The following is a 56,402-nucleotide window of genomic DNA, read 5'->3' on the forward strand; positions in this document are numbered from 1 at the left end:
CCGCTGATCATCGAGACGCCGGGCGGCCGGGAGGGCCACGCGGCGGACGTGCGGCGGCTGAAGAAGCTGCGGGACGGCTGACGGCCGACGCGTCCCCGACCGACTCCCCAGGCGGTCAGAGTTCTGGGCCGTCCCCGGGCTCCTCCTGGTAGGAGTAGCGCTGCTCTCTCCAGGGGTCGCCGATGTTGTGGTAGCCGCGCTCCTCCCAGAAGCCGCGGCGGTCGGCGGTCATGTACTCGACGCCGCGGACCCACTTGGGGCCCTTCCAGGCGTACAGGTGCGGGACGACCAGACGCAACGGGAAGCCGTGCTCGGCCGTGAGCAGTTCGCCGTCCTTGTGGGTGGCGAAGATCGTGCGCTCGGCGGCGAAGTCGGACAGCCGCAGGTTGGAGCTGAAGCCGTACTCGGCCCACACCATCACATGGGTGACGCTCGCGGCGGGCGGCGCGATCTCCAGGATCGTGCGGGCCGGGATGCCGCCCCACTCGGCGCCGAGCATGCTGAACTTCGTCACACAGTGCAGATCGGCCAGCACGGAGGCGTACGGGAGGGCGGTGATCTCGTCGTGGTTCCAGCAGCGCTTCTCACCGTCGGCGGTGGCGCCGAAGACCCGGAACTCCCAGCGCTCCGGACGGAACTTGGGCACCGGACCGTAGTGGGTGACGGGCCAGCCGCGCTGCAGTCGCTGTCCCGGCGGAAGCTCGGACACCGCCTCTTCTCCAGATTCGCGCTCCACCGGATGACCCATGACTCCATCCTGACAGACCCCGGACGATGCACATGACCGGCCATGACCGGGCATATCCCGAATCGGGCAACTGATACTAAGCATGCACTAACTTACTAAGTACGCACTTACTGGACGATCTTCGGTGCCGGTGAAATCATGCGGCGGAACCTCCCGAATTCTCCGACGTGGAAGGAGCCTCTGCGATGCAGGGCGACCCCGAGGTCATCGAGTTCCTCAACGAGCAGCTCACCGGCGAGCTCACCGCGATCAACCAGTACTTCCTCCACGCGAAGATGCAGGAGAACTTCGGCTGGACGAAACTCGCGAAATACACGCGGCACGAGTCCTTCGACGAGATGAAGCACGCCGAGGTGCTCACCGACCGGATTCTCTTCCTGGACGGGCTGCCGAATTACCAGCGACTGTTCCATGTGCGCGTCGGACAGACGGTCAAGGAGATGTTCGAGGCCGACCGGCTGATCGAGGTCGAGGCGATCGACCGCCTGAAGCGCGGCATCAAGGTGATGCGCGAAAAGGGCGACGTCACGTCCGCGAACATCTTCGAGTCGATCCTCGAGGACGAGGAACACCACATCGACTACCTGGACACTCAGCTGGAGCTGGTGGAGAAGCTCGGCGAGGCGCTCTACATCGCCCAGCTGATCGAGCAGCCGGAGAGCTGAGCCGGGCAGCCCGGCCGGCGGCCTAGGCCGCTTCGTCGAGTGCGGCTTCGTCGAGTGCGGCGAGGGCCGGCGCCTTGTGGTCGGCGAGGTCGGTCACGGCCGGGCGCGGGGAGGCGCCCCGGCCGAGGATGGCCTGGATCCGGCGTACGCAGGAGCCGCAGTCCGTGCCCGCCTTGCAGGCGGAGGCGATCTGGCGCGGGGTGCAGGCACCGTCGGTCGCGTGCTGTTTGACCTGGGCCTCGGTCACCCCGAAGCAGCTGCAGACGTACACGCGGTTCACCTCCTCGCCGGTCTCTGAGTCGCGCCACCGGATCTCAGATTCCCTGGTCGGTGAGGCTAACCTAACCTTACCCGGCGTCGCGTGGCGGGAAAAGTGGAGTGGGGCGCGGATCGCATGTGATCCGCGCCCCACTGCCATGACGATCACGCCTACTGGTCGCGGTACATCTCCGCCACGAGGAACGCCAGGTCGAGGGACTGGCTACGGTTCAGCCGCGGGTCGCAGGCCGTCTCGTAGCGCTGGTGGAGGTCGTCGACGAAGATCTCGTCGCCGCCGCCCACGCACTCGGTGACGTCGTCGCCGGTGAGCTCGACGTGGATGCCGCCCGGGTGGGTGCCGAGCGCCTTGTGGACCTCGAAGAAGCCCTTGACCTCGTCCAGCACGTCGTCGAAGCGGCGCGTCTTGTGGCCCGAGGCCGCCTCGTAGGTGTTGCCGTGCATCGGGTCGGTGATCCAGGCCACCGTCGCGCCCGAGGCGGTGACCTTCTCCACCAGCTCGGGCAGCTTGTCGCGGACCTTGTCGGCGCCCATGCGGACGATGAAGGTCAGCCGGCCCGGCTCGCGGTCGGGGTCGAGACGCTCGATGTACTGCAGCGCCTCCTCGGCGGTGGTCGTCGGGCCGAGCTTGATGCCGACCGGGTTGCGGATCTTCGAGGCGAACTCGATGTGCGCGTGGTCCAGCTGCCGGGTGCGCTCGCCGATCCACACCATGTGCGCCGAGACGTCGTACAGGTGCCCGGTGCGCGAGTCGACCCGGGTCAGGGCGGACTCGTAGTCGAGCAGCAGCGCCTCGTGCGAGGAGTAGAACTCGACCGTCTTGAACTCCTCCGGGTCGGCCCCGCAGGCGTGCATGAAGTTCAGCGCGTTGTCGATCTCGCGGGCGAGCTGCTCGTAACGCTGGCCGGACGGGGACGACTTCACGAAGTCCTGGTTCCAGGCGTGCACCTGGCGCAGGTCGGCGTAACCGCCGGTGGTGAAGGCGCGCACCAGGTTGAGCGTCGACGCGGACGCGTTGTACATCCGCTTCAGCCGCTCGGGGTCCGGGATGCGGGCGGCCTCGTTGAACTCGAAGCCGTTGACCGAGTCGCCGCGGTACGTCGGCAGCGTCACGCCGTCGCGGGTCTCGGTGCCCTTGGAGCGGGGCTTGGAGTACTGCCCGGCGATCCGGCCGACCTTCACGACCGGCACGGAGGCCGCGTACGTGAGGACCGCGCCCATCTGGAGCAGCGTCTTCAACTTGTTGCGGATGTGGTCGGCCGACACGGCGTCGAAGGCCTCGGCGCAGTCGCCGCCCTGGAGGAGGAACGCCTCTCCCTTGGCGACGGACGCCATCCGGGCGCGCAGCTGGTCGCACTCGCCCGCGAAGACGAGCGGCGGATACGACTCGAGCTCCGCAACGACTGCGCGCAGAGCCTCGGTGTCGGGGTACTCGGGCTGCTGCGCCGCGGGCAGGTCTCGCCAGGTGTTGCCAGCGCTCGCGCTGGTCTTAGCGTTCACGGTCACGCCCTCAACACTACGGGGTCGTGTCATGTCGTTTTCGCACCGGCTCGACAGGTGAGACGCCGTACCGCTCACCTGAGGCTCCCCGTGCCGCGGGGACCCATGGGGTAGGGTGCGGCGCATGTTCGCGCTTTCGACCCAGAACTGGTGGTGGACCGCTCATCCGGCGGCCCACTGACTCGCGCGTACACACGACTTCGCGAAGGCCGCCCGAGGGGCGGCCTTCGGTGTTTTCGGGCCCGGCCGTCCCTCTGGCGACAAGCTCCTCCCAGCGAGAAGGACACGCCCCATGCATCTGCTCGACCTGCCGGCCGATCCCCGCCCGTTCGCCCTGCTGCGCCGCCGCACGCCGGGCCATGACGAGAACGTCGTCGAACTGCTCCTCGGCCCGGTCCGCACCTACGGCCGTCTGGCCGACCTCCCCGACGAGGGCCTCGCCCTGGTCCCCTTCCGCCAGATCCGCGAGCGCGGTTTCGACGTGCGCGACGACGGCACGCCGCTCTCGGTGCTGCACCCCGAGGAGACCCACTCCTTCCCGCTCGAGGACGTCCTCTCCCAGCTGCCCGCGCATGACGTCCGGGTCCGCGACGGCGCCTTCGACGTCGGCGACGAGGAGTACGCGCGGATCGTCGGGCGGGTGCTGCGGGACGAGATCGGACGCGGCGAGGGTGCGAACTTCGTGATCCGGCGGACCTACGAGGGAGAGATCCCCGGGTTCTCCCGGGCCGACGCCCTCGCCCTGTTCCGGCGGCTGCTGGCGGGCGAGCGGGGCGCGTACTGGACGTTCGTCGTGCACACCGGGGACCGGACGCTGGTCGGGGCCAGCCCCGAGGTGCACGTGCGGATGTCCGGCGGCACGGTCGTCATGAACCCGATCAGCGGGACGTACCGGTATCCCGCCGAGGGGCCGACTCCGGAGCGCCTGCTGGACTTCCTCGCCGACGGCAAGGAGATCGAGGAGCTGTCGATGGTCGTCGACGAGGAGCTCAAGATGATGTGCACGGTCGGCGACATGGGCGGGGTGGTGGTCGGACCGCGGCTGAAGGAGATGGCGCACCTCGCGCACACCGAGTACGAGCTGCGCGGGAAGTCCTCGCTGGACGCGCGGGAGGTGCTGAAGGAGACGATGTTCGCGGCGACCGTCACCGGCTCGCCCGTGCAGAACGCCTGCCGGGTCATCGAGCGGCACGAGGTCGGCGGGCGGGGCTACTACGCCGGCGCGCTGGCGCTGCTGGGCCGGGACCCGGGCGGGGCGCAGACCCTCGACTCCCCCATCCTCATCCGCACCGCCGACATCGACGCGGCCGGACGGCTGCGGGTGCCGGTCGGGGCCACGCTGGTGCGCGGGTCGGACCCGGCGGGCGAGGTGGCGGAGACCCACGCCAAGGCGGCCGGGGTGCTGACGGCGCTCGGGGTGCGCCCGGGCCGGCCGGATACGCAGGCCGTGCCGCCGACGCTCGCCGACGACCCCCGGGTGCGGGCCGCGCTCGACGGCCGGCGCGCCTCGCTGGCGCCGTTCTGGCTACGCATGCAGGAGCGGACCCGGGAGCTGACCGGGCACGCGCTCGTCGTCGACGCCGAGGACACCTTCACGGCGATGCTGGCGCACGTGCTGCGCTCCAGCGGTCTCGAGGTGGACGTCCGGCGGTACGACGAGGACGGGCTGCGCGAGGCGGTGCTCGCCCACGAGGGCCCGCTGGTGCTGGGGCCCGGTCCCGGCGACCCGTCCGACCTCGACGATCCGAGGATGCGGCGCCTGCGCGAGCTGACCGCCCGGGTGCTGCGGGAGCACCGGCACGGGGTGCTCGGCGTGTGCCTCGGCCACGAGCTGATCGCGGCCGAGCTGGGGCTGGACATCGTCCGCAAGGAGGTGCCGTACCAGGGGGCGCAGACGGAGATCGACCTGTTCGGGCGGACGGAGACGGTCGGCTTCTACAACAGCTTCGTGGCGCGGTGCGGCGACGAGGCCGCGCAGGAGCTGGCCGCGCACGGGGTGGAGGTGAGCCGGGCCCCGAACGGCGAGGTGCACGCCCTGCGGGGGCCCGGCTTCGGCGGGGTGCAGTTCCATCCGGAGTCGGTGCTGACGCTGAACGGGACGTCCCTGGTGCGGGAGGCCGTCGCCCGGCTCCGCACGACGGGCCTGCCCTCGTAGCCGGTGACGGGCTCAGCCGAAGAACACTCCCACCTCCGTGTACAGCGCCGGGTCGACGGTCTTCAGGCGGGCCGTCGCCTCGGCGATCGGTACCCGGACGATGTCCGTGCCGCGCAGGGCGACCATCTTGCCGAAGTCGCCCTCGTGCACGGCGTCGACGGCGTGCAGGCCGATGGGGGTCCCCCCACGGCGTTCAGGCAGTGGGGGAGGGTGGCGAGCCAGCGGTCGAAGGCGCTCGGGGTGCCGCCGCGCTGGACGTGGCCGAGGACCGTCGTGCGGGCCTCCTTCCCGGTGCGCCGCTCGATCTCCTTGGCCAGCCACTCGCCGACGCCGGAGAGCCGCACGTGCCCGAAGGAGTCCAGAGACCCGTCCTTGAGCACGACGTCGCCGTCCCGGGGCATCGCGCCCTCGGCGACGACCACGATCGGCGCGTACGACGCCCGGAAGCGGGAGGTCACCCAGGCGCACACCTGGTCGATGTCGAAGCGCTGCTCGGGGATGAGGATGACGTTGGCGCCGCCCGCCAGCCCGGAGTGCAGGGCGATCCAGCCCGCGTGTCGGCCCATCACCTCGACGACGAGGACCCGCATGTGGGACTCGGCGGTGGTGTGCAGCCGGTCGATGGCCTCGGTCGCGATGCCCACGGCGGTGTCGAAGCCGAAGGTGTAGTCGGTGGCGGACAGGTCGTTGTCGATGGTCTTGGGGACGCCGACGCAGGGCACCGCGAACTCGTCGCAGAGGCGGGCGGCGACGCCGAGGGTGTCTTCCCCGCCGATGGTGATGAGCGCGTCGACCGCCGCCTCGGCGAGGGTGTCCTGGATGCGGCGGACGCCGTCCTCCTCCTTGAGGGGGTTGGTCCTCGAGGAGCCGAGGATCGTGCCGCCGCGGGGCAGGATGCCGCGGACGGCGGGGATGTCGAGGCGGACCGAGCGCCTCTCGAGCAGCCCCCGCCAGCCGTCCCGGAAGCCGACGAAGTCATGGCCGTAACTCTGGACGCCCTTGCGGACGACGGCCCGGATGACGGCGTTGAGGCCGGGGCAGTCGCCGCCTCCGGTCAGTACTCCGACGCGCATGGAAAGTGTCCCTTCGCCGCAGTTGCCTGACGAAGAGTCAGTGTCGCGCGCGGGTCACTCGTCGTCGAGGCCGCGTTCGATCGCGTACCGGACCAGTTCCACCCGGTTGTGCAGCTGGAGCTTGCCCAGGGTGTTCTGGACGTGGTTCTGGACCGTGCGGTGCGAGATCACCAGGCGTTCGGCGATCTGCTTGTAGCTCAGGCCCTTGGCGACCAGCCGGAGCACCTCGGTCTCGCGGTCGGTGAGCCGGGGCGCGTTCGACTCGTCGCTGTCGGCGGCGGAGCCGGGGTCCAAGGCCAGCCGGCGGTACTCGCCGAGGACCAGGCCGGCCAGCCCCGGGGTGAACACCGGGTCGCCGGCGGCCGTGCGCCGCACGGCGTCCAGCAGTTCCTCGGTGGACGCCGACTTCAGTAGGTAGCCGGTCGCGCCGGACTTCACCGCCTCCAGCACGTCGGCGTGCTCGCCGCTCGCCGACAGCACCAGGACCCGCAGGGCGGGGTTCGCGGCGACGACCTCCTTGCACACCTGGACGCCCGGCTTGGCCGGCAGGTTCAGGTCCAGCACGAGCACGTCCGGCGTGACGGCCCTGGCGCGGCGCACGGCCTGCTCGCCGTCGCCGGCGGTGGCGACCACGTCCAGTCCCGACTCGGCCAGGTCCCGGGCGACCGCGTCTCGCCACATGGGGTGGTCGTCGACCACCATCACCCTGATCGCACCGCCGGTTCCCGCCACGCCCTGTTCCTGGCTCATCGCCGTCCCGCCTTCCCCCGCTGCACGTTCTTCTCCTTCGGCACCGTCAGTTCGACCTCCGTGCCCTGTCCCGGCGTCGAGATCAGCTCGGCGCTGCCGCCGAGGTCCCGCAGCCGGCCCCGGATCGACTGGGCGACCCCGAGCCTTCCTTCGCCCTCGGCCTGCGCGAGCCGGCCCTCCGGGATGCCCGGCCCGTCGTCCCGCACGGTGACGACGACCCTGTCCGGCTCGTCCTCGACCAGGATCCAGGCCCGGGCGTCGTCCCCCGCGTGTCCGCGCACATTGTCCAGGGCGGCGCCGACCGCGGCAGCCAGTTCCCGTGCGGCGGGCACGGGCAGCAGCACCGCGGCGCCGGGGTCGGCGAGGTTCACGCGGGCGCCCGCGAAGGGGGCGAGCAGGGCACGCAGATCGACGACCTCGGGCTGCTGCACCGGCTCCTCCACCGCGTACACGACGGCGCCGTCCGCCGCGTCCTGCGAGACCCGGGAGACCGGCACGAGGCCGCCGGAGACCAGCATGCGCAGCGCCACCTCCTGCTCGCCGGCGAGCCGGCCCAGCTCGGCCGCCTCCCCGCCGATGACCGCGCCGCGCCGCTGCACCATGGCGAGCACCTGCAGCACGCTGTCGTGGATGTCGCGGGCGAGCCGCTCCCGTTCCCGGGTCGCGGCCTCGATCTCCAGGGCACGGGCGAGGGTGCGCTCGGAGGCGCGCGCGACCTCGACGACGTAGCCGATGGCGATGGAGGCGACCCAGACGAGGACGACGTTGTGGACGGTGTCGCGGGCCGGGGTGCCGCGCTCCACCAGGTTGGTCACCGCGACGGCCGTGGAGGCGAACGCCGCCCAGCGCCAGCCGCCCTTGATGGCGAACGCCAGCACCGAGCCCGCGGTCCATATCGACGGCAGCGTCGGACCGCCGGACTGGATGCGTTCATGACTGTCCGCGACGGTCGTCAGCATGATGCCGGTGAGCGCGACGGTGAGGTCGGCGGCGAGGAAGCGCTTGGTGCAGCTCGCCGCGCTCGAGACCATGGGCAGGGTGGCCACCGTCCAGACGAACAGGACGCAGTAGTAGGCGACCGCGACCCAGGGGCGGGCGAACCCGTCGTAGGCGGTGGCGAAGAAGCCCACCGCGTAGAGCATGGTCAGCACCCGGTAGCCGGCCAGCGCACGCCACAGCGGCAGCTCGACGGACATCTTCATGACTCTCTCGCGTCTGGCCATCCGTCCCCCGCCCCCCCGTGCCGCCGACTACGGCTCTTCGCCCTGCTGCTCCGCGTCCCGCTGCTCGTCGTCCCGCCGCTCCGAGCCCTGCTGCTCCGAGCCCTGCTGCGCTGCGTGTTTCTCGGCCTGGTCCTTCTCGGCCTGCGCGAGTGCCGCCTTCGCGGCCTTCTCGGCTTCCTTGTCGGCCTTCGCCGCCTCCGCGATCTGCCGCTTGGCGGCGGTCGCGTATATGTCGACGTACTCCTGGCCGGAGAGCTTCATGATCTCGTACATGACCTCGTCGGTCACGGCGCGCAGTACGAACCGGTCGTGCTCCATGCCCTGGTACCGGCTGAAGTCCAGCGGCTCGCCGATGCGGATGCCGGGCCGCATGATCTTCGGAAGGACCTTCCCGGGCGGCTGGATCTTCTCGGTGTCGATCATGGCGACCGGGATCACGGGGGCGCCGGTGGCGAGCGCCACGCGCGCGAGGCCGCCCGGCTTGCCGCGGTAGAGGCGGCCGTCGGGCGAGCGGGTGCCCTCGGGGTAGATCCCGAAGAGCTCACCGCGCTCCAGCACGTCGATGCCGCTGCGGACCGCGGCCTCGCCGGCGCCGCGCCCTCCGGAGCGGTCCACCGGGAGCTGGCCGACGCCCTTGAAGAAGGCCGCCGTCAGCCGGCCCTTCACGCCGGGCGTGGTGAAGTACTCGGCCTTCGCGATGAAGGTGACCTTGCGGTCGAGCACCGCAGGGAGGAAGAACGAGTCGGAGAACGACAGGTGGTTGCTCGCCAGGATCGCGGCGCCCTCGGCGGGGATGTTCTCCAGACCCTCCACCCAGGGCCTGAAGGCGACCCGCAGGGGTCCCCCGATTGCGACCTTCATCGCGCCGTACAACAAGCGACTGCCTCCAGTTTGTGTCGCACAGACCTTAACCCGGGGCCGCGGCAAAGGCTCCGACGGCCCTGGTCGGTGTCAGTGGGGTCGCGTACGGTGAAGCACACGTCCCTCCCATGAAGAACAGACGAAGACGGGAGACCGAAGGTGCCGGTCCTTCCTGGAGCCGAGCCGTACCGCCATGAGGGCCGGGAGGTCGGAGTGCTCCTCTGTCACGGCTTCACCGGTTCCCCGCAGTCGCTGCGCCCGTGGGCGCGGTATCTGGCCGAGCAGGGCCTCACGGTCTCGCTGCCGCTGCTGCCGGGCCACGGCACGCGCTGGGAGGACATGGCGCTGACCGGCTGGCAGGACTGGTACGCGGAGGTGGACCGCGAGTTGCACGCCCTGCGCCGACGCTGCGCGACGGTGTTCGTGGTCGGGCTGTCCATGGGCGGCGCGCTGGCCCTGCGGCTGGCCGCGAAGCACGGCGAGGGGGTGGCGGGCGTCGTCGTCGTCAACCCTGCGAACAAGGTGCACGGTCTGTCCGCGTACGCCCTCCCGGTGGCCCGCCACCTCGTCCGCACGACCAGGGGAATCGCGAGCGACATCGCGAAGGAGGGTGCGCTGGAGAGCGGCTACGACCGGGTGCCGCTGCACTCGGCGCACTCCCTGCGCGTCTTCCTGCGGCTGGTCGACGGCGAGCTGCCGCAGGTCACCCAGCCGCTCCTACTGCTGCACAGCACGCAGGACCATGTGGTGCCGCCGGCCGACTCGGCCCGGGTCCTCGGCCGGGTGTCGTCGACGGACGTGACCGAGATCCTGCTGGAACAGAGCTACCACGTGGCAACGTTGGACCACGATGCGGACCGGATCTTCGAGGAGAGCTACGCGTTCATCGCCCGGATCGCGCCAAGTGTCGGCAAGGAAGGGACGGCCGTAGGTGGCTGAGCACGACTCCGACCGCGAGGACCGGGAGAACCGGGACGAGCGGGACGGCCCGGACGCCCGGGAGGGCCGCCAGCCTGAGGAGCAGAGCGTGCCCTTCGACGAGGCGGCCGCGTGGGCGGCGATCGTCGCGGGGTACGGCGACGAGCCGCCGGACCCGCCGGGCGCCAAGCCGTTCAAGTCGGTCGAGGACCTGGCGCTCCTCGAGGTCGAGGCGAACGACGAGGAGGCCGGGGCGGACACCGGGGCGCAGCCCGCGAAGGAGACCGGCGAGGAGAAGAAACCGGCCATGCCGCTGGGCAGTTCGGTCGCCTTCGCGCCCGGCGTCGGCCCGCGCGACTACGCGACGCCCGAACCGGCCGAGGAGGACTTCGACGAGGACGACGAGGGTCACTTCGTCCCGCCGGAGCCGCCGCCGCTGCCCAGCGCCGACACCACGGCCAGGTTCGCCTGGCTCGGGGTGCTCGGCGGTCCGGTGCTGCTGCTGCTCGCGGTGCTGCTGGGCTGGGAGATGACGTGGTGGCTGACGACCGTCTGCGTCGGCGGCTTCCTCGGCGGCTTCGCCACGCTGGTGGCGCGGATGCGCACGGACGACGAGGACGAGGACGACCCGGGGCGCGGAGCGGTCGTCTGACCTGGGGCGCGGCCGCCGCGCACGACGCCTGACCGGCGGCCCGGCCGCCGCGCACGCCGAGCCTGACGTCTGACCTGCAATGCGGTCTGCCGGCCACGGAACACACCTGCCCCGCAGTGCGGCCGCCGGCGGCAGGAGACGACGGCCCGGCCTGGGCACGGAACACGAGACCCCCGGCCGGCAGCCCGGCCCGCCAGGCACGGCATACGCCTGCCCCACGGACACCCGTGCCCGACCGTCGGGCTCGGGCGACGGCCGGCGGGCAGCGGGCATCGGGCAGCGGCCTGCGGGCGGCGGCGAGACCCGGCCCCCCGGGCACGAAAAGCGATCGCCCCCGGACGGCAGGCCGGCCCGCCGCGCACGGAACACGCCTGCCCCACAGAATGCCCTGCCGCCGGGCACGGCCGACCACCGACGGCCAGAGACGACGGCCCGCCTGTCAGGGCACGGAACGCGACCGGCCCCCGGGCGGCAGCCCGGCCTGTCGGGCACGGGTACGCCTGGGCTGCGGCTGCCCGTGCCCGGCCGTCGGGCAGCCGACGGCGGGCGGCGGCAAGGGTCCGGCGGGCGGGGCGGGGCCGCATTGTGGGGTGGGGCCGATTCGGGTTCAGGTCGCGGGCACGTGGAGCGCGGCCAGGACCGGTAGGTGATCGGTGGCCGCGCGCAGGTCCGCCTCGGTGACGCCCTGCAGTCCGACCGGCACCCCGCAGCCCAGCACCTCCACCGCCTTCGTCGCGAAGATCCCGTCGATGCGGCGGTCCGGGCCGGTGGCAGGGAAGGTGTGCTCGGCGCCCCAGGGCGCCGCGGTGCGACAGTCCTGGAGGGCTGCGGCCAGCCGGCCGAAGGTGGCGCCGTCCGGCCGTTCGTTGATGTCGCCGCCCACGATCGCGTGCTCCACGCCCAGGCCGGCCAGCCGGTCGAGGAGCAGGCCGCCGTGCTCACGGCGCTCGGCCGCCGTCAGCCCGAGATGACAGCTGACGACGCCCAGCCGGGCGCCCGCGAAGCGGACCTCCGCCGTCGCGAGGCCCCGCCGGAACTGGCCCGGGGTGAGCGGCAGCAGCACGTCCTCGGTGCGTTCGACGGTCGCCCGCAGCGAGCAGAGCACGGCGGGGCCGGCCGCGGTGCCGCCGCCGGTGAGGATCACCTGACCGGAGGCGGCCGCGAGACGGGCGAGCTTCTTGCGCCACCGGAAGAAGAGCGGCGCCTCCTGGACGAGCACCAGGTCGGGCGCACAGGCCGTGATGACCCGGGCGAGCGCGTCGGTGTCGTCCCTCAGGGAGCGGACATTGTAGCTGAGGACCCGGATGACGGCCGAACCGTCGGGCTCGGTGCGGGAGTTGGGAAGCGGCGACGTCGTCGGCATGGCGATCAAGATACGCCGCCTCGTCCCCTACGTCCGTAAAAGCGAACGGGGGCCGCGAGCAGCCCCCGTGTCGGCGCAGACGCGCGGTACGACTACATGATCGGGTCGGGTTGCCTCGCCAGGTCCGCCGCGCCGACCAGCCCCGCCTTGTTGCCGAGCTGCGCGGCGATCACGTCCGCCACCGGACGCCAGTTGCCGCCGACCAGCCACCGCTTGTAGGACTTGCGGATCGGGTCGAGGACCAGTTCGCCTTCGTCGGAGAGGCCGCCGCCGACGATGAAGGCGGACGGGTCGAAGAGGGACGCGAGGTCGGCGAGACCGGCGCCGGCCCAGCGGGCGAGCTCACGGTAGGAGTCGACGGCGACCGGGTCGCCCTGCCGGGCGGCCATGGAGATGTGCTTGCCCTCGATGCCGTCCGGGCTGCCGTCGCCGAGGCCGAGCAGGATCTCGGCGTTCTCCGGGGTGGCGTTGGCGCGCTGCTTGGCGTAGCGCACGAGGGCGCGGCCGGAGGCGTACTGCTCCCAACAGCCCTGCGAGCCGCAGCCGCACAGCAGGCCGTCCGGCACCATCCGGATGTGGCCGAACTCGGCGGCCACGCCGAAGTGACCGCGGCGCAGCTTGTCGCCGACGATGATGCCGCCGCCGAGGCCGGTGCCGAGAGTGATGCAGATGACGTTGCGGTGGCCCTTGCCGGCGCCGAACTTGTACTCGCCCCACGCGGCGGCGTTGGCGTCGTTCTCCACGACCACGGGGAGACCCACGCGGGCCTCGACCTCGTCCTTGAGCGGTTCCTGGCGCCAGTCGATGTTCGGCGCGAAGTAGACCGTCGAGCGCTGACGGTTGACATATCCGGCCGCGCCGATGCCCACACCGACGATGGCGTGCCCCACGCGCGCGCCCTCGACGGCGGCGGCGATGGCGTCCACGATGCCCTCGGGCGTGCCCGGGGTCGGCACCTGGTGGGTCGACAGGATGTTGCCTTCCTCGTCGACCACACCGGCCGCGATCTTCGTGCCGCCGATGTCGACGCCGATGGTGAGTCCCATGAATCCCTCAGTTCCGGTCGAGCCCCGCTACGGTCAACCGTACCCGAGGCACTGCCGTCGAAGGGCTTCAGTCCAAGTCGATGCGCTGGCCGGGACCGGTGCCGTCGCCGTCGTCGCGCCCCGGGCCGGGCGGCTCGTCGCGCGGGTCGTTCGCGCCGGCCGTCCAGCGGCTCTCCTGGGTCTGGACGGCGGAGCGGTAGGCGGCGAGGAGCTCGGTGCCGGCCGCCGCGAGGTGGTCGAAGACCTCCGGGTTGCGCTCGATGACGGGCTCCACGGCGGCCTTCGCCTGCTGGACGACCTGTCGGACGGCCTGCTGCGCGGCGGGCCCGGCGACCGCCGTGAGCAGCGGCGACTGGAGGGAGGACAGTTTGTCGCCGACGGCGTCGAGGAGCCTGCGCAGTTCCTCGGCGGCCGAGCCCTGGGGCGGACCGTACTCGGCGCGGCGGCGGGCCTTCTCCGCCGCCAGATCCTCGGCGGCGGCGGTGGCCCAGGCGTCGGCGTCGCTCGCGCGGGGCGGCACGTGGGCGGACTCGGTCCCGGCGGGCTGCCCTGCGGCGTCGGGCGTGGGTCGCTCTTCGCTCATGGCGGACTCCTGACGGCTCCTGGTGGACGGCGCCGGTCTGCGGCTCGTCACTCCGACGTTACCCGAACGGCGGTATGCCGTTCACTGTCCGCGCGGCCACAGCCCGGGATCCGGGGCGAACCGCACGCACAGCTCACCGTCGCGCAGGGCGGCGCCGTCGACCCCGCAGCGGCGCAGCACGGAGGGCAGCGCGACGATGCGTCGGAACGGTCCGGCGCTGACGACGAGTTCGTCGCCGCGCCGGACGAGGTCGAGCTCCTCGCGTATGGCGCCGGGCAGCGGGATGTGCCAGACGAGCACGCCGTCCTGGGCGAGCCGGTCGACGACGGGCCACTCGACCGGGGAGGCCGTCGGGTTGACGGCGGGCACGGCGAGCGCGGCGAGGTCCTCGGTCCCCCGGGGGTCGTGGCCGAGGTGGGCGACGGTCGCGGCGCCCGCCCATTCGCCGAGGGTCTTGTGCTGCTGGGCGGCGATCCCGGTGAGGGGGCCGCTGTGCGGTCCGGCGTGCGCCGCCTCCTCGGGCAGTACGCGGTTGGCGACCAGCGCCTCGACGGGCAGGCCGCGCAGGGCGAGGCCCAGACCGGCGTCGCGGACGGCGTCGGCGCCGGCCGGTCCGGGCTCGGCGACCAGGCGGACGGCGGTGCGGCGGTCGGCGAGGACGGCCTCGACGGCGGCCAGCTCCAGATCCCAGCGGGCGGTCGTCTCGTACAGCTGCTCGGCGGGCATCGGCACTCCGGCGAGCCGGCCGAGCAGGGGGCGCAGGGCGCGGGCGGCCTGGCGTTCCGGTGGCAGCAGCCGGCGCAGGTAGCGGCGCAGTTCCTCGGGCAGGGACAGCAGGGCGAGGGCCTGCGGGGCGGGCGGCAGATCGACGACGAGGAGGTCGTGGGCCTCGGCGAGGGCGGCGTCGCGCAGGGCGCGCAGCAGGGTGAGTTCCTCGGCGCCGGGCAGCGGCGTGACCTCCTCCGGGTCGAGCCGGGAGGCGCCGACCATGTCGAGGAGGGTGGCGGCGCGGTCCTGGAAGCGGGTGAGGTCGTCGCGGAAGCCGGCGGCCGCGTCGGGACGCCAGGCGGTGAGGCGGGGGGCGACCCGTACGGGGCTCGTGCCGGTCCGCGTCCCGAGCGCCGCACCGAGGGTGTCGGAGCGGTCGGCGCTGAGGACGAGGGTGCGGATGCCTCCGGCGGCTGCGTGGTGTGCGGTGGCGGCCGCGATCGTCGTACGGCCGCTGCCGCCGGGGCCGGTGATCAGGAGGGTGCGCATGGTGGGGAACGGTACCGGTCGTGGCGCCCCGGGGGCTGCGCCCCCGGACCCCCTCCCCGGCCCTTCAGGGGCCTCGTCCTCGATCGCCGGACAGGCTGACGGGAACGTGCCCGAGGAGGGAACCGCCTACTTCCCGCCGGACTCCACGCGCTTCTTCAGGCCCGCCAGCGCGCGGTCGATGATGACCTTCTCCGCCTTGCGCTTGATCATGCCCAGCATGGGGATCTTGACGTCCACGGTCAGCTGGTAGGTGACCTGGGTGCCGCCGGCGCCGGCCGGCTTGAGGAGGTAGGAGCCGTCGAGCTGGCGCAGCATCTGGGACTTCACCAGCGTCCAGGACACCTCGTGCTCGCCGGTCCAGGTGTAGCCGAGGACCTGGTCGTCCTTGATCGCGCCGGCGTCCATGACGAGGCGGACCTGTTCGGCGCGGCCCTGCTCGTCCGCCTTGAGGACCTCGGCCTGCTTCACCTCTCCGGTCCAGTCGGGGTAGCGGGCGAAGTCGGCGATCACCGCCATGACGTCGGCCGGTGCCGCCTCGATCGTGATGCTCGAGCTGGTGTGTTCCGCCATCGCCGTGGCTCCTTGGGATCCGGGCCCGTAAAGGTACGTGGGTGCAGCGTGAAGGCTACCGCGCGGTCCGCCGGGCGAGTTCACCACTCCAGGGCATAGGGCTTCCCGCTGCCCGCGAAGTGGCCGACGTTCACGCACTCGGTGGCCCCGATCCGCATCCGGCGGGCGAGCGGCTGGTGGACGTGGCCGAAGAGGGAGTAGCGGGGGCGGGTGCGGCGGATCGCGTCGAGCAGGGCGCGGCTGCCCCGTTCGAAGCGACGGGCCACGGTGTCGTAGACGAGTTCCGGTACCTCCGGCGGGATGTGCGTGCACAGCACGTCCACCTCGCCGACGGCCTCGATCTTGGCGGCGTACTCCTCGTCGCTGATCTCGTAGGGAGTGCGCATGGGCGTTCGCAGACCGCCGCCGACGAAGCCGAAGACGCGGCCTGCGATCTCGGCCCGCTGCCCGTCGAGGACGGTCGTGCCGGGGCCGGCGAACTCGGGCCACAGCTGCGGCATGTCGACGTTGCCGTAGGTGGCGTAGGTCGGGGTCGGGAACGCCGGGAACATCTCGCCGTACTGCTTGCGAACGGCCTTCTCGATCAGCGCGGCCCGGTCGCCGCCGACGCCGGCCCACAGCCGGCCGCCGAGTTCGCGGGCCTCCTCGAAGCGGCGGGCGGTGCGCAGTTCCACGAGGCGGTCGGCGTTCGCCACGCCGAACAGGTCGGGGAAGATCCCGCGGGAGTGGTCGGCGTAGTCCAGGAACAGGACGAGGTCGCCGAGGCAGATCAGGGCGTCCGCGCCCTCTCCGGCCCGGGCCAGGTCGCGCGCGTTGCCGTGCACGTCGCTGACCACGTGGATGCGTGTCCGGCGATTCTCCGGCGGTGTGGATGCCATGTCGATCAAGGGTAGGCGTGTGCGGCATATGTGAACAGTGACGGGCCCGGATACCGGTTACTGGTCAGTCAGTAAAGCGGTGGACTAGTGTCGGCCGGAAGACACCAATCTGTGTGACGCAGCGAACATCTCGCCGACCCCCCCTGTCGAAGAGGCCATACCGGCGGGTAACGTCCGGGCAGTCCAGTCGTGCTCAGGTTTTCAACCACGGAGATCCCGGCCGAGGAGATTCCGCCGCGGCACCTGAGCGCATGCCCGAACCATGGACCGCATCGTCGCATCGCACAACGTCGTGGCGCCGGCGCCCTATGAGGAGCAGCAGTCTTGCGCGAGTTCAGCCTTCCGGCTTTGTACGAGGTCCCTGCGGACGGCAATCTGACCGACATCGTCCGCAGAAACGCCGCGCAGCATCCCGACGTCGCCGTCATCGCCCGCAAGTCGGGCGGCGTCTGGCAGGACGTGACGGCCATCGCCTTCCTGGCCGAGGTGCAGTCCGCCGCCAAGGGTCTCATCGCCTCCGGCGTCCAGCCGGGCGACCGGGTCGGCCTGATGTCGCGCACCCGCTACGAGTGGACGCTGCTCGACTTCGCGATCTGGTGCGCGGGCGGGGTCACCGTCCCGGTGTACGAGACCAGCTCCCCGGAGCAGGTGCAGTGGATCCTCTCCGACTCGGGCGCCACCGCCGTCGTCGTCGAGCTGGACGCCCACGCGACGGCCGTGGAGTCGGTGCGCGAGTCGCTGCCGGCACTGAAGCACGTCTGGCAGATCGAGGCCGGCGGCGTCGAGGAGCTCGGGCGGCTGGGCAGGGACGTCTCCGACCAGGTCGTCGAGGAACGCGGCTCGCAGGCCAGGGCCGACGACCCGGCGACCATCGTCTACACCTCGGGCACGACCGGCCGCCCCAAGGGCTGTGTGCTCACCCACCGCAGCTTCTTCGCCGAGTGCGGGAACGTCGTGGAGCGGCTGCGCCCGCTGTTCCGCACCGGTGAGTGCAGCGTCCTGCTCTTCCTGCCGCTCGCGCACGTGTTCGGCCGGCTGGTGCAGATCGCCCCGATGATGGCGCCGATCAAGCTGGGCACCGTCCCGGACATCAAGAACCTCACCGACGAGCTGGCGTCGTTCCGGCCGACGCTGATCCTCGGCGTGCCGCGGGTCTTCGAGAAGGTCTACAACTCGGCGCGCGCCAAGGCGCAGGCGGACGGCAAGGGCGCGATCTTCGACAAGGCGGCCGACACCGCGATCGCGTACAGCAAGGCGCTGGAGCTGCCGGGCGGCCCGCCGCTGAAGCTGAAGATCAAGCACAAGGTCTTCGACAAGCTGGTCTACAGCAAGCTGCGCGCGGTGCTCGGCGGCCGGGGCGAGTACGCGATCTCCGGCGGCGCCCCGCTGGGCGAGCGCCTCGGCCACTTCTTCCGCGGTATCGGCTTCACCGTTCTGGAGGGGTACGGCCTCACCGAGTCCTGCGCCGCGACCGCCTTCAACCCGTGGGACCGGCAGAAGATCGGCACGGTCGGCCAGCCGCTGCCCGGCTCGGTCGTGCGGATCGCGGACGACGGCGAGGTGCTGCTGCACGGCGAGCACCTGTTCAAGGAGTACTGGAACAACCCGACCGCGACGGCGGAGGCGCTGGCCGACGGCTGGTTCCACACGGGTGACATCGGCACCCTGGACGAGGACGGTTACCTCGCGATCACCGGCCGCAAGAAGGAGATCATCGTCACCGCGGGCGGCAAGAACGTCGCGCCGGCCGTGATCGAGGACCGCATCCGCGCGCACGCGCTGGTCGCGGAGTGCATGGTGGTGGGCGACGGGCGGCCGTTCGTGGGCGCGCTGGTCACCATCGACGAGGAGTTCCTGGGCCGTTGGGCCGCCGATCACGGCAAGCCGGCGGGCTCGACCGCGGCGTCGCTGTGCGACGACGCCGACCTTCAGGCCGCCGTCCAGTCGGCGATCGACGACGGCAACGCCGCGGTCTCGAAGGCGGAATCGGTGCGGAAGTTCCGCATTCTCTCCTCCCAGTTCACGGAGGAATCGGGCCATCTCACGCCGTCGCTGAAGCTCAAGCGCAACGTGGTGGCGAAGGACTACGCGGGCGAGATCGAGGCGATCTACGCCAAGTGACCGGCTCGGCGCACCTCCTGACGGAGCGTCATGGCGCGGTGTCCTCCACGAGGACCCGCGCCATCGTGCGTTCGGCGAGCGCGGTGATGGTGACGAACGGGTTCACCCCGATGTTGCCGGGCACCAGCGACCCGTCGGTGACGTACAGCTTCGAATAGCCCTTCACCCGGCCGTAGTCGTCGGTCGCCTTCCCCAGCACGCAGCCGCCGAGCGGGTGGTAGGTGAAGTCGTCGGCGAAGACCTTGTTGGACGTGCCGAACAGGTCGTAGCGGTACATGGTGGCGTTCGCCGCGTTGATCCGGTCGAACAGGGTCTTCGCCATGGCGACCGAGACGGCGCTCTGCGCGGCGCTCCAGCCGAGCTTCACCCCGCCGGACGCGGCGTCGTAGCTGAAGGAGGCCCGCTGCGGGTTCTTGGTGATCGCCAGGTAGAGGCTGACCCAGTGTTCCAGGCCCGTGGGCAGCGGGGCGATCTCGGCGAAGACGGGGTTGGCGGTGTTCGCCCAGTCGTCGATGCCCATGACCGGCATGGTCGACTGGTTGGCCCCGACGGTGTCCCACAGGTGGTTGGCCCGGCCGAGCATCACGTTGCCGTTGGTCCCCCAGCCCGCCCCGACGCTCGCGTTCAGCGCGGGCAGCGTGCCCGTCTCCCGGGCGCGGACGAGGAGTTCGCTGGTGCCGAGGCTGCCGGCGCCGAGGAAGAGGTAGGTGCAGCCGTACTGCTTGGTCTCGACGACCCGGCCGGTGTCGTCGATGCGGTCGGCGGTCAGGACGTACGTCCCGTCGTTCGCCCGGCTGACCGAGCGCACCTTCTCCATGGTGTGGATCGTGACGTTGCCGGTGCCGACCGCGGACGCCAGATACGTCTTGTCGAGGCTGCGCTTGCCGTGGTTGTTGCCGTAGATGACCTCCTGCCCGAGAGCGGACTTGACGGCGGTGCCCGCGGCCTCGCGCTGCATGTAGGCGAAGTCGTAGACGCTGGGCACGAACGTGGTCCTCAGCCCGGCCTTCGCCGCGTGCTTGCGGGAGATCCGGCTGAACCGGTACCACTCGGTCGACTCGAACCACGCGGGGTCCACGCTGTTGACGCCGAGCATGGCGCGGGCGCGCGGGAAGTACGTGGCGTACATCTCCGCCGCGTCCACGGTGGGGAACTGCTCGGCGAAGTAGGACGGCAGCGGGGTGACCGCCATCGAGCCGTTGACCAGGGAGCCGCCGCCGACCCCCCGGCCGACGAAGACGGACATGTTCTCGTAGTGCACCCGGTCCAGGACGCCGGGGTAGCGGGTGATGTCCTTGTTGACGAGGTCCAGCCACAGGAAGGTGGCGAGCGGCGCCTCGGTGCGGGTGCGGAACCACATGGACCGCTGGTCGGGGGAGGCCGTGCTGCAGAACACCTTGCCGTCGGCGCCGGCCGTGTTCCACAGCCGGCCCATCTCGAGGACGAGGGTGCGGATGCCGGCCTGGCCCAGGCGGAGGGCGGCGACGGCGGCGCCGTAACCGGAGCCGACGATGATCGCGGGGGCGGATTCGACCGCTGCGGGCTCGTCGGCGCGGGCCGACTGCAGGCCCACGCGGGTGAAGCCGAGGGTGGCCGCCGTCTGCAGGGCGGCCATACCAAGGATTTGACGTCTCGTCAGCTGACGTTGCATCAGTTTGGCTGTCATGTGCGCAGCATCAGCGGATTCTCGCCGTCCGGCTAGGGGTGCGGAGGGCAAAGATGGGACAGGTCGGAAAAAACCGAGCAGACGCGGGCCGAAGGGAACGCTTCAGGACGGGTCCGCGAAGCGGCGTCGCCGGACGGGACTTCGCGGACGCACCTAGGACGGGGCGACGAGCAGGGTGCGCAGCTTCTCCGCCAGCAGGTCCCAGCGCCACCGCTCCTCCACCCACCGGCGCCCGCGCTCCCCCATCCGGTGGCGCAGCCCGGCGTCCCCGAGCAGGACGACGATGCGTTCGGCGGCGTCGGCCGGCGAGCCACCGGGCACGACCCAGCCCGTCTCCCCGTCGAGCACGGCGTCGGGCGCGCCCCCGGAGTCGCCGGCGACGACGGGCAGTCCGGTCGCCGAGGCCTCCAGATAGACGATCCCGAGGCCCTCGACGTCGAGGCCGCCCCGCCGGGTCCGGCACGGTATCGCGAAGACGTCCCCGGCGCCGTAGTGGGCGGGCAGCTCGGACCAGGGCACGGAGCCGGTGAAGCGGACCGAGCCCGCCACCCCCGTCTCGCGGGCGAGCCGGCGCAGGCGCTTCTCGTAGGGGCCGCCCCCGACGATCAGCAGCACGGCGTCCGGCTGGGCGGCCAGGATCCGGGGCATGGCCTGGATCAGCGTGTCCTGGCCCTTGCGCGGCACCAGCCGCGAGACGCACACCACCACCGGCCGGTCGGTCAGCCCGAGCCGGGCGCGGACCCCGTCGCCGCCCGAGCCCGGGTTGAAGGTCTTCTCGTCGACTCCCGGCGGCAGCTGCGTCATCCGCCCGGCCGCCTCGGCGCTCAGCGCCGTCGCGATCCGCGCGCGGGTGTACTCGCCCAGGTAGGTGATCGTGTCGGTGGCCTCGCCGATCCGGCCGAGCAGCTGCCGGGCGGCGGGCAGCTGCGCCCACCCGGCCTCGTGCCCGTGGGTGGTGGCCACCAGCCGCTCCGCGCCCGCACCGCGCAGCGCCGGCGCCATCAGCCCGAGCGGCGCGGCCGCCCCGAACCACACCGAGGTGCAGCCGTGCTCCCGCAGCAGCCCGGCGGCCCGCCGGGTGGCACCGGGCGTCGGCAGCAGCATCGTCGTGGAGTCCCGGACGACGGTGAAGGGCTGCTCGGCGTCGAACGCGGCCGTCGCCTCGACGCCCTCGCGGGAGCGCTTCCAGGTGGATGCGTAGACGACCAGGCGGTCGGGGTCGAGACGGAGCGCCATGTTGTGCAGGAACGCCTGGATCCCGCCCGGGCGGGGCGGGAAGTCGTTCGTCACGATCAGGGTCTTGTGCATCGCGGCCGACCTTATCCAAACGCCGTTCACCGCCGCGTCCCGCCGCGCTGCACGGCCCGCGGGGGGATCATGGCGCTGACGGCCGCCCGTGCGGACGGGCGGACCGGCGGTCAGGTGATGGGCGAACCGACGGACGGGGGGACCGGCGGACGGACAGGAACGGACGGAACCCGGTGGAGACGAGGGACTCGGGACGGCCCCTGACGGGCCTGCTGACGACCTGGGGCACGACCCGGCTCGTCCTGCTGCTCTGCGTCTTCAGGGTGCTCGCTTTCCCCGGCCCGGACGTCACCAGCGACGTCTGGGCGACCTATCGGGACTGGTACGAGGTGCTGTGCGGCGGCGCGTTCCCGGCCGGTGACGTCACCTGGCAGTACCCGCCCGGCGCCGCCCTCGCGATCCTCTCCCCGGCCCTGCTGCCCTTCCTCGACTACGCGTCGGCGTTCTTCGTGCTGGCCTTCCTCGCCGACCTCGCCGTACTCGTGCTCCTGCTGCACAGGGGCCTGTGCCCCGGCCGGTCGCTGCGAGGCGCCTGGCTGTGGACGGCGGGCGCCGCGCTGCTCGGCCCCACCCTGTACTCCCGCTACGACGTGATGGTGACGGCGGTGGCGGTCGGCGCGCTGGTGGCCGGGGTGCGGCATCCCCGGGTGATGGGGGCGCTGACGGGCTTCGCGGCGCTGCTCAAGGTGTGGCCGGTGCTGCTGCTGGCGGGCGCGGTGCGCAGGCGGGCCTGGGGCGCGGCGGCGGTGACGGCCGTCGCGCTGTCCGCGCTGTCCGCCCTGGCCATGCCCGGCGCCTTCGCCTTCCTCACGTTCCAGCGCGACCGGGGCACCGAGGTGGAGTCCGTGGGCGCCCTCGTCCTCCATGTCGCGCGGCAGTTCGGCTGGCGGGGCGAGGTCCGGTTCCGTTACGGCTCCCTGGAGTTCACCGGCCCGTACGTGGACATGGTGAACGACGTGGCGCTGGGGTTCACGGCGCTCGCGTTCGGCTGGCTGCTGCTGTGGCGGCTGACGGCGCGACGTCTTCGGCCGCGCACGCATCCCGAGGCGGCCTTCACGGCGGTGCTGCTGTTCACCGTCACCAGCCGGGTGATCAGTCCGCAGTACCTGGTGTGGCTGGTCGGCCTCGCGGCAGTCTGCCTGTGCTTCCGCGACAGCCGGATGACCCTCCCGGCCGTCCTGGTCCTGGCCGCCTCGCCGGTGACCGTGCTGGAGTTCCCCGTCCGGTTCGAGGACGTCGTCGCGAGCACCCCCGTAGGCGTCGGCCTGATGATGCTGCGCAACGGGCTGCTGGTGGCCGCCGCCCTCACCGCCGCCGTACGGCTGTGGCGTTCGACGGCGTCTCCGCCCGCCCTCGCTCCCCCGGCCGGTCAGGCGGCCCGCACCGGCGAGCGCGCCGTCTCCCCCTGACCGAGCCGCCACGCCCGCCGCAGCACGGCGCCCATCGCCGCGCACTGCACCGCCATCGCGAGCGTCAGGGCCAGGCACACCCCGGGCAGACCCCAGCCCGACAGCCCGTACGCCAGCGGCAACTGGACGGCGGTGCCCAGCACGGTCACCCGCAGCAGCACGGGCGCGCCGCCGCTGCCTTCGAAGACCCCGCCCAGCGCGATGAATCCGCCCATGAGCAGGAGGTAGGGCCCGATGCAGCGCAGGAACAGCACGCCCTCGTGGGCGACGGCGGGCCCGGAGCCGAAGGCGGCCATGACGACGGGGGCGGTCGCGCTCAGCAGCAGGGCTGCCGTGAGGCCGACACAGCCCGAGACGAGCGCCGCCTGCCGTCCGATCGCCCGCCGCACTCCCGCACTCCCGGCGTCGCCCGGGTGCGGGTTTTGCGATCCGGCCGCGCCCAGGGTGTGCGCGGTGTGGATGGACGCGGCCTGGCGGACCGCGTAGAACGCCATGGTCGCCACGTACAGGATCTTGTAGGCGATCGCGTAGGCGGCCACCGCCGTCACCCCGAGCCGCGCCACGACGGCCACCAGGGCCAGCGTGCCGGCCTGCCGCACGGTGAAGTCCGCCGACATCGGCAGCCCGGTGCCCAGCGTCCGGCGCAGGGCGGCGGCGACGGCGAGGGCGGACGGGGCGCCGGCGGCCGCCTTCAGCAGGGCGTCGCGGCGCAGGGCGAGCAGCCCGGCCCCGAGGGCGACGCCCCGGCACAGCACGGTGGAGGCGGCGGCGCCCTGGACGCCGTAGAAGTGGATGAACAGCGGGTCGCAGAACAGGATGAGGCCGTTCGCCAGCAGGGCCAGGCGCATCGGGGTCCGGGTGTCGCCCGCGCCCTTGAGGATGCCGTCGACGAGCTGCTGGGCGAAGAAGACGGCGACGCCCGGCATCGAGATCGCGAGGTACGCGACGGCGAGCGGGAGGGCCGGCCCGCCGTCCCCGCCCAGCACCAGCCGGGACAGCGGCTCGCGCAGCAGGAAGCCGCCGCCGGCGACCACAGGGGTGACCGCCGCGCACAGAGCCCAGCCGCCCCGGACCGCCGCGCGCACCGCCGCCGGGTCCCGCGCCCCTCGGGCGTGCGCGACCAGCACCGTCGTCCCCGAGGCGAACACCAGCGCGACGCCGAGCAGCACGTTCTCGGCGTTCGTCGCGACCGCGACGGCGGCGACCGCGGGCCCGCCGAGGCGGGACACCCAGAACGTGTTGATGATCCCGGCGGTCACGGAGGCGAGCAGGGAGAGGTAGACGGGGTGGGCGAGCGAGACGAGCTGTCGGCGATGGCTGTGCATGACGGATCCCCCTGGAGACGGCGACCTCGGGAGGCAGCCTGAAGACGGCGACCTCGGGAGGCAGCCCGGAGACGGGCGCCCCGGGAGGCAGCCCTGAAGGCGGGCCGCCCCGACGGCACGACCCGCGCTATACCTCTAAACGAGATAGCTCGATTAGAGGTAGCATGGCAGGCGTCGAGACCGCAAGGAGTCCCATGCTCGAGCTGTCGATCCTCGGTTTCCTGGCCGAGGAGCCCCTGCACGGATACGAGTTGAAGGAGCGCATCACGGCCCTGACCGGCCACGTCCGCCCGGTCAGCGACGGCGCGCTGTACCCGGCGATCAACCGGCTCGTCGCCGCCGGCACGCTCGACCAGCACACCGAGGGCGGCGTGAGCGCGGCCCCCCGCCGGGTACTGACCCTTACCGAGCAAGGACGCGCCGACCTGCTGGAACGCCTGCGTCGGCCGAAACAGGCCGAGATCACCGACCAGGTCCGCTACAACACGGTCCTGGCGTTCCTGCGCCACCTGCCCGACCGCCGGGAACAGGCCGCCGTCCTGCAGCGCCGCCTGGACTTCCTGCAGACGCCGACGAGCTTCTTCTACGCCGACGGCGAGCCCGTCCGGGCGGAGCACGCGCACGACCTGTTCCGGCAGGGCATGCTGCGCGTCGCGCGCGCCACGGGCCAGGCGGAACGGGCCTGGCTGCACGAGGCGATCGGGGAACTGACCCGCCCGGACCCCGGGTGACGGCGCCGGTCCGCCGAGGTCGAAGCGGAGCCGGGCCCGGTCACGGCCCCGCCGGTCCGCCGCAGGCTCAGCCGAGCTGCGACTTCAGGTAGCTCTGCCAGTCCGCCGTGAACTCCGCCAGGGTGACGCCGAGCGCGCTGCGCAGCGCGCCCTCCACCGCCCCCGGCCGCTGCCCGTGCTCCCCCACCGCCCGGTAGAAGGCGTCCAGTCGCACCTCGCCCCACCGCTCGGCGACCATGCGGCAGGCCAGCCAGCCGCCCTCGTAGGCGGTGGCCAGCCGGTCGGTGTCGCCGGAGAAGCCGAAGTCGCCGTCGGCGGGCAGCGCCGCAGGCACGTTCCCCTCGGTGACGGCGCGCTGGAGTTCCGGCGCCGCCTCGGCGGGCGTGCGGCCGGTGTCGCGGTAGCCGACCCAGTCGGCGTACCCCTCGGACAGCCACAGCGGGGTGGTGGCGTTGGTGTGGGCGCGGGTCGCGACATGCGTCGTCTCGTGGGTGAGGACCACCTGCCGGCCGACCCGGCCGAGCATCGCGTACGCGTCGGGGTTGACGATGACCCGGTCCGCGGGCGCCTTGGCCCCGCCGCCCGTCTCCCCGGTCGTGACCGCGGCTATCCCCCGGTAGGAGGAGGGCGGCGAGCCGAGCAGCGCCGCCATGCCGGCCAGCGACTTCGGCACGAGGACGACGACGCGCCCGGCCCAGTCGGTGCCCCACGCGGCCGACACCGCGGGGACGGCGTCGTCGGCCAGGCCGGCGAAGGACCGCAGCCGCTCGTCGGTCTGGCCGACCCCCAGCACCAGGCTGTGGGCGCCCCGCACGACGCGCACCGCGCCCTGGTCCCAGAGCTGCTGGGCGGCCTTCCCGGCGGGCTTCTCCGAGACCACCGACCACCGCCCGGAGCCGTCGCGGGCCAGCCGCAGGTTACGGCCCACGGTCACCGGCGCCCTGTCGTAGCCCGCCACCCGGTAGCTCAGCTCGGCGTCGGCGGTGGCGGCGTCCCCGGTGCGGTGAAGGGCCGTCACCCGGTACGACCAGGCCGCCAGCGGCACGGCCCGCAGTGCCGCGTACCCGGTCGCGGTGCCGGTGGCCGCGTACGCGCGCGCGTCACGGTCGAGGACCGCGGCGGCCCGCCGGTCGAGCACCCGCTGGACGTCGGCCTGCGCACGGTCCGGTCCGGCGCGCCCGCCGCAGGCGACCAACCCGACGAACAGCGGGGCCAGCAGCAGACAGAGCCCGCGCACCCCGGCGCCGCGCGCCCGCCTTCGACCAGCCATTCTCCCGATCGTACGGCGGCAGCGGCGCGCGGCACCCGGTCAGGGCCTGGTGACGGACGACACCGGCATCATCCCGACCGGGTCGTAGCGCACCGGCGCGCCCGGGTAGGGGGCGTGGATGACCTGCCCGTTGCCGACGTACATGCCGACGTGGCTGGCGTCGGAACGGTAGGTGACGATGTCGCCGGGGCGCGCCTGGGAGAGCGGCACCCGTCGGCCGGCGTGCGCCTGGGCCTGCGAGGTGCGCGGCAGGGAGACCCCGGCCTGCGCGTACGACCACTGCATGAGTCCCGAGCAGTCGAAGCCGGAGGGGCCGTTGGCGCCCCAGATGTACGGCTTGCCGAGCGCGGAGCGCACGGCGGCCACTGCGGCGCCCGCACGACCCGACGCCGGGACGGAGCCGGTGAGCTCGGGCAGGCCGTCGCGACCGGACCGGGAGGCCCGGTCGTAGGCGGCGCGTTCGTCGGACGGCAGGGAGTTGAGCAGTTGCCGGGCCCGGGCGAGCTTGCGCTCCACGGTCTGCTTGTGGCGCGTGACGGCCTTGCGGCTCTTCTCCAGCTCGGCGAGTGTGCGGGCGGCCTCGGAGCGCTCCTGGGTGAGCTCGCGCAGCGCGTGCTGCAGGGTGCGCAGTTCGCCTGCCTGGTGCGCGTTGACGCGGTCGAGGACGGACGCCTTGGCGAGGTACTCCTCAGGGTCGTCGGAGAACAGCAGCGCCAGCGAGGGGTCGAGGCCGCCGGAGCGGTACTGGGCGCCGGCCAGCGAACCGAGCTGCTCGCGCAGGTCGTTGACGCGCTCCTGTTGCCTCGCGATGTGGTCCTGGGCCAGGCCGACCTGCTCCCGCAGGGCGTCGGCGCGCTCGTCGGCCTTGTTGTAGGCCTCGGTGGCCTTCTCGGCCTCCGTGTAGAGACGGTCCACCTCGGCACGGGTGCCGTCGTGCGGCGCGGCCGTGGCCGGTACGGCTGAGACGGCGCCGAGTGCGGCGGCCGCGACGGACAGCACGCTCAGGGCGCTGCAGGCGCCCCGGTCGAACCCGGACTGTGCAAGGCGACGATGGGACCCCACGGGAAGCCGCGCTCCTTCCACCGGCGGACAGAACGCGGCAGACAGTAGCCCCGTGACAGGGGGCCGGCCAAAGACCTCGGTGGGCACGCACAGTGACGCCCCGCCGCTGACGCAGGTCACCGGCGGGGCGTGGGGTCACTTCTCGTCGCCACGATTCGCCCGTTCGGGCGGCGTGGTGTCCTGATCTTGAGGACGCCGATCTCGAGGACGCCGATCTCGAGGACGATCAGATCCGGACGCCGAACTGGAACGGCATGTTGTTGATCGACTCGTAGCGCACGACGGTGCCTGTGCGCGGGGCGTGCAGCACCTGGCCGTTGCCCGCGTACAGGCCGACGTGGTGCTGGTCGCCGTAGAAGATCACCAGGTCGCCGACCTTGAGGCCGGACTTGCTGTAGATGCGCGTCCCGTCGTTGGCCTGGGCCTGCGAGGTGCGCGAGATGTGGACGCCGGCCTGGGCGTAGGCCCAGGAGGTCAGGCCCGAGCAGTCGTACGTGCGGGTGCCGGTGGCGCCGTACTCGTAGGGCTTGCCGAGCTGGGTCTGGGCGGCCTGGAAGGCGGCCATGGCACGGCCGGAGCCGGCCGGGGCGTCACCGAGGTCGACCCGCTCGCCGGCGTCGCGGCTGGCGCGGGCGTCGGCGGCGGAGAGGGCGGCCTTCTCCTTCGCCGTCAGCGTGTTGAGGAGCTTCTGCGCCTCGGCCAGCTTCGCCTGGACTTCCTTCTTCTTCTTGCCCAGCTCGGTGCGGGTGGTGGCGAGGTCCTTGAGCTTGGAGGACGCCTCGGCACGCTCCTGAGCGAGCTCGCGCTGCTTCTCCTGGATCTTCTTCAGCGCCTCGACCTGCTGGCCGCTGAGCTGGTCGGCGACGGACGCCTTGTCCAGGTAGTCGTCCGGGTCCGAGGAGAGGAGCAGCTGGAGGGAGGGGTCGATGGAGCCGGTGCGGTACTGGGCCGCGGCCGCCAGGCCCATGGAGTCGCGCAGCTCGTTGAGGTCGGCCTGACCGCGGGCCACGTTGTCCTGGATGGTGGAGATCTCCTTCTGGAGCTTCTCCTGCTTCTCCTTGGCCCCGTTGAACGTCTCGGTGGCCTGCTCCGCCTCTTCGTAGAGCTTGTCGACCTTGCTCTTGACCTCGTCCTTGGTGAGCTTCTCGCTCGGCGCCGCGTTGGCGGCCTGCGAGCTCAGCACGACGGCAGCGGCGGCTGCGGTGGTCAGCACGGTCACGCGCGCGCGACTCGGCTGTTTCGGTCGACGGTGGGACGCCACGGAGACGGGCTCCTTCTTTTGAGTGATCACCCGTTTGGAGGTTCGATCACCAGACCTTAGTGACCTCTCCGTGATCAGTTCAAATCCCCCGGCGCAAAAACCCCTCACGCAACGCAGTTTTTTCATACAACTCACGTGCAGTGGTGAACCGATTGACGCTACGTTGCGTGACAAACCCGCCAATTCGGTCATCGAGCCCGCAACTTCGACCTTCAGGACAGTCGCTTCAGAAGCACCGCGGAAGCCACCGGTCGGGCACCTGCCTTCGCGATTCCGTCGGCCACCTCGCGGTCGGTCGAGGCGACGATGACCGGCCGGCCGGGTGGCTCGGCCCGCACCAGCTGCCGGATCAGCTCGTCGGCCGTGACGCCCGGTTTGGAGAACAGCACCCGCACCCCGCGCGGCGGCGCGAGCAGCACCGGAGCGACGAGTTCGGCGCCGTCGAAGACACAGGTGACCTCGGCGCCGGTCTGCGCGGCGAGTTGCGAGAGCTGGCCGAGGAGCCGCAGCCGCTGCTTCTCCAACGGCATCTGCGGATAGCCGGTCTTGGTGACGTTGTAGCCGTCCACCACCAGATGCGCCTGCGGCAGCGCGAGCAACTGGTCGAGAATGGCCGGATCGTGCTCCGACAGGGCGCGCGCCGCGATGTCCTTCGGCGTCATCCGTCCCGGTTCGACCGCGTCGACGGTCTCCGCCGGCCGTACCGACACCGGCGGCAGCGCCAGTTCGCGCCGCAGCCCCTGGGCCGCGTCGAGCACCGTGTCCAGCAGCAGCCGCACCCGCATGTCCTCGACGCTGCGCCCCTCGCGGGCCGCGCGCCGGGCGGCCTCCAGAGCGGCCTCGGCCTCACCCAGACGCGCCTTCAGCCGCCGTGACTCGCTCTCCGCGGCGGACACCTGGGTGTGCCCCTCGGCGCGCACGGCCTCCATCTCGCTCTGCACCTTGCGCAGGGCGGCCTCGCCGCGCTTGACGTCGCTGAGGGCCGACCGCAGCTTGCGGTGCAGCGACTCCGTCTCCTTCTTCGCCGCGTCCAGCTCGGCGCGCAGCCGCTCGGTGTCCGACCGGTTCTGCTCACGCGCCCGCTCGAGCTCCTCGCGCAACCGCTCCAGCTCGGCGCGGCTCTCCTCGTCGGCGCGCTCGGCGTCGGCCCGCTGGGCCTCCTCACCGGCCGACGTCACCAGCTTCACCCAGCCCACGGGCCGCAGAACATAGGCCGCGGCCGCCACGTCGAGCGGGTCCGCGGCCGGGGTGGGCGAGCCGGAGTCGAGAGCGCCGGACAGCTCCGGCTGCGCCTCTCTGAACTTCTCGGCGATGCGCTGTCTGAAGATCGGATCGGTCTCCAGCGCCGCCGCCATCGCGTTGCCCGCGAACTTGGCGCGCCGGTTGGGCGCGAAACGGGCGTACTGGCGCAACTGGGCGGGCAGTTCGCCGACGGTCAGTCCGCCGAAGCCGTCGGAGACGATCGTGACGACCCTGCGCCGCACGCCGTCCGGCAGCGGACGGTCGAGCATCTCGGCGCTGCCGTCGCCCGGCACCTCGCCTGCGCTCTCCACCATCCGTCACACCCCAATACTGTGCGGGCCCTCCCCGCCCTCGCCTTCGCTCGAGCGGGGGACCCCGTCGTCAGGAACCGGCGCCCGGCCGATCCACTAGTTCCACCTGGTCCACGGCGTTGCACCAGCGACACCGCACCGACTCGATGGTCTCACTGACCACCTCGCGCTCCTCGACCTTCGGCTCGCCCGCGAGGTCCAGGTGCACGTACTCGACGACCTTCGACGAGCGTGTCACGTCGAACCGCGTGAGGTTGCCGCAGAGAGTGCAGCGCCACCGCGTGGCGGCGGTCGGCAGGGGAACCGTCATCGTGACTTTCCACTTCCTTCTGGTGTCGTGCTCGCTGTGCCGGGTCGGGCCGGAGGCTCCCCCGTGCGTATGGCTCGTAACCCTACGGCCTGGGGGGTACCCGCCGCCCGTCCGTCCACCGCGGCCGTGCGACGGCGAGGCGATCCATGCGCATGCGTCCCCTTACGCCATGCTCTGTACCCATGATCAGCAACGGGACGGGGAGCGGGCCGGCCGGCCGAGCGGTCCGGATCCCCTCGGCGCCGGTGACGTACGCACTGATCGCCCTGTGCTGCCTGGTCTTCCTGATCAGCCCCGCCTCGGGCGTCGACCCGGCGTACGGGGCCGGCGACGGGCTGCCGGCCGCCCAGCGGGCCTACTTCCGGCGCTGGGGCGTGGTGCCCACCGAGTTGTTCGAGGGCGCGCCCCGGGCCGTCCTCACCCCCGCCACCGCGCTCTTCGTCCACGGCAGCTGGGTGCACCTGCTGGGCAACATGCTCTTCCTCTACGTCTTCGGGGCGATGACCGAGGGCCGGATGGGCCGCGTCGAGTTCACGCTCTTCCACGTCGGCTGCGGCTACCTCGCCCTGCTGGGCTACGCCGCCGCCAACGCCGGCTCGTCGCAGTCCCTGGTGGGCGCCTCCGAGGCGGTCTCCGCGGTGCTCGGCGCGTTTCTGTACCTGTTTCCCCGGGCGCGGGTCACCAGTCTCCTTCCGTTCCTGTTCTTCCTGCCGCTGCGTTTCCCCGCGTGGGTCGTGCTCCCCTTCTGGGCGGCCGTGCAGTGGGCGGCGGCGGGACAGGCGTCCGGGGGGCCGGGGGTGGCATACCTGGCGCACCTGGTGGGCTTCGGCCTCGGGTTCGGCTACGCGTGGGCCCGTTTCGGGACCGGGGAGGGTCCGCCGGGCGCCCGGGAAGGGCGGCGGCGGGCGAGGGGCGCGCGGGGGCGGGCGACTAGAGTGAAGGCCGCCCCAGCTCCGGCCTCCGAGGGAGAGAACCAGCCGTGATCACCGCGATCGTCCTGATCAAGACCAGCGTGGACCGGATCCCCGAGATCGCCGAGCGGATCGCCTCGCTGGATTCCGTGAGCGAGGTCTTCTCCGTGACGGGGACCTACGACCTCATCGCGATGGTCCGGGTGAAGCAGCACGAGGACCTCGCCGAGGTCATCCCGGGCAGCATCAGCAAGATCCCCGGGGTCGAGGGGACGGACACCCACGTCGCGTTCCGCACGTACTCACAACACGACCTCGAAGCCGCGTTCGCCATCGGGCTGGACTCGTAGGGGGCGGGGGGGCTGCGCAGTTCCCCGCGGATGGGCTCCGCCCCGGGTACGGGGGGCGCCGTTGCTCCCGGCCGCCCGGGGCGCGGGTGCGGTCGGGTTGGGCGCGCAGGTCACCGCGCCCCTGAAGGGGTTGCCCCCGGTCCCGGATGCAGAGGAGCCGTCGGCCCCGGCGCCCAGGCAGGGGCATCCGCGGGCCGCGCACGGGTGCGGGTGCGGTCGGGCCGGGCGCGCCCCTGAGGGGGTTGCCCCCGGCCCTCGCCGGAGCAGGCGCCGTCTCGCACGGGGCGGCCTGGTCCGCCCCCCCTCACAGAGGGGCCGTCGTTCGCGGGGTCAGGTCAGGGCCGGGACGCAGCGGCCGTCTTCTGTGCGGTACTGCCACTTCGCTCCGTCGGTCACCAGTTCCCGGACCGCGGTCACGAAGCGTTCGACGTGCTCGTCGGGCGTGCCCGCGCCGAAGCTCACGCGGATGGCGTTGAGGGACTTCTCGCCCGGAGCCGCCTCGGGGGCGCCGCACTCGCCCTGCGTCTCGGGGGCGCCGCCCAGGAGGGTGCGGACCAGGGGGTGGGCGCAGAAGAGGCCGTCGCGGACGCCGATGCCGTACTCGGCGGACAGGGCCGCGGCGAAGTGCGAGCTGTTCCAGCCCTCGACGACGAAGGAGATCACGCCGACGCGCGGGGCGTCGTCGCCGAAGAGGGAGAGGACCCGGACCTGCGGGACCTCCGCGAGGCCGGTGCGCACCTTCTCGATCAGGCGCCGTTCGCGCGCGACCAGGGCGTCGAAGCCGGCCTCGGTGAGGGCCCGGCAGGCGGACGCGATGGAGTAGGCGCCGATCACGTTCGGGGAGCCGGCCTCGTGGCGGGCCGCACTCTCGTGCCACTCCACGTCCACGCCCCCGTCCTCGCGCCGGGTGACCTTGCGACTGGCGCCGCCGCCCGCGAGGTAGGGGTCCGCCGCGACCAGCCAGTCCGCGCGGCCGGCCAGCACGCCGGAGCCGAAGGGGGCGTACAGCTTGTGGCCGGAGAAGGCGATCCAGTCGACGTCGAGATCCTGGACCGACACCGGGTGGTGCGGGGCCAGCTGGGCGGCGTCCAGGACGATCCGGGCGCCGTGGGCGTGCGCCGCCGCCGCCAGCTCGCGCACCGGCCACAGCTCGCCGGTGACGTTCGAGGCGCCGGTGACGCAGACCAGCGCCGGGCCGTGCGGGTCGCGGGCCGCGAGGGCCCGCTCCAGGGTCCGTACGGCCTGGCCCGGGGTGCGCGGGGCGTCGAGACAGGTGACCCGGGCGTCCTGCCACGGCAGCAGGGCCGCGTGGTGCTCGGTCTCGAAGACGAAGACCTGGCAGTCGGCGGGCAGGGCACGTGCCAGCAGGTTGAGGGAGTCCGTCGTCGAGCGGGTGAAGACCAGCTGGTCGTCGGGACGGCAGTCGAGGAACTCGGCGACGGTCCCGCGGGCGTTCTCGAAGAGGTCCGTCGAGAGCTGGGAGAGGTAGCCGGCGCCGCGGTGCACGCTGCCGTAGTACGGGGCGTAGGCGGCGACGTCGTCCCAGACGCGCTGGAGGGCGGGGGCGCTGGCCGCGTAGTCGAGGGCCGCGTAGGCGACCTCGCCGCCGGTGACGAGCGGGACGGTGACATCCCGTCCCAGAACGTCCAGCGGGGCACAAACAGGGCGGACGACGGCAGCGGTGGAGAGGGACATGGCGAACTCCCGTGAGAGGAAAGGGGGACCGCCGTGCGAGCGGCGTGGCTCGAGCACGGTGGAAGGGTGGGAAAGGGTGTGCGGAGGCGGGGCTCGACGCCCTAGCGCATTCGCTTGCTCACAGGAGACTCCCTCGGACGACCCAGGACCCCTGGCGTTCTCACTCGAAAGAGTGCGAGGGATCCGCGCTTGCCGTGGACCTCGCTGCCCACAGCCTGGTCTTCACCCGGGGCACCCCGCCACGGACGGAGGGTTGCCGGACAGTCGGCCGGGGCCTCATGACTGTCACTCATGACCTGATACAGGAAACTACGCGAGCCGATCACGGTCCCGCAACCCGTGTCCGGATGGCGGGACCGCAGCCGATCACGGTCCCGCAACCCGTGTCCGGATGGCGGGACCGCGTCTCATGGGCGTCAGGCGTTGCTGGCGGCCACCCAGCGCTCCAGCGCCCGCTTGGCCGCCCCGGAGTCCAGCGACTGAGCGGCTCGTGCCATGCCGGCCCGGATCTCCTCGGCCAGCGTCCCGCCGCCCGGCTCGAGCGCCACGAGCGCCGCCGCCGAGTTCAGCAGCACGGCGTCCCGCACCGGGCCGCGCTCGCCCTCCAGCAGACGGCGGGCGACCTCCGCGTTGTACGAGGGGTCCCCGCCCCGCAGTGCCTCGACCGGCACCAGCTCGAGGCCGACGTCGCGCGGGTCGAAGGTCTCCTCGGTGACCTTGCCGTCGCGCACCACCCACACGTGGGAGGTGGCCGTGGTGGTCAGCTCGTCGAGGCCGTCGTCGCCCCGGAAGACCAGGGAGGAGTTGCCGCGCTCGGCGAAGACACCCGCGACGACCGGCGCCATGAGCGGATCGGCGACGCCGACGGCCTGCGCCCGCACCTTGGCGGGATTGGTCAGCGGGCCGAGGATGTTGAACACCGTGCGGATGCCCAACTGGCCTCGCGCCGCGCCGACATGACGCAGCGCCGGATGGAACTTGATCGCGAAGCAGAAGGTGATCCCGGCCTCCTGCGCCACCTCGGCCACCCGGCGCGGGGTCAGCTCCAGATTGACGCCGAGCTTCTCCAGCACGTCCGAGGCGCCGGACGCGGAGGACGCGGCCCGGTTGCCGTGCTTGACGACCGTCGCGCCGGCCCCGGCCACGACGATCGCCGACATCGTGGAGATGTTGACCGTCTTCGCGCCGTCGCCGCCCGTGCCGACGACGTCGACGGTCGGCCCCGGCACCTCGATCAGGTTGGCGTGCTCGTACATCGCCCGGACCAGCCCGTTGATCTCCTCGACGGTCTCGCCCTTGGCCCGCAGCGCCACCACGAACCCGGCGATCTGCGCGTCGGTCGCCTCGCCGCGCATGATCCGGTCCAGCGCCCAGAACGTGGCGTCCGCGCCCTGGTCACGGCCGTACAGCAGGCCGTTCAGCACCTCGGGCCAGGAACGGCCCGCCGCGGTGTCGCCTCCAGCGGGGGTCACAGCGCTCATAGCCGCTCCTGCGTGTGTCGTAGAACAGAGTGAACCCCACCCTATCCAGCCCGCGGGCACGGCAAAGGGCCCCGTCCGACAACCGGACGGGGCCCCTTCTACCGTGGCGTGGCGACGCCTTTGCGATCAGTGGTGGCCGTGGCCGCTCGTGATCTCCTTGTACTCCTCGACGGTGGGCTTCGGGATCTGCTGGTCCTCGCCGAAGTACGCTCCGCTGATCTTGGCGCGGAGCTTCTCCTTGCCCGTCACCTTGCGCTCGACGCCGTTCTCGTCGACCGTGGCGCCGATCGCGGCCGGCTCGTACTGCTCGTGCGCGGTGAGCGTGTGCAGCTGCTCCTGGCTGAGCGGCTCGTGGATCTCGATGAACTCACCGTGCGGCAGGCGCTTGATGGTGCCGGTCTCCCGGCCGTGCAGCACCTTGTCCCGGTCACGGCGCTGCAGACCGAGGCAGATCCGCTTGGTGAGGATGTACGCGATGACCGGTCCGGCGAAGAAGAAGATCCGGACGAACCAGGTGATCGAGTTGATCGACAGGTGGAAGTGGGTGGCCCACAGGTCGTTGCCACCGCCGACCAGCGTGATCATGTACATCGTGACCCAGGCGACGCCGAGCGCCGTACGGGTCGGCGCGTTGCGCGGGCGGTCCAGGATGTGGTGCTCGCGCTTGTCGCCGGTGACCCAGGCCTCGATGAACGGGTACATCGCCAGCGCCGCGAGGACCACGCCGAACAGGACCAGCGGGATGAACACGCCGAGGACGAGCGTGTGACCCCAGAGGTTGATCTCCCAGCCCGGCATGAAGCGGATCAGGCCTTCGGCGAAGCCCATGTACCAGTCCGGCTGGGCGCCGGTCGACACCTGGTCCGGACGGTAGGGGCCCATCGCCCAGATCGGGTTGATCTGCGCGATCGCCGCGATGACCGCGATGACGCCGAAGACCAGGAAGAAGAAGCCTCCGGCCTTGGCCATGTACACCGGCAGCAGCGGCATGCCGACGACGTTCTTGTTGCTCTTTCCGGGGCCCGCGAACTGCGTGTGCTTGTGGTAGAAGACCAGGATCAGGTGGCCCACCACCAGGCCCAGCATGATGCCGGGCAGCAGCAGGATGTGGATCGAGTAGAACCGCGCCACGAAGTCGTGGCCGGGGAACTCGCCGCCGAAGAGGAAGAACGAGATGTACGTGCCGACGACCGGCGTCGCCAGGATCGCGCCCTGCGTGAAGCGCACACCGGTGCCCGAGAGCAGGTCGTCCGGGAGCGAGTAACCGGTGAACCCGGTGAACATGCCGAGCACGAACAGCAGGAAGCCGAACAGCCAGTTGACCTCACGCGGCTTGCGGAACGCACCCGTGAAGAACACGCGCATCATGTGCACGAACATGCCGGCGAGGAAGATCAGCGCCGCCCAGTGGTGGATCTGCCGGATGAGCAGACCGCCGCGCACGTCGAAGGAGATGTGCAGGGTCGAGCTGAACGCCTCGGACATCAGCTGTCCCTGGAGCGGGACGTAGCTGCCGTGGTACTCCACCTCGTTCATCGACGGGTGGAAGAACAGCGTCAGATACACACCCGTCAGGATGATGATGATGAAGCTGTACAAGCACACTTCGCCGAGCATGAACGACCAGTGGTCGGGGAAGATCTTGCGCATGTTGGCCTTGGCCAGGGAGTAGATCCCCAGCCGGCCGTCGGCCCAGTCGGCGATCCGCTCGCCCGCCGGAGCCTTCCCGCGTACGCGGGACTCGTTGGGCTCGTTGCTCTCGTGGTTCTCTGTGGTGCTCATCCGCGCTCCCAGAAAGCAGGACCGACGGGCTCCTCGAAGTCGCCGTGCGCCTCGAGGTAGCCCTCGTCGTTCACGCCGATGCGCAGCTGCGGCAGGGCGTGACCGGCGGGACCGAAGATCACTCGGGCGCCGTCGGAGAGGTCGAAGGTGGACTGGTGGCAGGGGCACAGCACGTGGTGCGTCTGCTGCTCGTACAGGGAGATCGGGCAACCGACGTGGGTGCAGATCTTCGAGTACGCCACGATGCCGTCGTGCGACCACTCGAGCTCGCGCTTGTCCTTGATGTTCTCCGGCTGCAGCCGGACGATCATCAGGGCCGCCTTGGCGATCTCGTTCTGGAAGTCCTCGTCGTGCTCCTCCAGGCCCTCGGGCTTGGCGAAGGTGAGAGAACCGACCGCGACGTCCGAGGGACGCAGCGGCTCGTTCGTGTTCATGTTGACGAGCAGCTTGCCCTTCGCCCACAGCGTGTGCCGCAGCTTGTCCCCGGGCAGCGGGCCGAGGTCGCGCAGCAGCACGACGCCGGAGAGCGGCACCAGGGCGACCGCGCCGAACAGCGTGTTGCGGATCAGCTTGCGGCGGCCGAACGCGGACTCCTTGGCGCCCTGCCGGAAGTCCGCGTGGACCTTGGCGCGGACCTCGGGGTCGGCGGCGATCGGGTGACGCTCGTCGGCGACCTCCACGTCCGACATCAGGGTGCGGGCCCAGTGGACCGCGCCGGCGCCGATGGTGAACAGCGCCGTGCCCAGCGTCAGACCCAGCGCGAAGTTCAGCGCGCTGAGGTGGCCGATCGGGAAAACGAAGATCGACTTGTCGGCGGGGATCGCCACGAACGAGGCGATGAAACCGACGGTGGCGAGCATCGACAGCGTGAACAGGAAGGCGACGGCACGCTCGGACCGCTTGGCGGCCCGCTCGTCGATGTCCTGGACGCGGTGCTCGTGGGGCGGCAGACCGGGGTCCGCGAACGGGTTCTGCTCGTCCGCGACGTCCACCGCGCCGTGCGCGTGGCCCTGCTCTACGGGCAGGTTCTCTTCTGGAATGTCTTGGCTACTCATGACTTCTTGGCCTTTGCGGTCCGAGCGGCGACCCAGACGGCGACCGCGATCAGGGCGCCGAGTCCGAAGATCCAGGCGAACAGACCCTCACTGACCGGCCCGAGGCCGCCCAGCTCCAGACCACCGGGGTTCTCGGTGTCGCTGCTGTTGACCGCGTGCAGGTACGCGATGATGTCCTTCTTGTTCTGCTCCGACAGGGTGGTGTCGGGGAAGGAGGGCATGTTCTGCGGGCCGGTCTGCATGGCCTCGTAGATGTGCTTCGGGTCCACGTCCTCGAGGGTCGGAGCGAACTTGCCCTTCGTCAGGGCGCCGCCCTTGCCGGTGAAGTTGTGGCACTGAGCGCAGTTGGTGCGGAACAGGTCGCCGCCCTTGGCGATGTCCGCGCCCTCCGGGCCGTACTCGGCCTCGGTCGGCACGGTCGGGCCGGCGCCCAGGGAGGCGACGTACGCGGCGAGCTGGTCGATCTGCGCCTGCGAGTAGATGTTCTTCTTCTTCACCACCTGCGGGCCCTGGGAGGTCGCCGCCGGCATGCGGCCGGAGCCGACCTGGAAGTCGACGGCCGCGGCGCCCACGCCGACCAGGCTCGGACCGTCGGAGCTGCCCTGACCGCCGGTGCCGTGGCAGCTGGCGCAGCCGACGGCATAGAGCTTCTTGCCCTCGTCGATGGCGAGGGACTGGGCGGTGTCGTCTGCCTGCGCCTTGCTCGCGGGCGCGAGCGCGGAGAACAGCCACCCTGTGCATGCCAGCGATAGGACTAGGACGACGAGCGCCGCCAGCGGATGGCGTCGTCGTGCGGAGAGCTTTTTCACGGATTACCCCGGTGTCAGGATCTTCTGCGTCGATGCTTGTGGAGGTGCGGGAGCGGGCCCGGCTACTTGATCAGGTAGATCGTGGCGAAGAGGCCGATCCAGACGACATCGACGAAGTGCCAGTAGTAGGACACGACGATGGCCGCGGTCGCCTGCTCGTGGGTGAACCTCTTGGCCGCGTAGGTGCGCCCGAGGACGAACAGGAAGGCGATGAGGCCGCCCGTCACGTGCATGCCGTGGAAGCCGGTGGTCAGGTAGAACACCGAGCCGTACGGGTCGGAGGAGAGCGAGAGCCCGTCCTTCTTCACCAACTCCGTGTACTCGTAGATCTGACCGCCGATGAAGATCGCACCCATGATGAAGGTGACGATGAACCACATCCTGAGCTTCTTCACGTCACCGCGCTCGGCGGCGAAGACGCCGAGCTGGCAGGTGAGGGAGGAGAGCACCAGGATCGTGGTGTTGGTGGCCGAGAACGGGAGGTTGAGTGCCTCGGCCATCTCCTTCCAGTGATCAGGACCCGTCACCGATCGCAGGGTGAAGTACATCGCGAAGAGGGCCGCGAAGAACATCAGCTCGGAGCTCAGCCAGATGATGGTTCCGACGCTGGTGAGGTTCGGCCGATTGACCGACGGGTGCGCGTGCCCGGTTTCTACTGTCGTTGCTGTCGCCACGACCGACATTATGTCGGTCCCTTATCCCGCCCTCACTCCGGGGGGTGCCGTTCGGAGTGTCAGCCCCGTGTGCAGGGCCCGGATGGTCCATCGAAGTGGTGTTCCGGGCGGTGTGGACGAGGTGGGTGAGGGAGTAGCATCCGCGGCAACTGTTCTGTCCGTACGACGCTGATGTCACGGAGGAAGCATGCAGGCGACCGCCACGGTGCTGGTCTACAGCGACGACGCCAACACGCGGGAGCAGGTGCGGCTCGCGACCGGGCGCAGGCCCGCGCCGGACGCCCCTGTGGTGGAGTTCGTGGAGTGCGCGACGGCCCCTGCGGTGCTGCGGGAGCTCGACAGGGGCGGCATCGACGTCGTCGTCCTCGACGGGGAGACCGCGCCCATGGGCGGTATGGGTCTGTGCCGCCAGCTCAAGGACGAGATCTTCCGGTGCCCGCCGGTGCTGCTGCTCATCGGGCGGCCGCAGGACGCGTGGCTCGCGACCTGGAGCCGGGCGGACGCGGCTGTGACGCTGCCTGTGGAGCCCGTGGAGTTCGCGGGGGCGCTGGCCGCACTGCTGCGGACGAAGGCGCTGCAGCAGAGCGCGTAGCGACTCGGGGACGCAGCGGCTCGGTGGCGGGGCGCGCGGCGATTCGGAGAGGGGCGATTCGGGGGGCGGGGCGCGGTTCGTCGTCGGCCTCGCGCCCCTGGTGGGTCACACCGCTGACGGGCTCAGCCGGGCCGTCTCCTGCTGTGTCCTCTGCTTGGCTCCCGTCAACGCGCTGCCCTTGCTCCACTTGGCCCAGTCGAGGTTCCAGTCGCCGAAGCCGTTGCCGAACGTCTCCATGGTGTCGCCGTTGCTGTTGACGACCTGGACGACGTCGCCCTGGCGGATGTTGTCGAAGAACCACTGGGCGTTGGCCGTGCTCATGCCGGTGCAGCCGTGGCTGACGTTCGCGTATCCCTGGGAGCCCACGGACCAGGGGGCGGCGTGGACGTACTCGCCGCTCCAGGTGACGCGCGTGGCGTAGTAGACGGGCAGGTCGTAGGAGTCCGAGGAGCCCTCGGCGATGCCGACGGTGGTCCCGCGCATACGTACGTAGTACTCCTTGCCCAGGACGACCTTGACGCCGTTGCGGGTGTCGAAGCCGGGCTTGCCGGTGGTGACGGGGATCTGCTTGATCTCCTGGTTGTTCTTGAAGACCGTCATGGAGTGCGACGCGGCGTCCGTCACGGCGACGACCCGGTCGCCGGTGGTCAGTTTGAGCTCCTTCACGGGGCCGCCCCACAGCCGGTCGCTGATCTTGATGCCGTCCAGGTTGCTGTGGGCGCGGACGGTGGCGTGGGCGGGCCAGTAGTCCTTGGGGCGGTAGTGGAGCTCCTTGTCGTCCACCCAGTGCCAGCCGCCCTGCGCGAAGGGCGTGGAGGTGACTTTCAGCCCCCGTTCGACGACGGCCCGCTGGGCGGGGTCCTTGACGGGCTGGTCGAGTTTGGCGACGACGGGCTGGCCGACGCCGTACTCGCCCGCCTGGGGGCCGAACTCGACGCCCAGCCGCTTCTTGACGGTGGGCTTTCCGGTGTCGAAGGAGAGGACCCGGCGGCCGGGCGCCCCGTCGTCGTCCTCGGTGCTCACCCGGACCGTGTAGTGGGCGCCGGCGGCCAGGGGTTCGGTGCTGTGCCAGCGGCTGCCGTCGGCGGAGAGCCGGCCCGCCACGTAGCGGCCGGCGGCGTCCACGGCGGTGACGTCCACGATGCGGTCGTCGTCGGCGGTGACCTCCAGGGGTTTGTCCGGGTCGGCCTTCTTCCCGTCACCGTCGGGGGCGTTGACGGAGATCTGGTCCGTCGCGTCGTAGGGGCGCGCGGAGAGCGGGTTGCCGTCGGAGCCGCAGCCGCTTGCGACCGCGCACAGGGCGATCACCAGCAGGGTGCAGCCGACGACGGTGCGGGGGCGGCGTTGGTGGCTCATGACTTCACGCTAGGGAGCCGCCCAGGCGGCGGCGCGCCGGGTGACACGGACGGCGGACGCCCGTTACGCCGAAAGCGTGAGCCCGGGCCCTCCTGACGGAGTGTCCGGGCTCTCGCCGCGTTCAGTGCGTGTTACTGGGTGCGGTTCTCACCGCGGTAGTACTCGAAGACCCAGCCCCACAGACCGATCATGATCATTGGGACGGAGAAGTAGAGCAGCCACCAGCCGACCGCGACACCGAGGAAGGCCAGCGCACCGCCGATGGCGAGCGACAGCGGCTGCCAGCTGTGCGGGCTGAAGAAGCCCAGCTCGCCGGCATCGTCCGCGACGTCCGCCTCCTTGTTGTCCTGCGCGCCCGCGTCGACCCGCCGGGCGGTGAAACCCAGGTAGAAGCCGATCATGATGCACAGGCCGAAGGACAGGAAGAGCGCCGTGGTGCCGGCCGGCTCCTTCGACCACACGCCATAGACGATCGCCATGGCGAGGACGAAGACGCTCAGCCAGACGAACATCTTGCCCTGGATCTTCACTTGCCGGCCTCCTTGCTGCCCGCGATGGCGCCGCCGCCGTGACCGGCGTGCTCCAGCTGCTCGAGCGCGGCGATCTCCGGGTGGTGCAGGTCGAACGCCGGGGATTCACTGCGGATCCGCGGCAGGGTGAGGAAGTTGTGGCGCGGCGGCGGGCAGGAGGTGGCCCACTCCAGGGAGCGGCCGTAGCCCCACGGGTCGTCGACGCCGACCGGCTTGCCGTACTTGGCGGTCTTCCACACGTTGTAGAGGAACGGCAGCACGGACAGACCGAGGACGAACGAGCTGATCGTCGAGATCGTGTTCAGGGCGGTGAATCCGTCGGCCGCGAGGTAGTCCGCGTAGCGACGCGGCATGCCCTCGGCGCCCAGCCAGTGCTGGACCAGGAAGGTGCCGTGGAAGCCGATGAACAGCGTCCAGAACGTGATCTTGCCGAGCCGCTCGTCGAGCATCTTGCCCGTCATCTTCGGCCACCAGAAGTGGAAGCCGGAGAACATCGCGAAGACGACCGTGCCGAAGACGACGTAGTGGAAGTGGGCCACCACGAAGTACGAGTCGGAGACGTGGAAGTCCATCGGCGGCGAGGCCAGGATGACGCCGGTCAGACCACCGAAGGTGAAGGTGACGAGGAAGCCCGTAGCCCACAGCATCGGTGTCTCGAAGGACAGCGAGCCCTTCCACATCGTTCCGATCCAGTTGAAGAACTTCACGCCGGTCGGAACGGCGATGAGGAACGTCATGAAGGAGAAGAACGGAAGCAGCACTCCGCCGGTGACGTACATGTGGTGCGCCCACACCGTCACGGACAGGCCGGCGATGGAGACCGTCGCGGCGATCAGGCCCATGTAGCCGAACATCGGCTTGCGGGAGAAGACCGGGATGACCTCGGAGATGATGCCGAAGAACGGCAGGGCGATGATGTACACCTCTGGATGGCCGAAGAACCAGAAGAGGTGTTGCCACAGCAACGCGCCGCCGTTGGCCGCGTCGAAGACATGTGCCCCGAATTTCCGATCCGCCTCCAGCGCGAACAGCGCGGCGGCGAGAACGGGGAAGGCCAGCAGGACCAGGACCGCGGTCAGCAGCACGTTCCAGGTGAAGATCGGCATGCGGAACATCGTCATGCCGGGGGCGCGCATGCAGATGATCGTGGTGATGAAGTTGACCGCGCCGAGGATGGTGCCGAAACCGGAGAAGGCCAGGCCCATGATCCACAGGTCGGCGCCGATGCCCGGCGAGCGGACGGCGTCCGACAGCGGAGAGTAGGCGAACCAGCCGAAGTCGGCCGCACCCTGCGGGGTGAGGAAGCCGCCCACGGCGATGGTCGAGCCGAACAGGTAGAGCCAGTAGGCGAACATGTTCAGCCGCGGGAACGCCACGTCGGGCGCGCCGATCTGCAGCGGCATGATCCAGTTCGTGAAACCGGCGAACAGCGGCGTCGCGAACATCAGCAGCATGATCGTGCCGTGCATCGTGAACGCCTGGTTGAACTGCTCGTTCGACATGATCTGCAGGCCGGGGCGGGCCAGCTCGGCACGCATGAGGAGCGCCATGACGCCGCCGATGCAGAAGAACGCGAACGACGTGACCAGGTACAACGTACCGATGGTCTTGTGGTCGGTGGTCGTCAGCCACTTCACCACGACGTTGCCGGGCTGCCTGCGCCTGACCGGCAGCTCGTTCTCGTACGAGTCCTCGGCTGCGGAGGCACCCTGGGGTTCGTTGAGGATGCTCACAGGATGTTCGACTCCCGGTTCTTCTCGGGGCTCGTCTGCTCGATGCCGGCCGGAACGTAACCGGTCTGCCCGTTCTTGGCGATGTCCTTCAGGTGCTTCTCGTAGACCTCCGGAGAGACGACCTTCACGTTGAAGAGCATCCGGGAGTGGTCGACGCCGCACAGCTCGGCGCACTTGCCCATGAAGGTGCCCTCGCGGTTGGGCGTCACCTGGAAGGAGTTGGTGTGGCCCGGGATGACGTCCTGCTTCATCAGGAACGGCACCACCCAGAAGGAGTGGATGACGTCACGAGAGGTGAGGACGAACCGGACCGTCTTGCCCTTGGGGAGCCAGAGGGTCGGGCCTGGGTTGTTGGTGTCCGGGTTCCGCTCGCCGGGGGTGCCGCAGGTGTAGACGCCGCCCGCGTCGGACGGGAAGTCCTTCTTGTACCTGTCCGGGATCGCGGCCAGGTCCTCGTCGGTCTTCGCGTCCCCGGTGGAGCCGTCGACGTTCTCGATGTAGTTGAAGCACCAGCTCCACTGGAAGCCCACCACGTTGACCGTGACATCCGGCTTCTTGTCGAGGCTCAGCAGCTTCGACTCGTCACGTGCCGTGAAGTAGAACAGCACCGAGACGATGATGATGGGGACGACCGTGTACAGCGCCTCGATGGGCATGTTGTACCGGGTCTGCGGAGGAACTTCGACCTTTGTGCGGCTGCGCCGGTGGAAGAAAGCACTCCACAGGATCAGGCCCCACACCAGCACGCCGGTGGCCAGCGCGGCAGCCCAGGAGCCCTGCCACAGGGAGAGGATCCGCGGAGCCTCTTCTGTGACCGGGGTGGGCATACCAAGGCGGGGGAAGTCCTTGTATGTGCAACCGGTGGCGGTCGCCAGGACCAGGCCCGCGGTCATTGCCTGCAGCAGCTTCCGCCGCATCGGGCGCCGCGACGTGGGGGTACCACCCGCGCCCTTCAGGCAGCGGGGGAGGTCGGAGCCGTTGGGACTCACGTAGCGCCTTCCCGAGAGTCTCGCCCGCGCGGTTGGCTGCGGCCTGCCTTCTCGCTGGTCGGTCGCCGCCCTGCGTCGGGCAGGGGTTTGGATGTTTATGCGGACCAAACCCTAGCCGACGCCCTCCGGGGGGTCGCGGGGAGGGTGGCATACGCGCCGCCGGTCACCTCGAAGGAGTGGGACGAGCGCCTGATAGCGCCTCATAGCTCGTCAATGCGGCTGGTCTCACGGCTGCGGCGGGCGTGACGGGTTGCTGGTGTCACGGATGCGGCACGCGTGACCGGTCTCGGTTGTCGCGGCTGCGGCACGCGTGACCGGTCGCGCCCGCGGGGCGGAGTCGCGGACCGGGGCGGTCCCGCTCCGCGGGGGTACCGGCCGGTGCCGGCCGCACCGGCGCTCTACCGTTGAGGCGTGTCCTACTTCGACGCCGCATCGGCCGCCCCCCTGCATCCCGTCGCCCGTCAGGCCCTGTCGGCCTCGCTCGACGAGGGGTGGGCCGATCCCGGCCGTCTGTACCGGGAGGGTCGGCGGGCCCGGATGCTGCTGGACGCGGCGCGGGAGGCGGCGGCCGAGGCCGTCGGCTGCCGGCCGGACGAGCTGGTGTTCACGTCCTCCGGGACGCGGGCCGTGCACTCCGGGATCGCGGGCGCGCTGGCGGGGCGTCGGCGGGTCGGACGTCACCTGATCGTGTCAGCCGTCGAACACTCCTCGGTACTGCATTCGGCCGAGGCGTTCGAGGCTGAGGGCGGGGTGGTGACCCGGACGCCTGTGACGCGGACCGGTGCGGTCGCCGTCGAGTCGTACGCCGACGCCCTGCGCTCCGACACCGCGCTGGCCTGTCTGCAGTCGGCCAACCACGAGGTGGGCACCGAGCAGCCGGTGGCCGCGGTGGCCGAGCTGTGCCGGGAGGCGGGAGTGCCATTGCTGGTGGACGCCGCGCAGTCGCTGGGGTGGGCGGCAGTGGAGGGGCCCTGGTCGCTGCTGGCGGCGAGCGCGCACAAGTGGGGCGGGCCCTCGGGCGTCGGGCTGCTCGTCGTGCGCAAGGGCGTCCGGTTCGCGCCGCAAGGGCCCGTGGACGAGCGGGAGTCGGGGCGGGCGGCCGGGTTCGAGAACCTTCCGGCGATCGTGGCCGCGGCGGCCTCGCTGCGGGCGGTGCGGGCTCAGGGGGCGGCCGAGGCGGACCGGCTGCGGGAGCTGACGGCGCGGATCCGCGCGCGGGTGGCGGCCCTCGTCCCGGAAGTGGAGGTCGTCGGGGATCCGGAGCGGCGACTGCCCGGGATCGTCACCTTCTCCTGTCTGTACGCGGACGGGGAGGCGCTGCTGCACGAGCTGGACCGGGCGGGTTTCTCGGTCTCGTCCGGGTCGTCCTGCACCAGCAGCACGCTGACGCCCAGCCATGTGCTGCGGGCGATGGGGGTGCTGAGTGAGGGAAACGTGCGGGTCTCGTTGCCGACGGGGGCGGCCGCGGACGACGTGGAGCGGTTCCTGGACGTGCTGCCGGGGGCCGTGGCGGCGGTGCGGGAGAAGCTCGGGGCGCCGCCTCTGCCCGGTCCGGCGGATCCGCGGAAGGTCGCGCCGGCCGGGGACACACCGGTCGTGGACACACCGGTCGTGGACACGCCGGTGGGGGGCTCGCCGGTGGGGGACGTGCTTGTGGTGGACGCGCTGGGCAGGCGGTGCCCGATCCCTGTCATCGAGTTGGCGAAGGTCATCGGGGAGGTGCCGGTGGGCGGCACGGTGCGGGTGCTGTCCGACGACGAGGCGGCCCGGCTCGACATCCCCGCGTGGTGCGAGATGCGGGGGCAGGAGTACGCCGGTGAGGAGCCGGCGGACCGAGGCTCTGCCTACGTGGTCCGCCGGCTCTCCTGAGTCGGCCGCTTCTGGGCCTGGGTCAGGCGGGGTTCTGGGCCTGAGGTCAGGCCAGGTGCTTGCGGACCTCGGCGCCGGCCTCCTCGCCGTACGCCTTGGTGAAGCGCTCCATGAAGTGGGCGCGACGCAGCTGGTACTCCTGCGTGCCGACCGTCTCGATCACCAGCGTGGCGAGCATGCAGCCGATCTGCGCGGCGCGCTCGTGGGAGACGCCCCAGGCGAGGCCGGAGAGGAAGCCGGCGCGGAAGGCGTCGCCGACGCCGGTGGGGTCGACCTTGGCCTCCTCCTCCGGGCAGCCGACCTCGATCGGGTCCTCGCCGTCCCGCTCGATGCGGACGCCGCGCGCGCCGAGGGTGGTCACGCGGTGGCCGACCTTGGCCAGGATCTCGGCGTCCGACCAGCCCGTCTTCGACTCGATGAGGCCCTTCTCGTACTCGTTGGAGAAGAGGTACGAGGCGCCCTCCAGCAGTATCCGGATCTCGTCGCCGTTCATGCGGGCGATCTGCTGGGAGAAGTCGGCGGCGAAGGGGATCGTGCGGGACCGGCACTCCTCGGTGTGCCGGAGCATGGCCTCCGGGTCGTCGGCGCCGATCAGGACCAGGTCGAGGCCGCCCACGCGGTCGGCGACGGTCTTCAGCTCGATCAGTCGGGCCTCGCTCATCGCGCCCGTGTAGAAGGAGCCGATCTGGTTGTGGTCGGCGTCGGTGGTGCACACGAAGCGGGCGGTGTGCAGGGTCTCGGAGATGCGGACCGAGGCCGTGTCGACGCCGTGCCGGTCGAGCCAGGCCCGGTACTCGTCGAAGTCCGCGCCCGCCGCGCCGACCAGGATGGGGCGGGTACCGAGTTGTCCCATGCCGAAGGCGACGTTCGCGCCCACCCCGCCCCGGCGGACGTCCAGGTTGTCGACCAGGAAGGAGAGCGAGACCGTATGGAGACGGTCCGCGACGAGCTGATCGGCGAAGCGGCCGGGGAACGTCATGAGGTGGTCTGTCGCGATGGAGCCGGTGACTGCGATGCGCACGGCGTGGACTCTCCTGAGGGGAGGGGGATTGACAGTTCACGCTACCCGGTCGGCTCGCGCCACCGCAGCAGCGGAAACTACCCGATAGTAGATCTTTCTTCGTGGGCCGCGGCGTGCCTACCGTTCGACTATGACGAACCTCAAGGTCCACGCGCCCGCTCCGGCCGACCTCGACGGCGGCCTCGCGTCGCTGCGCGGTGACTGCGCGCGGATGGCTCCGCACTGGGCCGCCCCGGAGAAGATCACTTCCCGCCCGGTCTCCCCGTCGCTCATCCACGGCGTGAACGTTCCGGCGACGTCGGCGCGACTGCTGGAGGCGATGCCGGACTACGGCAACTAGGACCGGCCCCTAGATCACCCAGGACCGGCCGTTCGGACCACTTTGCCGAGTGGCCCCTGGGGTGATCCCCCGATATTTCCTTCGGTACGGCGCGCGGAAGGGAACCGTGCGCTCCCCCGTCGCGTCCCATCGGCGTCCCTCGTGAAGGGGATGCGAGGTACGACAGCAGGGCAGCCGAAGGAGCGATGCGGTGAACACCGAGCGACCCGAGAACGACGACGCCGCGCGCGAGCCGGAGAAGACGGGGAAGCCGTCTTCCGCCGAGGCGAAGGCGCGGGCGCAAGCGCAGGACGCCGAGCAGACACAGGACGCCGAGCAGGCGCAGCGGCGAGGGTCCGGGCAGGCGGAGGCTGAGCCCTCGGGCGCCGACGGCGAGGAGGCCGGGCATGCGGACGCCGGGCCTGCGGACGCCAAACCCGCTGAGGCCGGGCCCGCTGTTTTGGACGAGGTCGCGGCGGAGTCCGCTGCCTCCCAGGACGCCGGCGGCCCGCAGGAGTCCGGCGCCGGCGCTTCGCCAGAGGCCCCCGTCACCGACTCGGACGACGCCGGTGTTCACGACGAGCTCGCCGCCTCGGGCGAAGCCAATGCTCACGACGGTGTTCCCGGGGCGGCGGATGCCGACGCCGGCGACGCCGCCCATGGCGGTCGGGACGAGCCCGTCGTCGGCGCGGTGGGCCACGGGGGGCCCGCTCCCGGACCTCGGCGCCGCTCCCCCCTTCTCATCGCCTCGGTCACGGCGGCCGTGCTGCTGGTGGGCGGCGGTGGCGCGTATCTGACCGCCGACACGGTGAGCGGCTCGGGCGGCGGCTCCGGTCCGGGATCGCCCTCCGGTGACGGCTCCCCCGCCGTGCTCGCACTGGACGACCACACCGCGGGCACGGGCGCCTCCCGGAGCGCCCCGAACGGCATCGCGCCCGGCGAGCCCAACCCCTACGGGGTGACCTACCAGGCCGGCGCCACCCTGCCCGCCGGTCCCGGCTCCGCGCCCGTGTACTGGGCGAAGGGCGAGGTCACCGCGGACGAGGCGGCCCGGCTGGCGAAGGCGCTGGGGGTCGACGGCACGCCGGTGGCCGACGGCGAGGCCTGGCGGATCGGCGCCGGCGACAGCTCGGGGCCGGCGCTGCGGGTGAACCGGCAGGCGCCCGGCATGTGGACCTTCACCCGGTACGCCCCGGGCACCGACAACTGCACCGCGTTCAGCGACAAGTGCGCCCAGTCACAGTCCCGGTCCCAGTCCCCGACGCCGGCCACCGACGAGCCGGTGAGCGAGGCAGCCGCGAAGAAGGCGGCCGCGCCGATCCTGAAGGCGCTCGGGCAGGACGACGCCAAGGTGGACGCGAGCCTGACCATGGGCGCGCAGCGCATGGTGAACGCCGACCCGGTGGTCGGCGGGCTGCCGACCTACAGCTGGACGACCGGGATCAGCGTCAACGCACAGGGCGAGGTCGTCGCCGGGAACGGGCAGCTGGAGGCGCCCGCGAAGGGGGACGTCTATCCCCTGGTGAGCGCGCAGGAGGCGCTGGACGCGCTGAACTCCGCGCCGGGGACCGGCCACCGGATGGGCATCGGCGGCTGCGCCAGCCCGGTGCCGCTGAAGGAACGACTGGAGAGCCCGTGCGGCACGTCGACGTCCGCTCCGAAGCGGCAGACGGCGACCGTCGAGGACGCGGTGCTCGGCCTGGCCCCGCACACCTCGGGCGGCCGGCAGGTCCTCGTGCCGTCCTGGCTGTTCGCCGTGCGGGCGGCGGGCGGTGCGGACGGGTACACCGTGGCGCAGCCGGCCGTCGAGCCCGCGTATCTGAAGTCCGCGACGACGCCGACCCCCACGCCGCGGCCGTCCGGCTCCTCGGCCACTCGTGACGTGCGGGTGGACGGCTACTCCGCGGAGGGCAGGGAGCTGACCGTCGCCTTCACCGGCGGGGTGTGCGCCGACTACAAGGCGACGGCGACGGAGAGCAAGGACGAGGTGAGGGTCACCGTCACGCAGACGCCCTGGCCGGACAAGGTCTGCATCATGATCGCCAAGGAGTACCACCAGGTCGTGCAGCTGGACGAGCCGCTGGGCGCCCGGAAGGTGGTCGGGTCGGACGGCGCGGGCGTCCCGCTGGAGAAGCCGGGGGCCCGGCTTCCGCAGGCCCGGTAGCCCCTCGGAGCGCAGCACGAAGGCGGCGGCCCCCCTCAAAAGGGGGCCGCCGCCTTTCGCGTGGCTCAGCCGCGGTTCATGGTGGAACCGGCGACGACCTGGACGACCTGACTGAGGACGGCCTAGCTGAAGGAGTCGCCGCAGGCGCAGGAACCCGTCGCGTTCGGGTTGTCGATCGTGAAGCCCTGCTTCTCGATGGTGTCGACGAAGTCGATGGAGGCGCCGCCCAGGTACGGGGCGCTCATGCGGTCGGTGACGACCTTGACGCCGTCGAAGTCCTTGACCACGTCGCCGTCGAGCGAACGCTCGTCGAAGAAGAGCTGGTAGCGCAGGCCGGAGCAGCCGCCGGGCTGAACGGCGACGCGCAGCGCGAGGTCGTCGCGGCCTTCCTGGTCGAGCAGGGCCTTGACCTTCGCCGCGGCGGCGTCGGACAGGAGGATGCCGTCGCTGACAGTGGTCTTCTCGTCCGATACGGACATCTACATCTCTCCCGGGTTGTACGGAGACTGCTTGCCGACGTTTCCAACTGTCGGGACCGCGGATTCATTCCGGGCCGAGGACTCGTGTTTCCGTTTCTTTCCTCTTCTTGCCCTTCATGCTCGCACACCCGCGGTGGAGCGGACAGCGACCGGGCGGTGCCCGGACAGTGACCCGCGACGCGTTGACGGAACGCGTTTCGGGATTCACGTCACATCGACGCAATGACCATCGTGAAAGTGGCGTGAGGCGGGTTATCATAGATAACGTCAATTCGACGAAAAGTAGAAAGGGTGCGTGACGTGACCACCGCCCAGCCCACGGAGCTCGACGTACAGCCGACTCCGCTCGCCCTGTTGCTGCTCGGCCGTGAGGCCGACCCGAAGAGCGAGCGGGGCGTCGAGTGCCCCGGCGACCTGCCCTCGCCCTCCGACCCGGACCTGGTCGAGCGCGCCCGCGCCGCCAAGGCGAAGCTCGGTGACAAGGTCTTCGTGCTCGGCCACCACTACCAGCGCGACGAGGTCATCCAGTTCGCCGACGTCACGGGCGACTCCTTCAAGCTGGCCAGGGACGCGGCCGCCCGCCCGGAGGCCGAGTACATCGTCTTCTGCGGTGTGCACTTCATGGCCGAGTCCGCCGACATCCTGACCTCCGACGACCAGAAGGTCGTCCTGCCCGACCTCGCCGCCGGCTGCTCGATGGCCGACATGGCCACCGCCGAACAGGTCGCCGAGTGCTGGGACGTGCTGACCGAGGCCGGCGTGGCCGAGCAGGTCGTGCCGGTCTCGTACATGAACTCCTCCGCGGACATCAAGGCGTTCACGGGACGGCACGGCGGCACCATCTGCACCTCGTCCAACGCCGAGCGTGCCCTGGAGTGGGCCTTCCGGCAGGGCGAGAAGGTCCTCTTCCTGCCCGACCAGCACCTCGGCCGCAACACCGCCGTGCGGGACATGGGCATGTCCCTCGAGGACTGCGTCGTCTACAACCCGCACAGGCCGAACGGCGGGCTGACCGCCGAGCAGCTGCGCGACGCGAAGATGATTTTGTGGCGCGGCCACTGCTCGGTGCACGGCCGCTTCAGCCTGGAGTCGGTCGACGACGTCCGCGCCCGCATACCCGGCGTCAACGTGCTCGTGCACCCCGAGTGCCGGCACGAGGTCGTGGCCGCGGCGGACTACGTCGGCTCGACGGAGTACATCATCAAGGCGCTGGAGGCCGCCCCGGCCGGGTCCAAGTGGGCCATCGGCACCGAGCTGAACCTGGTCCGCCGCCTGGCGAACCGTTTCGCGCCCGAGGGCAAGGAGATCGTCTTCCTGGACAAGACGGTCTGCTTCTGCTCGACCATGAACCGCATCGACCTCCCCCACCTGGTGTGGACCCTCGAGTCGCTGGCCGACGGCAAGCTGGTCAACCGCATCGAGGTCGACCGGGAGACCGAGGAGTTCGCCAAGCTGGCGCTGGAGCGGATGCTGGCCCTGCCGTAACCGGACCGGCGGCCGACCCCGATCACCGGATCACTCCGATCGCTCCGATCGCTCCGATCACCGGATCAATCCGATCGCCCCGACTGAGGTTCCAGGTCGGGGCGATCGGGATCCAGCGTGAAGACGGTCCCGTCGGGGCTGAGCACGATCGTGGCGCCCTCGTCGAAGAACACGCGCGCCTCGGCGGCGAAGCCGGAGTCGACGACCTGCTCCGCCCACGCAGCGGACTCCCACAGCAGCTCGCCTGTCCCGATGTCGGCGGCGGCGACCCGCCCGGAGGCGCTGGCCGCGAAGACCGTCTGTCCCCTTCGGTCGGCGACCGGCGTACCGGGCTGCTGAAGGGTCGTCTCGGTCTGCCACAGCCGCACGCCCGTCTCGGGCGAGTGGGCGACCAGCTGCCCTCGGGAGTTGGCGAAGCAGAGCACCCCGCCCACCAGCGCCGCCTGGCCGCGCGGACTGCCGGGCAGCTTCCGCTTCCGTACGGCACCGGTGTCCGGGTCGATCAGCAGGACCTCGCCGTACGTCGACTCGCCGAAGCTGCGACGGTCCCGCGGGACCTGCGCCACGAAGACCAGGTCGCCGTCGGCGACGCCGACGTATTCGAGGTCGCCGTCCGGCACGCTCACCTTGCGGGTGGAGCCGTCGGCGGGATCCACGGCGTAGAACACGTTGCGCGACGGGGTGCCCGCGTCGGTGCAGTCGGCGTAGAGGGCGCCGTCGGCGTTCTGGAACTTGCAGGAGTAAGTGGGCCCGGCAGGCACGGTGGCCGTCCAGCGCTCGGCGCCGCCGCGCGGTTCACGGGCGGTCACGCGCCGGCCGTCCGCGGTCAGCAGGAGATCACCGACGACCGCGGCTTCGACGGCACTCGTCCGGCTCAGCGGGCTCGACCAGAGCAGTTTGCCGGTGGTGGAGTCGAGGGCGACGACGGTGGCGCTCTGGTCGTCGCCCGCCTTGTTCATCACGAACGCCAACACCAGCACCACGCCGCCGTGCGTCCCGAGGACCCTGCTGTTGTAGCGCTTCTGCGGCAGGCCCGGCGGCAGGGACTCGGCCCGCCAGGCGATCCGGCCGGTCGCCCCGTCGACCCGGATCGGGAGGGTGCCGTCGCCGCCGCAGTACAGGGCGCTCTCGCCCATCTCACAGGACAGGGTGGGGCCGTCGGGGGCTCCGCCGCCCAGCGGCTTCGTCACCCCGGTCGCGGCGGTGCCGTACACCGAGGTCCGCCAGGGCTTCCAGCCGTTGGGCAGGGGGTCCTGGTCGACGGACACGCTACCGGTGCTGTCCGACTCCTCGGCCCTTTTGAAGGGGTCGAGGTCGAGCACCAGGTAGGCGGTGAGCGCCAGGGTCACCAGGCCCGCCGTGCCGGCCAGGACCGGCCACCGGCGCAGCCGGGAACGGCGGCCGTAGCGGGCCGGGGCGTCGGGCGGCCCGGACTCCTCGCCCGCCGGACCGATCGTCGCGGGCGGCGGCGGCACACGCAGGGACACCGTTTCCATGTCGCCCGCGGCGGCGCCGGGCAGCACGCGGGCGAATTCCTCGGTCAGCTCCTCGAGTCCGGGCCGGTTCTCGGCGTCCTTGGCCAGACAGCGGGTGAGGACCCCGCGCAGCGGCTCGGCCACCGCCTCCACCTTCGGCTCCTCCTGCAGCACCCGCCACGCGGTCAGATACGGGCTGTCCGCGTCGAAGGGGCCGCGCCCGGTCGTGGCGAACACCAGCAGCGCGCCGAGGGAGAACACGTCCGAGGCGGGGCCGACCGAGCGGGCGTCCGTGAACTGCTCGGGCGACATGAACGGCGGGGTGCCGATCATCTTGCCGGTCTCGGTGAGCGTCTGGTTCTCCGCCGCCCGGGAGATCCCGAAGTCGATGACGCGGGGCCCGTCGTGGGCCATCAGGACGTTGCCGGGCTTGAGGTCGCGGTGGACGACCCCGGCCCGGTGGATCTCCCGCAGCGCCTCCACCAGGCCGAGGGCGAGCCGGCGCAGTTCCGCGCCGCGCAGCGGGCCGTGGTCGCGGATGCGGGCGGCGAGCGTGGGGCCCGACACGTACTGCGTGGCCATCCAGGGCCGGACGGCCTCCGGGTCGGCGTCCACGACCGGGGCGGTGAACGCGCCGCTCACCTTGCGGGCCGCTTCGATCTCCTGCCGGAAGCGGGCGCGGAAGACCGGGTCCTCGGCGTACTGCGCGTGGACCACCTTGACGGCGACCTCACGCCCCGATCGGGACCGGCCGCGGTAGACGACGCCCATGCCTCCGGCTCCGAGACGGTCGGCGATCCGGTATCCGCCGAGCGCCTTCGGGTCGTCCTTGTTCAGCGGCACCGCTTCTGTCCCCCTCACAGGCACGTCGTTGAGGTTGCCAGCATAGGGAAGGCGCCCGGGAGCCGAAGACCGAGGGAAAGGGCTTCACCCGGCACCGGCCGAAGGAGCCGCCCCCGCTCCCCCCCTCACCCTCGCTCCGCCCTCACTCCGCCCTCGGGCGCACCAGGCCCGACTCGTAGGCGATCACCACGAGCTGCGCCCGGTCACGCGCGCCCAGTTTCGCCATGGCCCGGTTCACGTGCGTCTTGACCGTGAGCGGGCTGACCTCCAGCCGTTCGGCGATCTCGTCGTTGGAATGGCCGCCGGCGACCAGCACGAGGACCTCGCGCTCACGCACGGTGAGCGCGCCGAGCCGGGCGGAACGGGTGGGGTCGTGGTCGTCGTCCGCGCCGCCCTGGGCGAGGAAGCGGGCGATCAGGCCCTTGGTGGCGGTCGGCGAGAGCAGCGCCTCGCCGCCCGCGGCGATCCGGATCGCGCTCAGCAGCTCCTCGGGCTCGCTGCCCTTGCCGAGAAAGCCGGAGGCCCCGGCCCGCAGCGACTGCACGACGTAGTCGTCCACCTCGAAGGTCGTCAGGATGACCACCCGGACATGGCCGAGATCAGGGTCGGCGCTGATCAGACGGGTCGCGGCGAGGCCGTCCGTGCCGGGCATCCGGATGTCCATCAGGACGACGTCGACGGGCCCCTCCTTGGCCAGCCGGAACGCCTCAGCGCCGTCGGACGCCTCACCGATCACCTCCATGTCGGGCTCGGAGTCGACGAGCACGCGGAAGGCACTGCGCAACAGCGCCTGGTCGTCGGCGAGCAGGACGCGGATGGTCATACGGGATCCTCTGCGGTGCGTGGCTCGGCAGTACGGGACTGCCCGCCCCGGAGCCGCTCCGCGCGGGACGGCTCGGTACGGGACGGCTCGGTACGGGACGGCTCCCCGGGGGGCTGCTCCGCGCGGGACGGCTCGGTACGGGGCTGCTCCCCGGGGGGCTGCTCCCCGGGGGGCTGCTCCCCGGGGGGCTGCTCCGCGCGGGGTAGCTGCGTGCGGGACGGCTCCGTACGGGGCCGGGTTCGGCTGCGCCGTGGGGTGGGGAGCCGGCCGGCGGGGGGCTGCCCGGCGCCCGGCTCCTCGGTACGGCTTCCGGTCGCGGGGGGCTCCGGGGCGGCGGCGCCGGTACGGGGCTTGACCGGCAGGATCACGTGGACGCGGTAGCCGCCGCCGAAGCGGGGACCGGTGGTGAGGGTGCCGCGCAGAGCCGTGACACGTTCGCGCATGCCCAGCAGACCATGGCCGCTGCCCGCCGCCGGGGAGGCGTCGTCCGGGGGCTGCCCGTCGTCGAGGACCGTGACCTCGATGTTCGGTCCCACGCGTACGACGCTGACCTCGGCCCTGGCCGCCGGCCCCGCGTGCTTCTGGACGTTGGTGAGGGCTTCCTGGATGACCCGGTAGGCGGCCAGGCCGACGGCGGCCGGGAGCTTCGTCCCGTGGTCGGTGCGAGCCACCTCGACCGGGAGGCCGGCGTTGCGGAACGTGCCGGCGAGATCGTCGAGGCGGTCCAGGCCGGGCGCGGGCTCGGTGGGGGCCTCCGGGTCACCGGACTGGCGCAGCAGACCCACCGTGGCCCGCAGTTCGTTGAGCGCGGAGCGGCTGGCCTCGCGGACGTGCGCGAGGGCCTCCTTGGCCTGGTCGGGCCGCTTGTCCATGACATGTGCGGCGACCCCGGCCTGGACGTTGACCAGGGCGATGTGGTGGGCGACGACGTCATGCAGGTCGCGGGCGATGCGCAGCCGCTCCTCGGCGACCCTGCGCCGGGCCTCCTCCTCCCGGGTGAGCTCCGCCCGCTCGGCACGGTCCCGGATGGCCTGGACGACCGCCTTGCGGCTGCGGACCGCGTCGCCCGCGGTGGCGCCGATGCCGGTCCAGGCAAGGATCCCGAGGTTGTCCTGGGCGTACCAGGGCAGCGGTCCGGCGAGCATGGCCGCGCCGGTGAGGACCGTCATGGTGAGCAGGCCGGCCCGCAGGGTGGTGGGGCGGTCGGTGGCGGCGGCGACGGTGAAGAGGGCGACGACGGCGGACATCGCCACGGGGGCGCGGGGGTCGCCGGTGACGGACTCGGCCACGGACGCCGCGCCGGTGAGGACGAGGACCGCCATGGGGGCACGGCGGCGCAGGACGAGCGCCGCGGCGCCGAGGGCCATCAGCAGGAGGCTGAGCAGGTCCGGGGTGCGGATGCTCCAGCTGACGCCGCGCTCGCCGTGCGGGTC

The 56,402-nt window shown here is 71.6% G+C and carries 50 protein-coding genes, 2 pseudogenes and 1 riboswitch (2 of these 53 cut by a window edge); of the genes and pseudogenes, 16 read left to right on the top strand and 36 right to left on the bottom strand.

Features of this window, described 5'->3' with window-relative positions; translation table 11 throughout:
* Window positions 1-81, top strand: the final stretch of a protein-coding gene (locus tag QA802_RS12175) for a deoxyribonuclease IV (protein ID WP_334521132.1). The gene continues 798 nt to the left of window position 1, outside the view; 81 of the gene's 879 nt are visible here — the last part of the coding sequence; its start codon lies off the left edge, out of view; its stop codon occupies window positions 79-81.
* Window positions 82-115: 34 nt separating this feature from the next.
* Here QA802_RS12175 and QA802_RS12180 read toward each other — a convergent pair whose 3' ends face one another.
* Window positions 116-748, bottom strand: coding sequence for a sulfite oxidase-like oxidoreductase (locus QA802_RS12180; RefSeq protein WP_319167641.1), 633 nt, complete (start codon window positions 746-748; stop codon window positions 116-118).
* Between the two features lie 185 nt (window positions 749-933).
* Here QA802_RS12180 and bfr point away from each other — a divergent pair, with 185 nt between their 5' ends.
* Window positions 934-1,413: a bacterioferritin gene (gene bfr, locus QA802_RS12185; protein WP_319167643.1), complete on the top strand. Its 480-nt coding sequence runs from the start codon at window positions 934-936 to the stop codon at window positions 1,411-1,413.
* A gap of 22 nt (window positions 1,414-1,435) precedes the next feature.
* Here bfr and QA802_RS12190 read toward each other — a convergent pair whose 3' ends face one another.
* Window positions 1,436-1,684 carry a (2Fe-2S)-binding protein gene (locus QA802_RS12190; RefSeq protein WP_334521136.1) on the bottom strand — a complete coding sequence of 83 codons (249 nt, stop codon included), beginning with the start codon at window positions 1,682-1,684 and terminating at the stop codon, window positions 1,436-1,438.
* 158 nt (window positions 1,685-1,842) lie between these two features.
* Entirely contained in the window at window positions 1,843-3,195 is a 1,353-nt protein-coding gene (locus tag QA802_RS12195; RefSeq protein ID WP_319167647.1) for a class II 3-deoxy-7-phosphoheptulonate synthase, read from the bottom strand.
* Window positions 3,196-3,313: 118 nt separating this feature from the next.
* Here QA802_RS12195 and QA802_RS41515 point away from each other — a divergent pair, with 118 nt between their 5' ends.
* Both QA802_RS41515 and QA802_RS12200 read left to right on the top strand, forming a co-directional pair.
* Window positions 3,314-3,370: a trp operon leader peptide gene (locus tag QA802_RS41515; protein WP_078912442.1), complete on the top strand. Its 57-nt coding sequence runs from the start codon at window positions 3,314-3,316 to the stop codon at window positions 3,368-3,370.
* Window positions 3,371-3,481: 111 nt separating this feature from the next.
* Entirely contained in the window at window positions 3,482-5,344 is a 1,863-nt protein-coding gene (locus QA802_RS12200) for an anthranilate synthase family protein (protein WP_334521138.1), read from the top strand.
* Window positions 5,345-5,356: 12 nt separating this feature from the next.
* Here the strand turns inward: QA802_RS12200 and QA802_RS12205 are convergent.
* The 4 genes and pseudogenes from QA802_RS12205 to QA802_RS12220 form a co-directional block, all read right to left on the bottom strand.
* Window positions 5,357-6,417 (bottom strand): annotated as a pseudogene (locus tag QA802_RS12205) (6-phosphofructokinase).
* Between the two features lie 54 nt (window positions 6,418-6,471).
* A complete protein-coding gene (locus QA802_RS12210; RefSeq protein ID WP_334521141.1) occupies window positions 6,472-7,167 on the bottom strand; it encodes a response regulator in 696 nt (231 codons plus the stop codon).
* Window positions 7,164-8,390 carry a MacS family sensor histidine kinase gene (gene macS, locus QA802_RS12215; RefSeq protein WP_334521144.1) on the bottom strand — a complete coding sequence of 409 codons (1,227 nt, stop codon included), beginning with the start codon at window positions 8,388-8,390 and terminating at the stop codon, window positions 7,164-7,166. Before macS ends, QA802_RS12210 begins: the two co-directional genes overlap by 4 nt.
* 27 nt (window positions 8,391-8,417) lie before the next feature.
* A complete protein-coding gene (locus tag QA802_RS12220; RefSeq protein WP_334521146.1) occupies window positions 8,418-9,251 on the bottom strand; it encodes a lysophospholipid acyltransferase family protein in 834 nt (277 codons plus the stop codon).
* A 159-nt stretch (window positions 9,252-9,410) separates the two neighbouring features.
* On the opposite strand from QA802_RS12220, the gene QA802_RS12225 reads away from it, so the two are divergent.
* The gene (locus QA802_RS12225; RefSeq protein ID WP_334521148.1) at window positions 9,411-10,190 is read left to right on the top strand and encodes an alpha/beta hydrolase; all 780 of its coding nucleotides are present in this window, start codon (window positions 9,411-9,413) and stop codon (window positions 10,188-10,190) included.
* A complete protein-coding gene (locus tag QA802_RS12230) occupies window positions 10,183-10,821 on the top strand; it encodes a hypothetical protein (RefSeq protein ID WP_334521151.1) in 639 nt (212 codons plus the stop codon). The genes QA802_RS12225 and QA802_RS12230 overlap by 8 nt, the downstream gene beginning before the upstream one ends.
* Window positions 10,822-11,428: 607 nt before the next feature.
* On the opposite strand, the gene QA802_RS12235 is transcribed toward QA802_RS12230, so the two are convergent.
* The 6 genes from QA802_RS12235 to QA802_RS12260 form a co-directional block, all read right to left on the bottom strand.
* A complete protein-coding gene (locus QA802_RS12235; RefSeq protein ID WP_334521154.1) occupies window positions 11,429-12,184 on the bottom strand; it encodes an endonuclease/exonuclease/phosphatase family protein in 756 nt (251 codons plus the stop codon).
* Between the two features lie 92 nt (window positions 12,185-12,276).
* Window positions 12,277-13,230: an ROK family glucokinase gene (locus QA802_RS12240; RefSeq protein WP_319167663.1), complete on the bottom strand. Its 954-nt coding sequence runs from the start codon at window positions 13,228-13,230 to the stop codon at window positions 12,277-12,279.
* 67 nt (window positions 13,231-13,297) lie between these two features.
* The gene (locus tag QA802_RS12245; RefSeq protein WP_334521159.1) at window positions 13,298-13,813 is read right to left on the bottom strand and encodes a DUF5304 domain-containing protein; all 516 of its coding nucleotides are present in this window, start codon (window positions 13,811-13,813) and stop codon (window positions 13,298-13,300) included.
* A gap of 81 nt (window positions 13,814-13,894) precedes the next feature.
* A complete protein-coding gene (locus QA802_RS12250) occupies window positions 13,895-15,070 on the bottom strand; it encodes an ArsA family ATPase (protein ID WP_334521162.1) in 1,176 nt (391 codons plus the stop codon).
* A 126-nt stretch (window positions 15,071-15,196) separates the two neighbouring features.
* Window positions 15,197-15,640: an SRPBCC family protein gene (locus QA802_RS12255; protein ID WP_319167668.1), complete on the bottom strand. Its 444-nt coding sequence runs from the start codon at window positions 15,638-15,640 to the stop codon at window positions 15,197-15,199.
* A gap of 80 nt (window positions 15,641-15,720) precedes the next feature.
* Window positions 15,721-16,476 (bottom strand): metallophosphoesterase family protein, encoded by a 756-nt coding sequence (locus tag QA802_RS12260; RefSeq protein WP_334534563.1) that lies wholly within the window; start codon window positions 16,474-16,476, stop codon window positions 15,721-15,723.
* 366 nt (window positions 16,477-16,842) lie between these two features.
* On the opposite strand from QA802_RS12260, the gene QA802_RS12265 reads away from it, so the two are divergent.
* Window positions 16,843-18,639, top strand: coding sequence for an AMP-dependent synthetase/ligase (locus tag QA802_RS12265; RefSeq protein WP_334521166.1), 1,797 nt, complete (start codon window positions 16,843-16,845; stop codon window positions 18,637-18,639).
* Between the two features lie 28 nt (window positions 18,640-18,667).
* Here the strand turns inward: QA802_RS12265 and QA802_RS12270 are convergent, their stop codons facing one another.
* Window positions 18,668-20,290, bottom strand: coding sequence for a GMC oxidoreductase (locus QA802_RS12270; protein WP_503461617.1), 1,623 nt, complete (start codon window positions 20,288-20,290; stop codon window positions 18,668-18,670).
* A gap of 168 nt (window positions 20,291-20,458) precedes the next feature.
* Window positions 20,459-21,613 (bottom strand): glycosyltransferase family 4 protein, encoded by a 1,155-nt coding sequence (locus QA802_RS12275; protein WP_334521172.1) that lies wholly within the window; start codon window positions 21,611-21,613, stop codon window positions 20,459-20,461.
* 173 nt (window positions 21,614-21,786) lie between these two features.
* Here QA802_RS12275 and QA802_RS12280 point away from each other — a divergent pair, with 173 nt between their 5' ends.
* On the top strand, window positions 21,787-23,022 hold the full coding sequence (locus tag QA802_RS12280; RefSeq protein WP_334521175.1) for a glycosyltransferase 87 family protein: 1,236 nt from the start codon (window positions 21,787-21,789) through the stop codon (window positions 23,020-23,022).
* Here the strand turns inward: QA802_RS12280 and QA802_RS12285 are convergent.
* Complete coding sequence (locus tag QA802_RS12285) at window positions 22,983-24,347, bottom strand: MATE family efflux transporter (protein WP_334521177.1); 1,365 nt, start codon at window positions 24,345-24,347, stop codon at window positions 22,983-22,985. The genes QA802_RS12280 and QA802_RS12285 overlap by 40 nt on opposite strands.
* Window positions 24,348-24,541: 194 nt before the next feature.
* Between QA802_RS12285 and QA802_RS12290 the strand changes: the two genes are divergently transcribed.
* A complete protein-coding gene (locus QA802_RS12290; protein WP_334521179.1) occupies window positions 24,542-25,078 on the top strand; it encodes a PadR family transcriptional regulator in 537 nt (178 codons plus the stop codon).
* A gap of 67 nt (window positions 25,079-25,145) precedes the next feature.
* Here QA802_RS12290 and QA802_RS12295 read toward each other — a convergent pair whose 3' ends face one another.
* The 5 genes from QA802_RS12295 to QA802_RS12315 form a co-directional block, all read right to left on the bottom strand.
* Complete coding sequence (locus QA802_RS12295) at window positions 25,146-26,348, bottom strand: hypothetical protein (protein ID WP_334521182.1); 1,203 nt, start codon at window positions 26,346-26,348, stop codon at window positions 25,146-25,148.
* 39 nt (window positions 26,349-26,387) lie between these two features.
* The gene (locus tag QA802_RS12300) at window positions 26,388-27,410 is read right to left on the bottom strand and encodes a C40 family peptidase (RefSeq protein ID WP_334521185.1); all 1,023 of its coding nucleotides are present in this window, start codon (window positions 27,408-27,410) and stop codon (window positions 26,388-26,390) included.
* A gap of 226 nt (window positions 27,411-27,636) precedes the next feature.
* Window positions 27,637-28,671, bottom strand: coding sequence for a C40 family peptidase (locus tag QA802_RS12305; protein ID WP_334521188.1), 1,035 nt, complete (start codon window positions 28,669-28,671; stop codon window positions 27,637-27,639).
* A 212-nt stretch (window positions 28,672-28,883) separates the two neighbouring features.
* Window positions 28,884-30,227 (bottom strand): NYN domain-containing protein, encoded by a 1,344-nt coding sequence (locus QA802_RS12310; RefSeq protein ID WP_334521191.1) that lies wholly within the window; start codon window positions 30,225-30,227, stop codon window positions 28,884-28,886.
* A 67-nt stretch (window positions 30,228-30,294) separates the two neighbouring features.
* Window positions 30,295-30,534: a hypothetical protein gene (locus QA802_RS12315; protein ID WP_020129990.1), complete on the bottom strand. Its 240-nt coding sequence runs from the start codon at window positions 30,532-30,534 to the stop codon at window positions 30,295-30,297.
* Window positions 30,535-30,716: 182 nt separating this feature from the next.
* On the opposite strand from QA802_RS12315, the gene QA802_RS12320 reads away from it, so the two are divergent.
* A complete protein-coding gene (locus tag QA802_RS12320; RefSeq protein ID WP_334521194.1) occupies window positions 30,717-31,517 on the top strand; it encodes a rhomboid family intramembrane serine protease in 801 nt (266 codons plus the stop codon).
* Window positions 31,514-31,795 (top strand): Lrp/AsnC family transcriptional regulator, encoded by a 282-nt coding sequence (locus QA802_RS12325; RefSeq protein ID WP_069771225.1) that lies wholly within the window; start codon window positions 31,514-31,516, stop codon window positions 31,793-31,795. The genes QA802_RS12320 and QA802_RS12325 overlap by 4 nt, the downstream gene beginning before the upstream one ends.
* Window positions 31,796-32,125: 330 nt before the next feature.
* Here QA802_RS12325 and QA802_RS12330 read toward each other — a convergent pair whose 3' ends face one another.
* From QA802_RS12330 to ctaE, 6 genes are all read right to left on the bottom strand, one after another.
* The gene (locus tag QA802_RS12330) at window positions 32,126-33,490 is read right to left on the bottom strand and encodes an aminotransferase class V-fold PLP-dependent enzyme (RefSeq protein WP_334521197.1); all 1,365 of its coding nucleotides are present in this window, start codon (window positions 33,488-33,490) and stop codon (window positions 32,126-32,128) included.
* Window positions 33,491-33,670: 180 nt separating this feature from the next.
* Window positions 33,671-33,787, bottom strand: a riboswitch (SAM riboswitch).
* A gap of 119 nt (window positions 33,788-33,906) precedes the next feature.
* Window positions 33,907-34,971 (bottom strand): anthranilate phosphoribosyltransferase, encoded by a 1,065-nt coding sequence (gene trpD / locus QA802_RS12335; RefSeq protein ID WP_334521200.1) that lies wholly within the window; start codon window positions 34,969-34,971, stop codon window positions 33,907-33,909.
* 126 nt (window positions 34,972-35,097) lie between these two features.
* The gene (gene qcrB, locus QA802_RS12340) at window positions 35,098-36,753 is read right to left on the bottom strand and encodes a cytochrome bc1 complex cytochrome b subunit (RefSeq protein ID WP_334521203.1); all 1,656 of its coding nucleotides are present in this window, start codon (window positions 36,751-36,753) and stop codon (window positions 35,098-35,100) included.
* Entirely contained in the window at window positions 36,750-37,808 is a 1,059-nt protein-coding gene (gene qcrA, locus QA802_RS12345; protein ID WP_319167695.1) for a cytochrome bc1 complex Rieske iron-sulfur subunit, read from the bottom strand. Before qcrA ends, qcrB begins: the two co-directional genes overlap by 4 nt.
* Window positions 37,805-38,617 (bottom strand): cytochrome bc1 complex diheme cytochrome c subunit, encoded by an 813-nt coding sequence (qcrC, locus tag QA802_RS12350; protein ID WP_319167697.1) that lies wholly within the window; start codon window positions 38,615-38,617, stop codon window positions 37,805-37,807. Before qcrC ends, qcrA begins: the two co-directional genes overlap by 4 nt.
* A gap of 62 nt (window positions 38,618-38,679) precedes the next feature.
* Window positions 38,680-39,300 carry an aa3-type cytochrome oxidase subunit III gene (ctaE, locus tag QA802_RS12355; protein WP_057579930.1) on the bottom strand — a complete coding sequence of 207 codons (621 nt, stop codon included), beginning with the start codon at window positions 39,298-39,300 and terminating at the stop codon, window positions 38,680-38,682.
* A 178-nt stretch (window positions 39,301-39,478) separates the two neighbouring features.
* Between ctaE and QA802_RS12360 the strand changes: the two genes are divergently transcribed.
* Complete coding sequence (locus QA802_RS12360) at window positions 39,479-39,883, top strand: response regulator (protein ID WP_334521210.1); 405 nt, start codon at window positions 39,479-39,481, stop codon at window positions 39,881-39,883.
* A 105-nt stretch (window positions 39,884-39,988) separates the two neighbouring features.
* Here QA802_RS12360 and QA802_RS12365 read toward each other — a convergent pair whose 3' ends face one another.
* From QA802_RS12365 to ctaC, 4 genes are all read right to left on the bottom strand, one after another.
* The gene (locus QA802_RS12365) at window positions 39,989-41,239 is read right to left on the bottom strand and encodes a L,D-transpeptidase (protein ID WP_334521213.1); all 1,251 of its coding nucleotides are present in this window, start codon (window positions 41,237-41,239) and stop codon (window positions 39,989-39,991) included.
* A 131-nt stretch (window positions 41,240-41,370) separates the two neighbouring features.
* Window positions 41,371-41,769, bottom strand: a complete 399-nt coding sequence (locus QA802_RS12370) for a cytochrome c oxidase subunit 4 (RefSeq protein WP_334521216.1) — start codon at window positions 41,767-41,769, stop codon at window positions 41,371-41,373.
* The gene (gene ctaD / locus QA802_RS12375) at window positions 41,766-43,502 is read right to left on the bottom strand and encodes an aa3-type cytochrome oxidase subunit I (RefSeq protein ID WP_319167704.1); all 1,737 of its coding nucleotides are present in this window, start codon (window positions 43,500-43,502) and stop codon (window positions 41,766-41,768) included. Before ctaD ends, QA802_RS12370 begins: the two co-directional genes overlap by 4 nt.
* On the bottom strand, window positions 43,499-44,491 hold the full coding sequence (gene ctaC / locus QA802_RS12380) for an aa3-type cytochrome oxidase subunit II (protein WP_443042094.1): 993 nt from the start codon (window positions 44,489-44,491) through the stop codon (window positions 43,499-43,501). Before ctaC ends, ctaD begins: the two co-directional genes overlap by 4 nt.
* A gap of 411 nt (window positions 44,492-44,902) precedes the next feature.
* On the opposite strand from ctaC, the gene QA802_RS12385 reads away from it, so the two are divergent.
* Window positions 44,903-46,360 (top strand): cysteine desulfurase/sulfurtransferase TusA family protein, encoded by a 1,458-nt coding sequence (locus QA802_RS12385; RefSeq protein WP_334521220.1) that lies wholly within the window; start codon window positions 44,903-44,905, stop codon window positions 46,358-46,360.
* 46 nt (window positions 46,361-46,406) lie between these two features.
* Here the strand turns inward: QA802_RS12385 and QA802_RS12390 are convergent, their stop codons facing one another.
* On the bottom strand, window positions 46,407-47,381 hold the full coding sequence (locus tag QA802_RS12390; protein WP_334521223.1) for a carbohydrate kinase family protein: 975 nt from the start codon (window positions 47,379-47,381) through the stop codon (window positions 46,407-46,409).
* 130 nt (window positions 47,382-47,511) lie between these two features.
* On the opposite strand from QA802_RS12390, the gene QA802_RS12395 reads away from it, so the two are divergent.
* Window positions 47,512-47,721 carry a hypothetical protein gene (locus QA802_RS12395; RefSeq protein WP_319167709.1) on the top strand — a complete coding sequence of 70 codons (210 nt, stop codon included), beginning with the start codon at window positions 47,512-47,514 and terminating at the stop codon, window positions 47,719-47,721.
* Window positions 47,722-47,911: 190 nt separating this feature from the next.
* On the top strand, window positions 47,912-49,864 hold the full coding sequence (locus QA802_RS12400; RefSeq protein ID WP_334521226.1) for a hypothetical protein: 1,953 nt from the start codon (window positions 47,912-47,914) through the stop codon (window positions 49,862-49,864).
* Between the two features lie 122 nt (window positions 49,865-49,986).
* Here the strand turns inward: QA802_RS12400 and QA802_RS12405 are convergent, their stop codons facing one another.
* On the bottom strand, window positions 49,987-50,343 hold the full coding sequence (locus QA802_RS12405; protein ID WP_018848827.1) for a HesB/IscA family protein: 357 nt from the start codon (window positions 50,341-50,343) through the stop codon (window positions 49,987-49,989).
* Between the two features lie 300 nt (window positions 50,344-50,643).
* On the opposite strand from QA802_RS12405, the gene nadA reads away from it, so the two are divergent.
* Window positions 50,644-51,828 carry a quinolinate synthase NadA gene (nadA, locus tag QA802_RS12410; RefSeq protein ID WP_334521250.1) on the top strand — a complete coding sequence of 395 codons (1,185 nt, stop codon included), beginning with the start codon at window positions 50,644-50,646 and terminating at the stop codon, window positions 51,826-51,828.
* 65 nt (window positions 51,829-51,893) lie between these two features.
* On the opposite strand, the gene QA802_RS12415 is transcribed toward nadA, so the two are convergent.
* The 3 genes and pseudogenes from QA802_RS12415 to QA802_RS12425 form a co-directional block, all read right to left on the bottom strand.
* Window positions 51,894-54,146, bottom strand: a complete 2,253-nt coding sequence (locus tag QA802_RS12415) for a serine/threonine-protein kinase (protein ID WP_334521253.1) — start codon at window positions 54,144-54,146, stop codon at window positions 51,894-51,896.
* A 142-nt stretch (window positions 54,147-54,288) separates the two neighbouring features.
* The gene (locus QA802_RS12420; RefSeq protein WP_334521255.1) at window positions 54,289-54,969 is read right to left on the bottom strand and encodes a response regulator; all 681 of its coding nucleotides are present in this window, start codon (window positions 54,967-54,969) and stop codon (window positions 54,289-54,291) included.
* A 332-nt stretch (window positions 54,970-55,301) separates the two neighbouring features.
* Window positions 55,302-56,402: pseudogene (locus QA802_RS12425) on the bottom strand (sensor histidine kinase); its annotated part runs 108 nt beyond the window's last position; the annotation flags it as partial.

Origin of the sequence: Streptomyces sp. B21-105 (assembly GCF_036898465.1) — a bacterium.
Classification (GTDB): Bacteria; Actinomycetota; Actinomycetes; order Streptomycetales; family Streptomycetaceae; genus Streptomyces.

Excerpts from the sequence above, each read along its gene's own strand:
- QA802_RS12270 (WP_503461617.1), bottom strand. The coding sequence starts at position 20,290 with ATGCAACGTCAGCTGACGAGACGTCAAATCCTTGGTATGGCCGCCCTG.
- QA802_RS12200 (WP_334521138.1), top strand. The coding sequence starts at position 3,482 with ATGCATCTGCTCGACCTGCCGGCCGATCCCCGCCCGTTCGCCCTGCTG.
- QA802_RS12220 (WP_334521146.1), bottom strand. The coding sequence starts at position 9,251 with ATGAAGGTCGCAATCGGGGGACCCCTGCGGGTCGCCTTCAGGCCCTGG.
- QA802_RS12395 (WP_319167709.1), top strand. The coding sequence starts at position 47,512 with ATGACGAACCTCAAGGTCCACGCGCCCGCTCCGGCCGACCTCGACGGC.
- QA802_RS12255 (WP_319167668.1), bottom strand. The coding sequence starts at position 15,640 with ATGGCGGAACACACCAGCTCGAGCATCACGATCGAGGCGGCACCGGCC.
- QA802_RS12245 (WP_334521159.1), bottom strand. The coding sequence starts at position 13,813 with ATGAGCGAAGAGCGACCCACGCCCGACGCCGCAGGGCAGCCCGCCGGG.
- QA802_RS12405 (WP_018848827.1), bottom strand. The coding sequence starts at position 50,343 with ATGTCCGTATCGGACGAGAAGACCACTGTCAGCGACGGCATCCTCCTG.
- QA802_RS12315 (WP_020129990.1), bottom strand. The coding sequence starts at position 30,534 with ATGACGGTTCCCCTGCCGACCGCCGCCACGCGGTGGCGCTGCACTCTC.
- macS (WP_334521144.1), bottom strand. The coding sequence starts at position 8,390 with ATGGCCAGACGCGAGAGAGTCATGAAGATGTCCGTCGAGCTGCCGCTG.
- QA802_RS12310 (WP_334521191.1), bottom strand. The coding sequence starts at position 30,227 with ATGGTGGAGAGCGCAGGCGAGGTGCCGGGCGACGGCAGCGCCGAGATG.
- QA802_RS12320 (WP_334521194.1), top strand. The coding sequence starts at position 30,717 with ATGATCAGCAACGGGACGGGGAGCGGGCCGGCCGGCCGAGCGGTCCGG.
- qcrB (WP_334521203.1), bottom strand. The coding sequence starts at position 36,753 with ATGAGCACCACAGAGAACCACGAGAGCAACGAGCCCAACGAGTCCCGC.
- QA802_RS12210 (WP_334521141.1), bottom strand. The coding sequence starts at position 7,167 with ATGAGCCAGGAACAGGGCGTGGCGGGAACCGGCGGTGCGATCAGGGTG.
- QA802_RS12240 (WP_319167663.1), bottom strand. The coding sequence starts at position 13,230 with ATGGGACTCACCATCGGCGTCGACATCGGCGGCACGAAGATCGCGGCC.
- QA802_RS12285 (WP_334521177.1), bottom strand. The coding sequence starts at position 24,347 with ATGCACAGCCATCGCCGACAGCTCGTCTCGCTCGCCCACCCCGTCTAC.
- bfr (WP_319167643.1), top strand. The coding sequence starts at position 934 with ATGCAGGGCGACCCCGAGGTCATCGAGTTCCTCAACGAGCAGCTCACC.
- QA802_RS12365 (WP_334521213.1), bottom strand. The coding sequence starts at position 41,239 with ATGAGCCACCAACGCCGCCCCCGCACCGTCGTCGGCTGCACCCTGCTG.
- trpD (WP_334521200.1), bottom strand. The coding sequence starts at position 34,971 with ATGAGCGCTGTGACCCCCGCTGGAGGCGACACCGCGGCGGGCCGTTCC.
- QA802_RS12235 (WP_334521154.1), bottom strand. The coding sequence starts at position 12,184 with ATGCCGACGACGTCGCCGCTTCCCAACTCCCGCACCGAGCCCGACGGT.
- QA802_RS12275 (WP_334521172.1), bottom strand. The coding sequence starts at position 21,613 with ATGCACAAGACCCTGATCGTGACGAACGACTTCCCGCCCCGCCCGGGC.
- QA802_RS12295 (WP_334521182.1), bottom strand. The coding sequence starts at position 26,348 with ATGGCTGGTCGAAGGCGGGCGCGCGGCGCCGGGGTGCGCGGGCTCTGT.
- QA802_RS12290 (WP_334521179.1), top strand. The coding sequence starts at position 24,542 with ATGCTCGAGCTGTCGATCCTCGGTTTCCTGGCCGAGGAGCCCCTGCAC.
- QA802_RS12180 (WP_319167641.1), bottom strand. The coding sequence starts at position 748 with ATGGGTCATCCGGTGGAGCGCGAATCTGGAGAAGAGGCGGTGTCCGAG.
- ctaE (WP_057579930.1), bottom strand. The coding sequence starts at position 39,300 with ATGTCGGTCGTGGCGACAGCAACGACAGTAGAAACCGGGCACGCGCAC.
- QA802_RS12250 (WP_334521162.1), bottom strand. The coding sequence starts at position 15,070 with ATGCGCACCCTCCTGATCACCGGCCCCGGCGGCAGCGGCCGTACGACG.
- QA802_RS12360 (WP_334521210.1), top strand. The coding sequence starts at position 39,479 with ATGCAGGCGACCGCCACGGTGCTGGTCTACAGCGACGACGCCAACACG.
- QA802_RS12330 (WP_334521197.1), bottom strand. The coding sequence starts at position 33,490 with ATGTCCCTCTCCACCGCTGCCGTCGTCCGCCCTGTTTGTGCCCCGCTG.
- qcrA (WP_319167695.1), bottom strand. The coding sequence starts at position 37,808 with ATGAGTAGCCAAGACATTCCAGAAGAGAACCTGCCCGTAGAGCAGGGC.
- QA802_RS12420 (WP_334521255.1), bottom strand. The coding sequence starts at position 54,969 with ATGACCATCCGCGTCCTGCTCGCCGACGACCAGGCGCTGTTGCGCAGT.